The sequence below is a fragment of the Streptomyces sp. NPDC016677 genome (assembly GCF_055562815.1).
In genome coordinates, this window is the sequence record NZ_JBVHEO010000016.1 from 113155 (window position 1) to 169555 (window position 56401).

Consider the following 56401-nt stretch of genomic DNA (forward strand, 5'->3'; position numbering starts at 1 on the left):
CTCGGCACCCGGCAGCGCCAGCTCGACCAGGGGCTCGTCGACCGGCTCCCCCGCCTGCCGCGGGCGCCCCACCCGGTCGTCCTCGTCCGCCGCCGCCACCAGGTGCAGCCGGGCCAGCACCCGCAGCGGCGACTGCCGCCAGACGGACAGCAACTGCCCCGCCTCGGCGGTCAGCCGCAGCGCCGCGCCCACCGTGCGCGCCTCGCCGTCACCGCTGAAGTCGGAACGCCGGCGCACCTCCTCCAGAGCCCAGTCGGCACCGGCGAGCGCCGCCGAGCCGCGCGCCCCGCGCAGCGCCGCCTCGGAGGTGATCTCGTTGCTGCGGCGCCGCATGATCCGGTGGCCGTAGACCCGGTCCACGGCCTTGCGCACGGACTCCACGGACTCGGCCACGCCGGGCAGCGCGCCCAGGGCCGCCAGGGGATCGGACTCGGCGGTCGCGCCTGTCGTACTCATGAGTACGACAGTAGCCGTGCCGTCACCGCTTCTCGGCCGTCGCCCCGGGCACCCCCTTGGGAGCCGGTGCCGGGTCGGCCGACAGGTACGACGCCCAGCCCTTGGCCGGGGCCTCGCCGACACCCAGGTCGCGCAGCTTGCGCAGCGTCCCCGGGTCCTGCGCGTCCAGCCAGTCCGCGAGCTGCCGGAAGGAGACGCAGCGCACCTCCTCCTTGGTGCACACCGCCTCGACGACCTCCTCCACGGCGCGCATGTACGTGCCGCCGTTCCAGGACTCGAAGTGGTTGCCGATGATCAGCGGGGCACGGTTGCCGTCGTAGGCGCGGCGGAAGCCCTGGAGGAGGCCGTCGCGCATCTGGTCGCCCCAGTACTCGTGCATGGCCGGGTCGCCCTGGGTGGTGCCGCCCGACTGGTTGACCATGAAGTTGTAGTCCATGGTGAGCTGCTCGTAGGAGTGCCCGGGGAAGGGCACCAGCTGCATCGACAGGTCCCACAGGCCGTTCTTCTTCTTGGGCCACACCTGGTCGTTGACGCCGCTGCTGTCGTAGCGGAAGCCCATCTCGGCGGCGGCCCGGGTGAAGTTCTTCCGGCCCTCCAGGCAGGGCGTGCGGGCGCCGATGAGTTCCTTGTCGTAGTCGAAGGGCAGCGGCGCGGCCTTGGTCGACCCGGTGTTGGTCTTCCAGGTCTTCACGAACCGCTTCGCCTGGCGGATCTCGTCCTTCCACTCCTCCACCGACCACTCGCCGACCCCGCCGTCGGCGCCGCAGAAGTGGCCGTTGAAGTGGGTGCCGATCTCGTTGCCCTCCTGCCAGGCCAGGCGGAGCTGCTCGACGGTGTCGGCGATGCCCCGCTCGTCGCCGAAGCCGATGTCGGAGCTGCCCGGGGAGTGCTGCGGCGGCCGGTACTGGTCCCGTTTCTCCTCCGGCAGCAGGTACACGCCGCTGAGGAAGTACGTCATCGTCGCGTCGTTGGCCTTGGCCACCTCGCGGAAGTGGGAGAACAGCTTCTGGCTGTCCTCGCCCGCGCCGTCCCAGGAGAACACCACGAACTGCGGCGGTTTCTGGCCCGGCCTCAGCCGCTCGGGTCTGGGCAGGTGCGGCTGCGCGCCGGTGTAGGCGGTGGATCCGTCGCCGATCAGCCGGACCGCGTGGTGCGCGCCCGGAGCCTGCTTCGCCCTCGGTCCGTGCGCGCCCGCGCCGGAGTCCTCGGCGCCGCAGCCGGCCAGCGACGCGGCGCAGACCGCGGCGATCACGGAACCGGCGGTGACCCGACGGCCGGCGGCGGTCCTGCGGGGGGCGGTGATCCTGTGGTTGGCGGCCAATCCGCCCACCTTCTTCCTTCTCTCGGGCCAACGCCGATGAGGCGATGTCGGGTGCCGCGCCGGCAGTGCCGTGCCGACGGCGCCGACAAGCTCGCACGGAACCGAGAAGGAATTAGTACGACAAGCCGATGAAATAACTCCCTTCACCCTTACGAGCGCTTCATTGCTCCAAATGGGGGCAAAAACTATTCCCGGCCTTTACTTTGCATTACGATCCATTTACTCAGCGTGAGAAATTCGGCGCTGAGGCATCCCGCCGCTGTACGCCGTGACCCACGGCCGCGACCGACCCCGCCCCGAGCGGGACCACCCAGCAACGCGACCGCGCAGCCCCGGAGGAGACGGGAAAACATGTCAGCCTGCGTTCCCACCCGTGCCGACTCGGCCAGTCCCAAGCACGTTCATCCGCCGCACAGCCCGCCACAGGGCCCGCGCCGCTTCCGTATCGCCGGCGCCGACGTGTCGGCCTCCATCGCGGTCTTCCTGATCGCCCTTCCCCTGTCCCTGGGCATCGCCCTCGCCACCGGCGCCCCCCTCCAGGCCGGCCTCGTCGCCGCCGCGGTGGGCGGCATCGTCGGTGGCCGGCTCGGCGGCTGCCCGCTCCAGGTCAGCGGACCGGCCGCCGGTCTGACGGTGGTCACCGCCGACCTCATCCAGCAGTACGGCTGGCGCGCGACCTGCGCCATCACGGTCCTCGCCGGCCTCGCCCAGCTCGGCCTGGGCTGTCTGCGCGTGGCACGCACGGCGCTCGCCGTCAGCCCGGCCATCGTGCACGGCATGCTGGCCGGCATCGGCGTCACCATCGCCGTCGCCCAGCTCCACATCGTCCTGGGCGGCAGCCCGCAGAGCTCCGTCCCCGACAACCTGCGGGCGCTTCCCGCCCAGTTGGCCGGCCTGCACGCGGCCGACGTGTCGGCGAGCGCGCTGACCCTCGCGCTCCTGCTGCTCTGGCCCCGGCTCCCCGGCCGGGTCGGGAAGCTGCTGCGCACCATCCCGGCCGCGCTCGTCGCCGTCGCCGGGGCCACCGCGGTCGCCGCCCTCATCGGGCTCCGGCTGCCCAAGGTCGACCTGCCGTCCTGGAGCAGCCACGCGCTGGCCGCGCTGCCCGACGGCCCGGCGCTCGGCGTCGTCGCCGCCGTCCTCACCATCACCCTGGTGTGCAGCGTGCAGTCGCTGCTCGGCGCGGTCGCCGTGGACAAGCTGGTCGCCGCCCGCGCGGACCTGTCCGGCCGCGTCGGACGCTCCAACCTCGACCGCGAGCTGCTCGGCCAGGGGGCGTCCAACATCGTCTCCGGCGCGCTCGGCGGCCTGCCCATCGCGGGCGTCGCCGTCCGCAGCACGGCGAACGTGAACGCGGGCGCGGTGAGCCGGAACTCCACGATGCTGCACGGCGTTCTCGTAGTGATCGCCACGCTGCTGATGGTCCCGGTGCTGGAGCTGATCCCGCTCGCCTCGCTCGCCGCCCTGGTCATGGCCGTCGGCATCCAGATGGTGTCGCTGAACCACATCCGCACGGTCACCCGCCACCGTGAGGTCCTGGTCTACGCGGTCACCACCGCGGGCGTGGTGTTCCTCGGCGTCCTGGAGGGCGTCGCGCTGGGCATCGCCGTCGCCGTCGGCGTCGCCCTGCACCGCCTCACCCGCACCCGCATCACCCACACCGAGACGGAAGGAGCCCACCACGTCCATGTGCGCGGCCAGTTGACGTTCCTGGCGGTGCCCCGGCTCAGCCGCGCCCTGCACCAGGTCCCCCAGGGGACCGACGTCGTCGTGGAGCTGGACGGTTCGTTCATGGACCACGCGGCCTACGAGACGCTCCAGGACTGGCAGAAGACGCACACCGCGCGGGGCGGCACCGTCGACATCACCGGCCGCCGGCCCGGCACGCGCATCTCCGAACCCGCCGACGACTCGGGGAACTGCCGCTGCCGTCCCTGGACGGCCTGGCGCAACCACCAGTGCGAACCCCCGCCGCCCACACTCCCGACCGGCGAGCCGCAGCACGGGGGCGAACGGTCCAGCGGCCGTGCCCTCGCCCGCGGCATCAGCGTCTTCCAGCGCAACACCGCGCCCCTGGTCCGCGGCGAGCTGGCCCGGCTGGCCCGCGAGGGACAGCAGCCCTCCCAGCTCTTCCTCACCTGTGCCGACTCCCGGCTGGTCACCTCGATGATCACCTCCAGCGGACCGGGTGACCTCTTCACCGTGCGCAACGTGGGCAACCTCGTCCCGCTGCCCGGCGAGGAGAGCGGCGACGACTCGGTGGCCGCCGCCATCGAGTACGCGGTGGACGTGCTGAAGGTGCGGTCCATCACGGTGTGCGGGCACTCGGGGTGCGGCGCGATGCACGCGCTCCTCCACTCCGAGCCCGGGGGCGCGCTGACGCCGCTGAAGCGGTGGCTGCGGCACGGCCGGCCGAGTCTGGAGCGGATGACCCAGGACGACGGTTCCTGGGCGCCGCTGGCCGGACGCCGGCCCGCCGACACCGCGGAGCTGCTCTGCCTGACCAACGTGGTCCAGCAGCTGGAGCACCTGCGGGCCCACGAGTCGGTCGCCCGCGCCCTGCGGGAGGGCACGCTGGAACTGCACGGCATGTACTTCCATGTGGGCGAGGCCCAGTCGTACCTGCTCGTGGAGGAAGCCGGCGCGGAGGTCTTCGATCCCGTCCGGGAAGCGGACCAGCCCGCCTGACCGACCGGCGCGCCGGCGCTCCGGCGCGTCCGCCCGCCGGGTGTGACCTGTGAAAAGCGGGGCAGGGCTGAACTCCGGCCGTCCGGCGTCCGTGGGTAGGGATGGCCCCGGTGCCCCGGTGACGCCGGACCGCCGGAGCGAGCCCCGCTCCGCCAACAGGTCTACACCAGTTGTCCGTCAACGGCCCTTGTCAGCGGACCGCACGGTCTGATGAGCTGTGGCCTGGGACACAGCGGACAACCCGCGGACAACCCTGGGAAAGGGAGATGTCGTGAGCAATGAATCCTTGGCCAACCTGCTCCGTGAAGAGCGCAGGTTCGCGCCGCCCGCCGACCTGGCCGCCCACGCCAACGTCACGGCCGAGGCGTACGAACAGGCCAAGGCTGACAGGCTCGGCTTCTGGGCCGCGCAGGCCCGCAGGCTGAGCTGGGCGAAGGAGCCGACCGAGACACTGGACTGGTCGAACCCGCCGTTCGCCAAGTGGTTCCAGGACGGCGAGCTGAACGTCGCGTACAACTGCGTGGACCGGCACGTCGAGGCCGGGCACGGGGACCGCGTCGCCATCCACTTCGAGGGCGAGCCCGGCGACAGCCGCGCGATCACCTACGCCGAGCTGAAGGACGAGGTCTCCAAGGCCGCCAACGCCCTGCTGGAGCTGGGCGTGCGCAAGGGCGACCGGGTCGCCGTCTACATGCCGATGATCCCCGAGACGGCCATCGCGATGCTGGCCTGCGCCCGTATCGGCGCCGCCCACTCGGTGGTCTTCGGCGGCTTCTCCGCGGACGCCCTCGCCACCCGCATCCAGGACGCCGACGCGCGCGTGGTCATCACCTCCGACGGCGGCTACCGGCGCGGCAAGCCCTCCGCGCTCAAGCCCGCCGTCGACGACGCCGTCGAGCGCGCCGGGAACGTCGAGCACGTCCTCGTCGTCCGCCGCACCGGCCAGGACGTCGCCTGGAACGACTCCCGCGACAAGTGGTGGCACGAGACCGTCGACCGGCAGTCCGCCGAGCACACGCCGGAGGCGTTCGACGCCGAGCACCCGCTGTTCATCCTGTACACGTCCGGTACGACGGGCAAGCCGAAGGGCATCCTGCACACCTCCGGCGGTTATCTGACCCAGACGGCGTACACCCACTGGGCGGTCTTCGACCTCAAGCCGGAGACCGACGTCTACTGGTGCACCGCCGACGTCGGCTGGGTCACCGGACACTCGTACATCGTCTACGGGCCGCTCGCCAACGGCGCCACGCAGGTCATGTACGAGGGCACGCCCGACACCCCGCACCAGGGCCGCTTCTGGGAGATCGTGCAGAAGTACGGCGTCACGATCCTCTACACCGCGCCCACCGCGATCCGGACGTTCATGAAGTGGGGCGACGACATCCCCGCCAAGTTCGACCTGTCCTCGCTGCGCGTCCTCGGCTCGGTCGGCGAGCCGATCAACCCCGAGGCGTGGGTCTGGTACCGCAAGAACATCGGCGCGGACACCACGCCCGTCGTCGACACCTGGTGGCAGACCGAGACCGGCGCCATGATGATCTCCCCGCTGCCGGGCGTCACCGAGGCCAAGCCGGGCTCCGCCCAGCGCGCGCTGCCCGGCATCTCCGCCACCGTCGTCGACGACGAAGCCAACGAGGTACCGGACGGCGGGGGCGGCTACCTGGTCCTCACCGAGCCGTGGCCGTCGATGCTGCGCACCATCTGGGGCGACGACCAGCGGTTCATCGACACGTACTGGTCCCGGTTCGAGGGCAAGTACTTCGCCGGGGACGGCGCCAAGAAGGACGACGACGGCGACATCTGGCTGCTCGGCCGGGTCGACGACGTGATGCTGGTCTCCGGGCACAACATCTCCACCACCGAGGTCGAGTCCGCGCTGGTCTCCCACCCCTCGGTCGCCGAGGCGGCCGTGGTCGGCGCCGCCGACGAGACCACCGGACAGGCCATCGTCGCCTTCGTCATCCTGCGCGGCACGGCGGCGGAGACGGAGGAACTGGCCGGACAGCTCCGGGACCACGTCGGCGCCACGCTCGGCCCGATCGCCAAGCCCAAGCGCATCCTGCCGGTGGCCGAGCTGCCCAAGACCCGCTCCGGCAAGATCATGCGCCGGCTGCTGCGGGACGTGGCGGAGAACCGGCAGCTCGGTGACGTGACCACGCTCACCGACTCGACGGTGATGGACCTGATCCAGTCCCGGCTGCCCGCGGCACCGAGCGAGGACTGACAGAAGCAGGTCACGGAGGGCGCCCGGCGCGCCGGGCGCCCTCCGCGGTTAAGGTAAGAGGAAGGTCAACAACCGAACACAGAACCTCATGGGGCGCCGGGAAGTCTGGTCGGCACATGATTCGTGCTGCCCACCCACCGGAAGGGTCTCCACCGTGTCCACGCCCCGCAAGCTCCTCGACCGTCTCTCCTTCCCGGAGCGGACCTACCTCGCGGACGCGCTGCGCACCGAGACCGTCGGCGGCGTCCTGCTGCTGGTCGCCGCGGTGACCGCGCTGGTCTGGGCGAACGTACCGGCGCTGGGCCACAGCTATGAGAGCGTCAGCCACTTCCACCTCGGCCCCGCCGCCCTCGGCCTCGACCTGTCCGTCGCGCACTGGGCCGCCGACGGACTGCTGGCCGTCTTCTTCTTCGTCGCCGGCATCGAACTCAAACGCGAACTGGTCGCCGGGGACCTCAAGGACCCCAAGGCCGCCGCGCTGCCGGTGGTGGCGGCGCTGTGCGGCATGGCCGCCCCCGCGCTCGTCTACACCCTCACCAACACGGCCGGCGGCGGCTCCCTGGCCGGCTGGGCCGTGCCCACGGCCACCGACATCGCCTTCGCGCTGGCCGTGCTCGCCGTCATCGGCACCTCACTGCCCAGCGCCCTGCGGGCCTTCCTGCTCACCCTCGCCGTCGTCGACGACCTGTTCGCCATCCTGATCATCGCGGTCTTCTTCACCGAGAACCTGGACTTCGCCGCGCTCGGCGGCGCGGTCGTCGGCCTCGCCGTCTACTGGCTGCTGCTGCGCAAGGGCGTACGCGGCTGGTACGTGTACGTCCCGCTCGGCCTCGTCATCTGGGCGCTGATGTACAACAGCGGCATCCACGCCACGATCGCCGGCGTCGCGATGGGCCTGATGCTGCGCTGCCACCGCAGGGAGGACGAGGAGCACTCCCCCGGCGAGCGGATCGAGCACCTCGTACGTCCCCTCTCGGCCGGGCTGGCGGTGCCGGTGTTCGCGCTGTTCAGCGCGGGTGTCTCGGTCTCCGGCGGGGCGCTCGCCGACGTGTTCACCCGGCCGGAGACGCTCGGCGTGGTCCTCGGGCTCGTCGTCGGCAAGACATTCGGCATCTTCGGCGGCACCTGGCTGACCGCCCGCTTCACCCGGGCCTCGCTCAGCGACGACCTGGCGTGGGCGGACGTGTTCGCGGTGGCGACGCTGGCCGGCATCGGCTTCACCGTCTCGCTGCTCATCGGCGAGCTGGCCTTCGAGGGCGACGCGGCCCTGACCGACGAGGTCAAGGCCGCCGTACTGACCGGCTCCGTCATCGCGGCGCTGCTGGCCACGGTGCTGCTGCGGATACGGAACGCCAAGTACCGCGCCCTGTACGAGGCCGAGGAGCGCGACGAGGACCAGAGCGGCGTACCGGACGTCTACGAGCAGGACGACCCGGCGTACCACCTGCGGATGGCCGCCCTCCACGAGCGGAAGGCCGCCGAACACCGCCGGATCGCCCAGGACATCACCCGGGAGCGGGAGTCCGCGCGGCTTGCCGACGTGCCGGGCGGGGCAGGCGAGGAGGGCGACCGTCCGGCATGATCTGACGAGACGGTACAAAAGACAGAACCGTACGCGGATCAGTTCGCAGACCGGTCCGCGGCGAAACAGAAGAGGGAGACCGCGATGAGCGCACCCGACGGCAGCCCGGTCGGTACCGAAAGCAGCATCGGCCAGCTGTTCGCCTCGGCGACCACCGAATTGTCGGCGCTCGTGCACGACGAGATCGCGCTGGCCAAGGCGCAGCTGAGGCAGGACGTCAAGCGCGGGGTCACCAGCGGCGGCGCGTTCTCGCTGGCGGGCGTCCTGCTGGTGTTCTCGCTCCCCATGCTGAACTTCGCGCTGGCGTACGGCATCCGCACCTGGAGCCACTGGAACCTGGCGATCTGCTTCCTGCTCTCCTTCGCGGCCAATGTCCTGGTCGCCGTCGTCCTCGCGCTGATCGGCGTCGTCTTCGCGAAGAAGGCCAAGAAGGGCAAGGGCCCGCAGAAGGTCGCCGCCTCCGTGAAGCAGTCGGCGGGCGTGCTCCAGAACGCCAAGCCGCACCCGCGTCCGGAACCGGCCCAGGACCGCTCCCCCGCCGCCGTCGAGGCTGTGGCACGCTCGTCCTCATGACGGATCCCGCCACACCTCCGGCGCAACCCGCTTCACCCGTGCTGCTCGACCTCCCCGGACGGGAGGTGCTCCACCGTGACGTCGCCGCCAACGGCGCCCGCTTCCACATCGCCGAACTGGGTGACGGACCGCTGGTGCTGCTGCTGCACGGCTTCCCGCAGTTCTGGTGGACCTGGCGGCACCAGCTCGTCGCGCTCGCCGACGAGGGCTTCCGCGCGGTCGCGATGGACCTGCGCGGCGTCGGCGGCAGTGACCGCACCCCGCGCGGCTACGACCCGGCCGGCCTCGCGCTGGACATCACCGGCGTGATCCGCTCGCTCGGCGAGCCGGACGCCGCGCTGGTCGGCCACGACCTCGGCGGCTATCTGGCGTGGACGGCCGCCGCGATGCGCCCCAAGCTGGTCCGGCGGCTGGCGGTGGCCTCGATGCCGCACCCGCGCCGCTGGCGCTCGGCCATGCTGAGGGACGCCCGGCAGACCCGCGCCAACTCCTACATCTGGGGGTTCCAGCGGCCCTGGATCCCGGAGCGGCAGCTCACCGCTGACGACGGCGCCCTGGTCGGCAGGCTGATCCGCGAGTGGTCCGGCCCCCGGCCGCCCGAGGACGACGCCGTCGAGGTCTACCGCCGCGCCATGTGCATCCCGTCCACGGCGCACTGCTCGATCGAGCCGTACCGCTGGATGGTGCGTTCCCTCGCCCGGCCCGACGGCATCCAGTTCAACCGGCGGATGAAGCGGCCGGTGCGGGTGCCGACGCTGCATCTGCACGGCTCACTCGACCCGGTCACGCGCACCCGCAGCGCGGCCGGTTCCGGGGAGTACGTCGAAGCCCCCTACCGCTGGCGGCTGTTCGACGGGCTCGGCCACTTCCCGCACGAGGAAGACCCGGTCGCTTTCTCCACCGAACTGATCAATTGGCTGAAGGACCCGGAACCCGATCGGTGACCCAGGGGCCACATGCCCGGCGCATAGGCCAATTGGGGGCCCCTGGAGCGGTTATCGACCTTGGGGCGGGGGCAGACGTCGGGGTATGGGCTGGACGCACGACTACAGTGACGCAGCACGCACTCGCCGCTCCCCGAGCGGTTTGAGCCCCCACCAGCAAGGCGGCACCCCGCAACTCGCGGGCACCGATCTGCGGGTGGGCATTCCGCGCATCCTGCGCCGCCGAGCCCGCTGGGTCTCCGTACGCCTGCGTCACCCGCGCGGCTGAGCCGAGGGCGCACCGGGGCCGGGTCCCCGCCCTCACTCACAGCGCGCAGCTGTCGCTGTCCACCTGCTGGCTGGCGGTCCGCCCCTTGACGATGTCGTCCTGGATCTCGTCGGCGGTCAGCGCGTAACCGGTCTGCGGGTCGTCGAGGGACTTGGCGAACACCACGCCGTAGACCTCGCCGTCGGTGGTGAGCAGCGGTCCGCCCGAGTTGCCCTGGCGGACGGTCGCGTAGAGCGAGTAGACGTCCCGGCTGACGGTGCCGCGGTGGTAGATGTCCGGGCCGCTGGCCGTGATGCGCCCGCGCAGCCGGGCCGCCCGGACGTCGTACGAGCCGTTCTCCGGGAAGCCGGCCACGATCGCGCCGTCGTTGATGTCCGCGTCCTCCTCGGCGAACCGCAGCGCCGGCGCCCGCAGGTCCGGTACGTCCAGTACGGCGATGTCGCGCTGCCAGTCGTAGAGGACGACCGTCGCGTCGTACGTGCGGCCCTCGCCGCCTATCTGGACGGTGGGCTCGTCGACGCCGCCCACCACGTGGGCGTTGGTCATCACGCGGCGCTCGCCGTAGACGAAGCCGGTGCCTTCCAGGACCTTGCCGCAACCGGTCGCGGTGCCCATCACCTTGACGATGGAGCGCTGCGCGCGCACGGCGACGGCGCTCTTGGCGAGGGCCGGGTCGGGCGCGGGGACTTTGGCGATCGGCTCGTTGGAGAACGGGCTGAAGACCTGCGGGAAGCCGTTCTGCGCGAGGATGGAGGAGAAGTCCCGGAACCAGCGGTCGGTCTGATCGGTGGGCAGCGCGACGGCCACCCCGTTCAGCACCCGGGAGTCGCGGACCGCCTTGCCGAGCGTCGGCAGCGTGGTCCCGGCGATGGCCGAGCCGATCAGCCAGGCGACCAGCAGCATGGCGATGACGTTGACGAGGGCGCCGCCGGTGGCGTCCAGGGCGCGCGCGGGTGACCAGGTGATGTGCCGGCGCAGCTTGCTGCCGAGGTGGGTGGTCAGGGCCTGGCCGACGGAGGCGCAGACGATGACGATGACGACCGCGACGACGGCGGCGGTCGTGTTCACGTCCGCGTTGCCGGTCATCGCGTCCCAGACGACGGGCAGGAGGTAGACGGCGACGAGTCCGCCGCCGAGGAAACCGATCACCGACAGGATGCCCACGACGAAGCCCTGGCGGTAGCCGACGATCGCGAACCAGACGGCGGCGACCAGCAACAGGATGTCCAGCACGTTCACCGCTTCTAGCCTCGCCTCGTCATTCCGCTCGCTTCGGACCGGCCGGGGCCCCGGGACGTGTTCCCCCGCTGGGCACGGCACGGCGCCCACCCTGTCATGCGCGTCATGCGCGCCGGTCCAGCGGGACCTGCCGGGTGCGGTCCCAGGGCCGCTCCCAGCCCGCGAAGTGCAGCAACCGGTCGATGATGCCGGCGGTGAAGCCCCACACCAGGGCCGATTCGACCAGGAACGCCGGGCCCCGGTGGCCGCTGGGGTGGACGGTGGTGGCCCGGTTGGCGGGGTCCGTGAGATCCGCCACGGGGACCGTGAAGACCCGGGCGGTCTCGCCGGGGTCGACCACGCCGACCGGGCTGGGCTCGCGCCACCAGGCCAGTACGGGCGTGACCACGAACTGGCTGACGGGGATGTAGAGCTTGGGCAGCACTCCGAACAGGCGTACGCCGGACGGGTCGAGCCCGGTCTCCTCCTCGGCCTCGCGCAGCGCGGCGCGCAGCGGGCCGTCGCCCTGCGGGTCGCCGTCCTCGGGGTCGAGCGCGCCGCCCGGGAAGGCGGGCTGCCCGGCGTGCGAGCGCAGCGAGCCGGCCCGTTCCATCAGCAGCAGCTCGGGGCCGCGCTCGCCCTCGCCGAAGAGGACCAGCACGGCCGACTGCCGTCCGCCGCCGTCCTCCGGGGGCAGGAAACGGCTCAGCTCGGTGGGCCGCACCGTGTCCACGGCCCGCACCATCGGCTCCAGCCAGCCGGGCAGGCCCGACCGGTCGAGCGCGACCTCCCGCATGTCGCTCGCACGCGTCATCGCCACCCCCGTTCTGTCGTGTCCAACGCCCGGCCTCCCCGAGATCGTTCCGCGGTTCGGCCCCCGGCATGCGTCATCAAGGACGTCCCAGCGGCGGCGCCGGTTTGCCGCCCGCGTCCAGGTACGCCCGCGGCGGGTTCAGCCGCTGCCCCGGGAAGCCGCCCTTCTCGTACTTGAGCAGCTTCCGCGCCTTCTCCGGGTCGGTCTCGCCCTCGCCGTACGCGGGGCAGAGCGGGGCGATGGGGCAGGCGCCGCAGGCGGGCTTGCGGGCGTGGCAGATCCGGCGGCCGTGCCAGATGACGTGGTGCGACAGGTCGGTCCAGTCGCTCATGGGGAACAGTCCGCCGACCGCCGCCTCGATCTTGTCCGGGTCGGTCTCGGCGGTCCACTGCCAGCGGCGCACCAGGCGCTGGAAGTGGGTGTCGACGGTGATGCCGGGGCGGCCGTAGGCGTTGCCCAGGACGACGAAGGCGGTCTTGCGGCCGACGCCGGGCAGCTTGACCAGGTCTTCGAGGCGGCCGGGGACCTCGCCGCCGAAGTCCTCCGTCAGGGCCTTGGACAGTCCGATGACCGACCTGGTCTTGGCCCGGAAGAAGCCGGTCGGGCGCAGGATCTCCTCGACCTCCGCCGGGTCGGCGGCGGCCAGGTCCTCGGGGGTGGGGTACTTGGCGAACAGGGCCGGGGTCGTCTGGTTGACCCGCAGGTCGGTGGTCTGGGCGGACAGCACCGTGGCCACCAGCAGCTGGAAGGGGTTCTCGAAGTCCAGCTCGGGGTGGGCGTACGGGTAGACCTCCGCCAGCTCGCGGTCGATACGGCGGGCGCGGCGGACCAGCGCGGTACGGGACTCCTCGCGCGGGGAGCCGGCGGGGACGCTCTTCGCCGGGGCGACGCCCTTGACGGCGGCGGTGGCCTTCTTGGGCGCGACGACGGGCTTCTTGGCGACGGGCTTCTTCGTACTGACGGCGGCCTTCTTCGCGGTACCCGCCGGTGCCTTCTTCGCCGTACCCGCCGGTGCCTTCTTCGCGGTACCCGCCGGTGCCTTCTTGGCCGTACCCGCCGGTGCCTTCTTCGCCGTACCGGACTCCGCCTTCTTGCCCGTGGCCGTCGCCGCCTTCTTCGCCGTACCCGTCACCGCCGCCTCCGTCTCCGCCGGCCGTTTCGACGCCTTCGCCGTTTCACTACCGCCATCGGAGCCTTGTTCGCCCACAGCGGAATTTCGACGTACAACCACCTGCCCGGCCTCCTCGGCCCGCGTTCTCACCGGCGATTTGGACACCCGATCACCCTACGGCCCGGCACTGACATCCGCCCCGGACCCTGAAGACCGGCGTCCAATTGGACCCCTGCCGCGTACCCCGGGACACCTGTGCGGCATCCTTGTGACAGATCACACTGTTTGGACCGTCCCGCACAATGGGCACCACGGTCCCCTGGAACCACCGGGGAGCAAACTCCCCTGAGCAGGTCGAATAGGAGAGAACTCGTGGACGACGTTCTGCGGCGCAACCCGCTCTTCGCGGCGCTCGACGACGAGCAGGCCGCCGAGCTGCGCGCCTCCATGAGTGAGGTGACCCTCGCTCGCGGTGACTCGCTGTTCCACGAGGGGGATCCCGGCGACCGCCTGTACGTGGTCACCGAGGGCAAGGTCAAGCTTCACCGCACGTCCCCCGATGGCCGCGAGAACATGCTGGCCGTGGTCGGCCCCGGCGAGCTGATCGGCGAGCTGTCGCTGTTCGACCCGGGCCCGCGCACCGCGACCGCCACCGCGCTGACCGAGGTCAAGCTGCTGGGCCTCGGCCACGGCGACCTCCAGCCCTGGCTGAACGTCCGCCCGGAGGTGGCCACCGCCCTGCTGCGCGCCGTCGCCCGTCGGCTGCGCAAGACCAACGACGCCATGTCGGACCTGGTCTTCTCGGACGTCCCTGGCCGCGTCGCGCGCGCCCTGCTCGACCTGTCCCGCCGGTTCGGCGTGCAGTCCGAGGAAGGCATCCACGTGGTGCACGACCTGACGCAGGAGGAGCTGGCCCAGCTGGTCGGCGCCTCCCGCGAGACGGTCAACAAGGCCCTCGCCGACTTCGCCCAGCGCGGCTGGCTCCGTCTGGAGGCCCGCGCGGTGATCCTGCTGGACGTGGAGCGGCTGGCGAAGCGCTCCCGCTGAGGTTCTCAGAGCGGGGGCGGCTGGATGAGCCCGTGCTCCTCCAGGTACTCCAGCTGTGCCCGTACCGACAGCTCCGCCGCCGGCCACAGGGAGCGGTCCACGTCCGCGTAGACCTGGGCGACGACCTGGGCGGGCGTCCGGCAGCCGTCCTCGACCGCCGTCTCGACCTGCGCGAGACGGTTGGCGCGGTGGGCCAGGTAGTACTCCACGGCCCCCTGGGCGTCCTCCAGGACGGGACCGTGCCCCGGCAGCACCGTGTGCACGCCGTCGTCGACCGTGAGCGACCTGAGCCGCCGCAGGGAGTCCAGGTAGTCGCCGAGGCGGCCGTCGGGGTGGGCGACGACGGTCGTACCGCGTCCCAGCACCGTGTCGCCCGTCAGCACCGCCCGGTCGGCGGGCAGGTGGAAGCTGAGCGAGTCGGCGGTGTGCCCCGGCGTCGGTACGACCCTCAGCTCCAGGCCGCCGACCGTGACCACGTCCCCGGCCCCCAGCCCCTCCTCGCCCAGCCGCAGCGCCGGGTCCAGCGCCCGCACCTTCGTACCGGTCAGCTCGGCGAAGCGGGCGGCGCCCTCGGCGTGGTCCGGGTGACCGTGCGTCAGCAGCGTCAGGGCGACCCGCCGGCCGGCCCGCTCGGCGGTGTCGACGACGTGCCGCAGGTGGCCCTCGTCCAGCGGGCCCGGGTCGACCACGACGGCCAGGCCGGAGCCGGGCTCGGCGAGGATCCAGGTGTTGGTCCCGTCCAGGGTCATCGGCGACGCGTTGGGCGCCAGGACGTTGACGGCCCGTGCGGTGGCGGGTCCGGTCAGCACCTGGCCGCGCGGCTGTCCGGGCAGGGCGGTGGCGTCCGTCATGCGGGGGCTCCCCCGGTCTCGGTACTCGTCCCGGCGGTCGTCGGGACGTGCTTGGTGAACTCCTCGTGCCCCGGCCACGACAGCACGATCTCGCCGTCCGCCAGCCGGGCCCGGGCCAGTACGGGTGTCAGATCGCGTCCGGCGGACGCCGCCAGCGCCCCGGCCGCCGTGCCGTACTCGGTGAGCGTCCGCAGCGTCGCGATGGTCGGCGGCATCATCAGCAACTCGCCCCGGTCGTACCCGGCGGCGGCCTCGCCCGGCGTGATCCACACCGTGCGGTCGGCCTCCGTGGAGGCGTTGCGGGTGCGCTGCCCCTCGGGGAGGGCGGCCACGAAGAACCACGTGTCGTAGCGCCGGGCCTCGAACTCCGGGGTGATCCAGCGCGCCCAGGCGCCCAGCAGGTCGGACCGGAGCACCAGGCCCCGGCGGTCCAGGAACTGGGCGAAGGACAGCTCCCGGGCCACCAGCGCGGCCCGGTCGGCCTCCCAGTCGTCTCCGGTGGTGTCCCCGACGACGGTCCCGGCGTCCGGCCCGGCGAGCAGGACGCCCGCCTCCTCGTACGTCTCCCGTACGGCGGCGCAGACGATCGCCTGGGCGTCGGCCTCGGCCACGCCGAGCCGTTTTGCCCACCACGCGCGCGTGGGGCCCGCCCAGCCGACGGCGCGGTCGTGGTCGCGCGGGTCGACGCCGCCGCCCGGATAGGCGTACGCGCCGCCGGCGAAGGCCATGGAGGTGCGCCGGCGCAGCATGTGAACGGCGGGGCCGGGGTCCCTCAGGAGCATCACCGTGGCCGCGCGTCTGGGCGGCACCGGGGTGAGAGCGCCGGCCGCGAGCGCGCGGATGCGCTCCGGCCACTCCGGTGGGTACCACTGGCCGTTCACCTGAGCGCTCGCCGGACCGTCCGCCCGAGCGCTCGTCCGACCGTCCGCCTGACCCTTCGCCATGGCCGGAGGCTATCCGGTGACCGGCGGTTGTTTCGAGTGGCCGGTGGCGCCGGTCAGGCGGGCAGCGCGGCCAGCCAGTCGGTCAGCAGCCGGTTGGTGTCCTCGGGGCGTTCCTGCTGGAGCCAGTGGCCGCAGCCGTCCAGGAGGTGCGAGGCGGTGAGGCCGGGCAGGGTTTCGGGGTAGGCGGCGATGGCGTCGGACAGCCAGGTGGTGGAGGCGTCCAGGGCGCCGCCGAGGAACAGGGCGGGCTGCTCGACGGGGGCGCCGTGGTGTCCGGCGAGGTCGGCCCAGTCGCGGTCCATGTTCCGGTACCGGTTCAGGGCGCCGGTGAGACCGGTCCGCTCGAACTCCCCGGCGTAGACGTCGAGGTCCGCCTCGGTGAGCCAGGCGGGCCGCCGCCCGGCCGGGAAGCGGTCGCGCAGGGTGCCGCCCCGGGCGACGAAGTGCGGGTCGGGGGCGCCGGGCGCGGGCATGGTGTCGCCGGACAGGGCGGCGTAGAAACCGGCCAGCCAGCCGCGTACGTCGGGCTCGATCTCCGCCTCGGCGCGGCCGGGCTCCTGGAAGTACGAGACGTAGAACTCCTGCTCGGCCTCCGGGCCGCCCATCGAGGCGAACACCTCGCTGGGCCGGGGCCCGCCCGGCGGCGTGTACGGGACGCTGAGCAGGCCGACCGCGCGGAAGACGTCGGGCCGCAGCAGCGCCGAGGCCGCGGCGATGTTCGCGCCCCAGTCGTGGCCGACGACCACCGCTTCCCGCTCCCCCAGCGCCTCGACCACGGCGACGTTGTCGGCCACCAGGTCGAGCATCCGGTACGCCGCAGGATCGGCGGGCCGGGAGGAACGCCCGTAGCCGCGCACGTCGAGCGCGACGGCGCGGAAACCGGCGGCGGCCAGGGCGGGCAGCTGGCGGCGCCATGAGTACCAGGACTCCGGGAAACCGTGCACCAGGAGGACCAGCGGGCCGGTGCCCTGCTCGACCAGGTGGACACGGCCGGCCGGGCCGGGTACGAGGCGGTGGACGGGGGCGGTCGGGGACTGCTCGGGCATGGGTCCTCCCGGACGTGCGGAGATCGCTTTCAGGAGCCCTGGATCGGCCTCCCGGCAGCGATCCTGGAACGCCGGCCACGGGCCCGACCAGGTTTGTTGCCGACCTGGCAACAGCCCGCGCGGTACTACGCCTGCCCTACGCCTGCCCGGTACTACGCCCCCCGGTACTGCCCCCACGCGGCACTACGCCCCCTCGGCCAGCTCCACCTGGATCTCGACCTCCACGGGCGCGTCCAGCGGCAGCACCGCCACGCCGACCGCGCTGCGCGCGTGCACGCCCTTGTCGCCGAAGACCTCGCCGAGCAGCTCGCTGGCGCCGTTGAGCACGGCGGGCTGTCCGGTGAAGTCGGGGGCGGAGGCGACGAAGCCGACGACCTTCACCACGCGCGCGACGCGGTCGAGATCACCGGCGACGGACTTCACGGCGGCCAGGGCGTTCAGCGCGCAGGTGCGCGCCAGCTCCTTGGCCTCCTCGGGCGTGACCTCACCGCCCACCTTGCCGGTCACCGGCAGCGCCCCGTCCACCATCGGCAGCTGACCGGAGGTGAAGACGTACGCCCCGGACCGCACGGCCGGCTGGTAGGCGGCCAGCGGCGGCACGACCTCCGGCAGCGTGATGCCCAGCTCCGCGAGTTTCGCCTCGACGGCGCTCACGCCTGCTTCTCCCGCTTCAGGTAGGCCACCAGCTGCTCGGGGTTGTTCGGCCCGGGAACGACCTGGACGAGCTCCCAGCCGTCCTCGCCCCAGGTGTCCAGGATCTGCTTCGTGGCGTGGACGAGCAGCGGTACGGTCGCGTATTCCCACTTGGTCATGGGCCGACTGTATCCGCTGTTGTCCACAGCCCTCCGCGTAGGCCGGGCCCGGACTGGTTACGCTCGAATACGTGAGCAGGCTCCAGGTCGTCAGCGGCAAGGGCGGAACCGGCAAGACCACGGTGGCCGCCGCCCTAGCGCTGGCCCTGGCCACGGAGGGGAAGCGGACGCTCCTCGTCGAGGTCGAGGGCCGGCAGGGCATCGCGCAGCTCTTCGAGACCGAAGCGCTGCCTTATGAGGAGCGGAAGATCGCCGTCGCTCCCGGGGGCGGGGAGGTGTACGCCCTCGCCATCGACCCCGAACTGGCCCTTCTGGACTACCTCCAGATGTTCTACAAACTGGGCGGCGCCGGCCGGGCCCTGAAGAAGCTCGGCGCCATCGACTTCGCGACCACCATCGCGCCCGGGGTCCGGGACGTCCTGCTGACCGGCAAGGCGTGCGAGGCGGTCCGCAGGAAGGACCGCGCCGGACGGTTCGTGTACGACTACGTCGTCATGGACGCGCCCCCGACCGGCCGCATCACCCGCTTCCTCAACGTCAACGACGAGGTCGCGGGGCTGGCGAAGATCGGCCCGATACACAATCAGGCGCAGGCCGTGATGCGCGTCCTGAAGTCCCGCGAGACGGCCGTGCACCTGGTGACGCTGCTGGAGGAGATGCCGGTCCAGGAGACCGCCGACGGCATCGCCGAGCTGCGCGCCGCTCGGCTGCCGGTGGGCCGGGTCATCGTCAACATGGTGCGGCCCGAGGTGCTGGACGCCGAGGACCTGGAACGCGTACGGGCCCTCCCGCGTTCCTCCCTCGCCCAGGCGCTGTCGGCCGCCGGGCTCGGCGGGGCGCGGCGGGGCGGGCACGCCGAGCGGCTGGTGGACCCGCTGCTCGACCAGGCCGGGCAGTACGCCGCGCGGTACGAGCTGGAGCAGGAGCAGCGGGCCGTCCTCGGCGCGCTGGACCTGCCGTCGCACGAACTGCCTCTGCTCGTCGAGGGCATGGACCTGGCGGGCCTGTACGAACTCGCCACCGAGCTGCGGAAGCAGGGGATCGCATGAGGCGGAAGCAGGGGATCGTATGAGCCCGAGCCGGCCGGAACCTGACCGTGCCCCCGCGCAGGAGGGCGCGCGGCGGCTGTCCCCCACGCGCGCGCTGGAGATCGATCCGCTGCTGGAGGACCCGGCGACCCGGATCGTGGTGTGCTGCGGTTCGGGCGGCGTCGGCAAGACGACGACGGCGGCGGCGCTGGGCCTCAGGGCGGCCGAGCGGGGCCGCAAGGTGGTCGTGCTGACCATCGACCCGGCCCGCCGGCTCGCCCAGTCGATGGGCATCGACTCGCTGGACAACGTGCCGCGCCGGGTGAAGGGCATCGACGACTCGGCCGGCGGCGAGCTGCACGCGATGATGCTCGACATGAAGCGCACGTTCGACGAGATCGTCGAGGCGCACGCGGACGCCGAGCGGGCGCGGGCGATCCTGTCGAACCCCTTCTACCAGTCGCTCTCGGCGGGCTTCGCGGGCACGCAGGAGTACATGGCGATGGAGAAGCTGGGGCAGCTGCGCTCGCGGGACGAGTGGGACCTGATCGTCGTCGACACCCCGCCGTCCCGCTCCGCCCTGGACTTCCTGGACGCCCCCAAGCGCCTGGGTTCCTTCCTGGACGGCAAGCTGATCCGCGTCCTGCTGGCCCCGGCGAAGGTGGGCGGCCGGGCCGGCATGAAGTTCCTGAACGTCGGGATGTCGATGATGACGGGCGTCCTGGGGAAGGTGCTCGGCGGACAGTTCCTGAAGGACGTGCAGACGTTCGTGGCGGCGATGGACTCGATGTTCGGCGGCTTCCGCACCCGCGCGGACGCCACGTACAAGCTGCTCCAGGCGCCCGGCACGGCGTTCCTGGTGGTCGCGGCCCCGGAGCGGGACGCGCTGCGCGAGGCCGCGTACTTCGTCCAGCGGCTGGCGGCCGAGGACATGCCGCTCGCCGGTCTGGTCCTCAACCGGGTGCACGGCAGCGGAGCCGACCGGCTGTCCGCCGAACGGGCGCTCGCCGCCGCGGAAAATCTTGAGGACGCCGGCATTGTGGATCAGCACGGAGGGAAAGCTGAGGTTCGTAACTCTCCCGACACAGACGGCAGTTCCGGCTCCCCCCTGGAAATCGAGGACGCGGAGTACGCCGAGGACACCGAGACGGACGCCGAGACGGACCCTGACGGCACCCGGACCGACGCGGACGGCACCGGGACCGGCCCGGAACGCTCCGTCGACCAGCTCGCCGCGGGCCTGCTCAGGCTGCACGCCGACCGTATGCAGCTGCTCTCCCGGGAGCAGCGCACGCGTGACCGCTTCACCGCGCTCCACCCCGAGGTGGCGGTGACCGAAGTGGCCGCGCTCCCCGGTGACGTCCACGACCTCGCGGGACTGCGGGACATCGGCGACCGTCTCGCGGCGGACCGGCCCGAGCTGCCCGACGCGCGGGTGTGAGGGCCGCGGCGCGTGCCTCAGCCCACGGCCGCGTAGTTCTCGTAGATCTCGTCGTCGTCGAGGGGCACGATGCCGGCTCCTCGCTCGTACTCCGTACGCGCCGTCTCCAGGAGCCGGCGCCAGGAGGTGACGGTGGGCCGCCTGCGCAGCAGTGCGCGGCGCTCCCGCTCCGTCATGCCTCCCCACACGCCGAACTCGACGCGGTTGTCCAGCGCGTCGGCCAGGCACTCGGTCCGCACCGGGCATCCGGTGCACACCGCCTTGGCCCTGTTCTGCGCTGCTCCCTGAACGAACAGTTCATCCGGATCGGTAGTGCGGCAGGCGGCCTGCGCACTCCAGTCGGTTACCCAGCCCATACCGGCGCCGTCCTCTCCCGAATCGAGGCTCCCCCACGGCGGCAGCGGCATATTCACCGCCGCCAGTTGAGGACGTTACGGAAGGTGGGCACAGCGCAACACCCCCAGCGGGCCCAATCTTGAATGGCCCGAACGGACTATGGGTAAGCGGCAGATCACCCGGGGGAGTGAGGTGGCGACATTCAGGGCGAATGCGGCATCGAGGTCGTTTCCCCTGCGCCACAACGGACACCATTCACCACACAAGGCCAATTCGGACACGCGCCGCACCCGCTCCGGCACACGCCCGTACGCCCCGCAACGCTCCGACAGCCCCGCCATCGCGCCCTCGCCGGAAAAAGTCGAGTGGGGGTGGAACGATCCGGCGCCGGCAGGCGTATTGATACATGGCCGTACTGCTGTGACAGTTGAGAGCAGCTTAGGCCAAGGCATATACGTGTGTCCGGCGAATGAGAACGTAGGCTGCCTCCATGGCAAAGAAGCGCTCGGGCGGTGGTCTGTCACCTGCGCAGCAGGCCGCCAAGTTCCTCGGTGTCAGTGTGCTCGCGGGAGCCGTCCTGGCGGGCATCGCGCTGCCCGCCGTGGGTGCGCTGGGGCTCGCCGCGAAGGGCTCGGTCGAGAGTTTCGACGAGCTACCGGCCAACATGAAGACTCCTCCGCTGAGTCAGCGCACCACCATCCTCGACTCCGAGGGCGGCACCATCGCGACGGTCTACTCACGTGACCGCACGGTGGTGAGCCTGAAGAACATCTCGCCCTACCTGCAGAAGGCGATCGTCGCGATCGAGGACTCGCGCTTCTACCAGCACGGGGCGATCGACCTGAAGGGCGTGCTGCGCGCGGTCAACAAGAACGCCCGCAGCGGCGGCGTCTCCGAGGGCGCCTCCACCCTCACCCAGCAGTACGTGAAGAACGTCTTCGTCGAGGAGGCCGGCGACGACCCGACCAAGGTCGCCCAGGCCACCCAGCAGACCATCGGCCGCAAGATCCGCGAGCTGAAGTACGCGATCCAGGTCGAGGAGGAGCTGGGCAAGAAGAAGATCCTCGAGAACTACCTGAACATCACCTTCTTCGGCCAGCAGGCGTACGGCGTCGAGGCCGCCTCCCAGCGCTACTTCTCCAAGCACGCCAAGGACCTCACCCTCCCCGAGTCCGCCCTGCTGGCCGGCATCGTCCAGTCGCCCAGCCGGTACGACCCGGTCAACGACGAGGCGGAGGCCACCAAGCGGCGCAACGTGGTGCTCGCCCGGATGGCCGAGGTCGGTGACATCTCCGAGGCGGAGGCCGCCGAGGCGCAGGAGGCACCCCTCGGCCTGAAGGTCAGCACGCCGAAGAACGGCTGCATCACGGCCGTGGACGGCGCGGGCTTCTTCTGCGACTACGTGCGCGAGGTCTTCCTGAGCGACCCGGTCTTCGGCAAGACCAAGGAGGCCCGGGCCAAGATCTGGAACCAGGGCGGTCTGACCATCCGGACCACCCTCGACCCGAGCGCCCAGAAGTCGGCACAGGCGTCGATCAAGGAGCACGTCTACAAGGACGACGAGGTGGCGACCGCCGCCACCATCGTCGAGCCCGGCACCGGCAAGATCCTCGCGATGGGCCAGTCGCGTCCGTACGGCTTCGGCAAGAACGAGACGCAGATGAACCTCTCCGTGGACCAGGCCATGGGCGGCGGCATCGGCTACCAGCCCGGTTCGACGTTCAAGCCGATCGTGGCGGCGGCGGCGATCGAGGGCGGCACCCCGGCGACGAAGTCGTACTCCTCGCCGTACGAGATGGAGTACCCGAGCCCGATCGCGGCCTGTGAGGGCAAGACCTGGCAGAACGACCCGGCCAACCCGGCGAAGCTGGAGAACGAGAACGAGACCGAGGTCGGCCCGTACTCGATGAAGGAAGCGACCGCGAAGTCGGTCAACACCTACTACGTACAGCTGATCAGCGACATCGGCATCTGCCCGGTGACCGAGATGGCGCAGAAGATGGGCGTCGAGCGGGCCGACGGCGGCACGATGCAGCAGGCCCCGTCCATCGCCCTGGGCACCCAGGAGATGTCCCCGCTGACCATGGCGAACGCGTACGCGACCTTCGCCTCGCGCGGCATGTACTGCACGCCCGTCGCCATCGAGTCGATCACCCAGCGCGTCGGTCAGCAGAACAAGTCGCTGGAGGTCCCGAAGTCGACCTGCTCCCGCGCCATGTCGGAGACGACCGCCGACACCATGAACACGCTGCTGCGCGGCGTGGTGGAGGACGGTACGGGTACGGAGGCCGGCCTCGGCAGCCGTCCCAGCGCCGGTAAGACCGGTACGACGGACTTCCGTTACGCGGCCTGGTTCGTCGGCTACACGCCGAACATGGCGGGCGCCGTCTGGGTCGGCGACCCGGCGCACGAGCGGCAGATGGTCGACATCACGATCGGCGGCGTCCCGCACGACAAGGTGTTCGGTGGCGAGGTCCCCGGCCCGATCTGGCGCGACATGATGACCGGCGCCCTGGAGGGCAAGCCCTCGACCGACTTCTCCTACGTCGACATCCCCGACTCCGCCGACAAGGGCCGGGGCGACAACGACGACGACGGTGGCAACGGCGACGACGAGGCCGACGACGGAAACGGCAACGGCAACGGCGGCCCCGATGACGGCGCCACGGCGGACGGCGGCACCGGCGACGGCGGCACGGGCGACGACGGCGACGTGAACCTCATCGGCGACCTGGGCAACGGCGGCAACTGGGGCGACATCTTCCGGGGCCAGGGCAACGGCGGCGGACGCGGCTGAGGCACCCACCGGACCGACGACGGCCCCTTCACCCTCCGGGAACCGGGAGGTGAAGGGGCCGTCGCGTGTCTGCCCTGGACGTCTGTGGACGTCTGTCGGTCGGTCTGCCTGTCCGTCTGTCTGCCGGCTGCAGTGGATACGGCAGCCGGCCCCGTACGGGTGTCCGTCCGTCCGCTCAGCCGGCCAGCAGCTTCTTGACCGCGGCGGCGACCCGGCCGCCCTCGGCCAGCCCGGCCACCTTCGGGTTCACGATCTTCATGACGGCACCCATGGCCCGCGGCCCCTCGGCACCGGCCGCCTTCGCCTCCTCGACGGCCTGCGCGACGATCGCGTTCAGCTCGTCGTCGCCGAGCTGCTTGGGCAGGTAGGCGGCGAGCACCTCGCCCTCGGCCTTCTCCCGCTCGGCGCTCTCGGCCCGGCCGCCCTGCGCGAAGGCGTCCGCGGCCTCCCGCCGCTTCTTCGCCTCGCGGGCGATCACCTTCTGCACCTCGTCGTCGGAGAGCTCGCGCTTGGTGGTCCCCGCGACCTCTTCCTTGGTGATCGCGGAGAGGGTCAGCCGCAGCGTGGAGGAGCGCAGCTCGTCACGCTCCTTGATCGCGGCGTTGAGGTCGTCCTGCAGCTTCGACTTGAGGGTGGTCATGCCGTCGATTGTCGCAGGTACGGGAGGCTGGACGCCCGCCTATTTGCCGCGTGGGGCCCGGTGGGGCCGGGCGGCGGACGGAAGTTGTCCACAGGCGGACATGGCTCCCCGCCGGCATCTGACACGATGGTCGTATGCGCGCGCGATACGGAGTGCCCTTGTCCATCGCGGCGGCTGGCGCCGCCGGTCTGGTCTACGCCGCGGGCTTCGAAGCCCGCTCCTTCCGCCTCCGAAGGGTGACGGTCCCCGTCCTGCCTTCCGGCATGCGTCCCCTCCGCGTGCTCCAGGTCTCCGACATCCACATGGTCCGCGACCAGCGCAAGAAGCAGCGCTGGCTGCGCTCGCTGGCCGGCCTGCGCCCCGACTTCGTGATCAACACCGGGGACAACCTCTCCGACCCCGAGGGCGTCCCCGAGGTCCTGGACGCGCTCGGCCCCCTGATGGAGTTCCCCGGCGCGTACGTCTTCGGCTCCAACGACTACTACGGCCCCCGGCTGCGCAACCCCGCCCGGTACCTGCTGGAGAAGGTCCAGGGCCGCCACGGCCTCAACGGCAACCCGCCGGCCGTCGACGTCGTCCACAACCCGTGGGAGGACCTCCGCGACACCTTCGACGCCGCGGGCTGGCTGGACCTCACCAACACCCGGGGCACGCTCAAGGTGGACGGCGTGTCGATCGAGCTGACCGGCCTGGACGACCCGCACATCAAGCGGGACCGGTACGCGGAGGTGGCCGGCGGCCCGTCCGGCTCGGCGGACTTCTCGATGGGCGTGGTGCACGCCCCGTACCTGCGCGTCCTGGACGCCTTCACCGCCGACGCGTACCCCCTGATCCTGGCCGGCCACACCCACGGCGGCCAGCTGTGCATCCCCTTCTACGGTGCCCTGGTCACCAACTGCGACCTGGACACGGACCGCGTCAAGGGCCTCTCCACGCACACGGCCGAGGGCCGCACGTCCTACCTCCACGTCTCGGCGGGCTGCGGCACCAACCGCTACACGCCGGTCCGCTTCGCCTGCCCCCCGGAGGCGACGCTGCTGACGCTGGTGGGCCGCGAGTAGGACAACCAGCACCACCCTGGGGCGGTACGGCCGACACCCCGCCGTAACCCACACAGCCCACCCGTATCGCCCCCTTCGCCCTCCTTCCCTACGTTGAGGGCATGACCGCACCGATACCCAGGGACATCCCGGACCTGCCCGCGGTCCCGGGCCCGCCCGCGCTGCTGCCCTCACCGGTCCCGGCCACGGCCGTGGTGACCCCGGTACGCCGCCCCCTGGTGGCCGTCTTCCGCCTGCTGACGGCCACCCTGGCCGCGGCGGGCGTCACGATCGAACTCTCCCTCGCCGGCCCCGCCACCCCGGCCCTGAGCCACTTCACGGTCCAGAGCGGCATCCTGCTGGCCGTCGTCCTCCCCCTCTCGGCCCGCCGAGCCTGGACGGCCGCCCACCCCCTGTCCCCCGCCCTGACCGGCGCGGCCCTGCTCTACACCGTGTCCTCGGCCCTGGTGCACCACACCCTCCTCGCCAACCCGGCCAGCCCCTACGCCCTCCCCGACGCCCCCACCGGCTGGCACGCGGTCGCCGCCCACCTCCTCTACACCGCCCTGCCCCTCGCCGCCACCGCCGACTGGCTCCTCCTGACCGTCCCCGGCCGCCTCCGCCTCCGCCACACCGTCGCCTGGATGCTGTACCCCCTGGCCTACCTGGCCTTCTCCCTGGGCCGCGGCGAGCTGCTCATCCCCGACAGCACAGCCCGCTACCTCTACCCCTTCCTCGACGTCGACCAGCACGGCTACAAGGGAGTCCTCGGCAACGCCCTCCTCCTGGGCCTGTCCCTCTACGCCCTGTCCGCCCTCCTCGTCGCCCTGGACCACACCCGCCCGAACCCCCTGCGCCGGCCCTGCTGAATCGGATTTCGTCTCCGGCGCGCGGTGGGCTAAAGTAAACGACGTCGCCGCGACAGCGACGACACTCGGGGTGTGGCGCAGCTTGGCAGCGCGCTTCGTTCGGGACGAAGAGGTCGTGGGTTCAAATCCCGCCACCCCGACAGAGAAACACCAGGTCAGGCCCGGTGCTGAGAGATCAGCACCGGGCCTGATTTGCTTTGTGGCCCCGTTTCGGGAGCCGTTTGGGAGCCAACTTCCAGAACCGGCTCCCCGGCGGCTCCCAGCGAGCGGCCGTCCGCCGTCCAGCCCGCTCTTTGCCGCTCACGCTGGGAAAGGGTCATCCCTACGGTTGTGCGAGGCCGATCACAGGCGGTACGACGATCGCCATGCACCGATGGTCTCCGTTAAACGACCGGCAGCTCGCACTCCTCACCCGCATCGGGGACGGAGCCGACCCCGTCACGTCGGACAGCCCAGACGCACAGGTTCGAGCCATCCGGTGAGCTGGAACTGCTGATCAGTGAGCACTCGGGCCACGGCCACAGCTACGGCTGGAAGAAGGAATGGGCCGACACCGCCAAGAAGCCGTTGGAGGAGCAGGTCGATTCGGCCTTCCGGGCACTTAACTCTGTCCGTTGAACAGCGAAGCTAGTCGATCGGATGCCGCTGACAGCGACGACTAACCTCGTTGTCAAAGCGGTAGGAACCCCGAGCTGGAGGGCGCGCCTAGTGGGTGACCGTCCACGGGACGTTCGGCAGGTTCGCCGCGAACCACCCGTCGGCCAATTCCAGCACTCGGTCAGTGTGCACGGCATCGAAATGGCATCGGATCCAGCCGTTGTGCCACCGAACCGGGTCGTGCCGGCCTGGCGTGCTCAGAACCATGAGACCAAAAGAGGACGTCGGCGCGCCGTCGTCCCTCTGGTCAGCTACCCCACAGACCCGGACGCCTTGCAGGTCATCAGCCGCCGAGAGTCCCCATGCACGTCATGCACCGGCTCGTCGCCTGCAGCTGCGTGTTCCCACCAGTGGCGATGGCAGGGTTGCCTTCGCTGATGCGGTCCCAATCTCCGGGAGACGGATCGAGAATCCAACCCCACTTCGGGGACCGCACCTCGTCTTCTGTCATGTGATCGCACGCGCCTGGAACGTGCGCCTTACCATTCTGTTTGATCAGGATGGCGTTGCCGGGGAACCGCCGCCACTCCTGTCGAACACGCCTTCCCTCCGGGTGTGCCTTGGGCACGCTGCCATCAGGAGGGCAGGCGCACCCCATGCCGATGATGTTGTCGCATCGCTCGCAGCGCACCTCTTTCATGTGGGCAAGTGTCCCATCTGAGAGTGTGCAGCCGACGCGTAACTGTGATGAGGAGCGCGAAACGACACCTTCGTTTCCCCGAACAAACGGCGACCCCGACACCACTCCGGAGAAGCCGTAGGTCATTCGGCCGAAAGCAGGTGCCGGGTTTCCTCGGCGCACCCCCACGACAGCGTGACGCCAGCACCTCCGTGCCCGTAGTTGTGCACGACCACGGTGCCGTCCTCCCGCACCTCTTCCTCCACACGGACCGTGGCGCGGGTCGGTCGCGCGCCGATCCGGTGCTCCAGGACACGGGCCTCGGCGAGGCGGGGCTCGACCTCGGCGCAGCGGGCGAGGATGCCGACCGCCGCCTTGTCGTCGGGGGCCAGATCGCCCTCGCCCTCGATCGCTGTGCCACCCAGGACGACGGTGTCACCGTGAGGATAGAAGCACAGCAGATCGGGCGAGAGACCGGTGTCCTCCGAGAAGAACTCGGTCAGCCCGGGGTTGGTGACGACGACGTGCTGACCGCGGATGGGCCGGAGGTCAGGGTCCGGAACCAGGTCGCACGCCCCGAGGCCCGCGCAGTTGACGATCGCCGAAGCCGGACCGGCGTCCGAGAGCGAAGTCAGCCGTCGCTGCTCGACCACACCGCCGGCGTCGCGGAGCCGGTGCAGGAGGTAGTCGAGGTAGGTGGGCATGTCGATCAGTGGCACGGTGAACCGGTAGCCCGCTGTGAACCCGGCCGGGAGTTCGCCCCGCTCGCACGGTCGGAAACCTGGCAAGGTGGTGGCCCAGTCCGGCACGGCTTCGGCTGTGCGGGACGCTTCGATGCCACTGGTGAGCCGGACGCCCGTCGCCGGGTTCTGGGCCAGCTCCCGGAAGATCTCAAAGGATCGCTGTCCCCACTGGTCGACTTTGTCCTTCGGCTCGACCAGGTAGGGCCCCCACATCGCCCCGGCCGCCAGTGACGTGGCCCCCGGCACCTGCTCGGCGATCACGTGCACCGAAGCCCCGGCCTCGGCGAGAACGACGGCCGTGGTGAGCCCAGCCACCCCGGCCCCGACAACGAGAACGCGCTCCCCTGCGGTCATGAACCTGACCCTAGCGGCCGGGTTGCGTCGATGGGGCGTGTTGGGCGAGGGCGTTCTCCAGGGCTGGCAGGAAGCCGCGCACGTGAGGGTTGCGCTGTCGGCGACGGAGGTCGGCGGCAAGCTGGTGGAGCAGCGCCGCGCTGCGCGGCGAGCGGACGGCATCAAGGCGATCGGCGGCGATCTGGCCGATCTCGCAGGCTGCCTCCAGGTCTCCCTGCGTGTTGTGGCCCAGGGCCAACCAGGCTCCCTCGAACAGGGCTCGGCGCTGGCTCGGGTCGCCGCGCGGGACGTCGTACGCCCCGGTTCTGAGCATCTCGGTCCCTTGGGCGAGGAAGCGGCGGCTCTTCTTTCCGCTCTCCGCCTTCTGATGTGCACGACCCATCTGGATGAGGCCGTAACCGGCCTGGCAGTCCAAGTGGTTGTCGGTGAGGAAGTACATCCAGCGGGGCTCTTCTTGGCGGCCGTCCCGACTTGCGATCAGTTCGCGGGCAGCGCCACGAGTGTGGGCGAAGTCGTTGTCACGGCCGGCAGCGGCATAGGCGTACGCGAGTCGGGACAGGACAGATGCCCGGACGGCCAGCGGGGCGGCGTCGCTTGCCCGGCGGGCGGCCTCACCGAGCGCAATGGCGTCCGCGGGGTGTCCTCGACTCGCCGCCTGGAAGGAGAGGTCGCCCAGGATGTGGGCGCACAGGGGGAGATCATTGACCTGATGGGCAGCCCGAAGCGCCGTGACGAAGTAGCGCTGCGCCAGTCCGTGGTCGGCCGCGTCGAAGGCCATCCAGCCGGCCAGCTGGCCGATCTCCGCGAGCGCACGGATCAGACGGCTCGCGACAGCCGGAGGGTGGCCGCCTTCGCGAATCAGCAGTCCGACAGCCCGGAACTGCGCTCCAACGTAGGGCAGATGACGTGCCCCTCCGTGCTCGTCATCGAGCAACTGGAGCATGGGGAGATGCTGCTCCACTTGGTCCACGAGCGGATCGGTGCCGAGCGACGACGTCATTCGAGGCGTGTACTGACCGCGTCCCGCGGTGCCGTCGAGGTACTGGGCGACGATCGCGAGGAGTCCCGCGCCCGAGATCGCGAGGAACCGGCGACGGTCGACGAGCCCTCCCATCACCCAGTCCTCCACGATCGCCTCCATGCCCTGCGCGGTCCAAGGTCGCGCGAGATCCGTGTTCGCGGGGACCAGCGCTGACGAGTCGCCCACACGGCCCTGCCACAGCTCGGCCACCGAGACATTCCTACCCAGCTCCTGGGAGAGCACGTAGGCGGCCATCATCGGCAACGGCGAGCGCGGCAGGGCGCCGGCGTCCCGCCAGTGGTACGGCGCCGACTCGGCCACCGTCCCCGCGCCGAACACTCGGTTGAGCTTGCGAGCGAGCGCCTTCGGGCTCCACCCGAGTTCGTCGAGGCACCCCGCCAGTACGACGTTGGGCTCGCCTGTCTGCGGTGCCACGTGCGACCACCCTTCGCTCCAGTGGTTCGTCCATCACTTCGCAGCCCCCATGGTGATGCCCCTGGGCGGACGATTCACCACCGTCACATGGAAGTTGACCGAGTTGACCCACTGATCGGGTCCTGCCTGACCATCCCCCTCCTGTGTTCTTGGATCTCGGCGGAGGCGCCTGTCTTCCGAGCCGACGGAGAAAGAGGTGGGCCTTGAGACAGCACACGAGCACCTCCCCAGGCCGACCGGGCGATGTGCTGGACCGTGACGCCGAACGACCGACCTCCGCCCCCGGACGCGGGCTCGTCGCTGGCGATGGCACAACCACCCTGATCACGGATCTGCCGTACGGACCAGAAGCGGCCGAGGTCGCCCGGGGTGCCGTGACGCTGGCGCTGCGTGGCACTGAGACGGACGTACTTGCTGACGGCCGCCTGATCGGGTCGGAGCTCGCGACGAACGCCTTCGTCTCGGGCAGTCCGCCGTTGGTTCTGTGCGTCGACCGCAGGAGTCTGGCCAGCGGCGGCCTGGAGATCGAGATCACCGTCACCGACGGCGGCTGTTCCCGACCCGCACCCGCTTCTCCTACCGCTCCCGACGAGCAGGCCGAATCAGGTCGGGGACTGCTCATCGTCGATGCCTTGGCCGATGCCTGGTCGCTGACAACTGGCACCAACGGCTCTCGTGCCTGGTGCCGCCTCACCCACAAGCCCTGCCCTTCGTCTGCCGGCGCCTGATGTCCAAGCCTGCCCAAACCCGTCCTCCAAGGAGGCACCACACAGTGCGCATCGACCATGCGAGTCCGCCACCCCACCCACGGCCGCACCGGAGGCCGCTCGCCAGCCCCGGGTCGTCGTCGCTCTCCACGAGGGCTTCTACGGCGCGGAATCGGGCACCGGCTTCAGCAACCGCGCCTTCCTCACGGCACTGGCCCGGCTCCTGCCGGCAGGCCGCCTCTCAGTGATCACGCCGCACGTGCCCGAGACCGCGGGAGCGCACGATCAGCGGTGGGCCGGCGAGGTGCGGCAGATGCTGCGGCAGGCCGCGGCCGAGGTCATCACGATCCCGAAGGTCAACGCGCCGCCGGACTCGGTCCGCGGCTCGGTTCAGCTGTGCGACCTGGCGGGCGAGGCGGCCATACGCGTCGCCGCGCGGGCGGGCCGGTGCCTCCTCGTCGGCCTCGACATCCCGCTCCTCGGGCTCGCGCCCTACACGTCGCCGACCACGGACCTGCTGCTCGTGCCCCGCTCCACGACCGCGCTGACGCGGCCCAAGGACGTCTCCCGCGTCCGCTGGGAGCGGGACGCCCTGCGGGCGGCGACACTCCGAGGTGCGCGCGTCGGGGCTATCTCCTCCCACATGCGAGGCCACCTCGTCGTCAACTACGCCGTCCCTCGGTCGAGCATCGTGAGCATCCCGAACGGACTGATCCGTGAGGAGATGGTCAGGCCGACCACGGCTCTGCCGCTGCCTTTCAAGGCCCGCGCCGGATTCCTTCTCGCCATGGGCCGCGCAGTCCCGACGAAAGGCTTCGAAGATCTCCTGGAGGCGTTGCGCCTGCTGAAGGAACGCGGTGTCCCCGTTCCTCACCTGCTGCTGGCCGCCGTGACCTCGGAGGGACACAAGCACCTCTCCTCGTACCAGCAGGACCTGGCGGCACACATCCGCACGCACGATCTGGACGCGACTCTGATCACTCGCTTCACCCCCGCGATTCGTGCCTGGCTGCACAGCCCGGCCCTGGGCGCGGTCATCGTTCCCTCTCGCGAGGAACCCTTCGGCCGGATACCCCTGGAGGCGTTCGCAGCCGGTGCGGGCCCGGTGGTCGCGACCACGGCCGGCGGCCTGGCTCAGACCGTCATCGAGGGCGAGACCGGCTTCACGGCCGCACCGCAGGACCCCAGGTCCCTGGCATCCGCCCTGCACCGGGCCCTGACCATCCTGCCCCGCGAACGCGATCGACTCCGGAGCGCCGGGGCGGCCCTGGTGCGCTCCCGCCACGACTACGAGGCCAGCGTCGGTTCCGTCATGGACCGCATCGCCCCTTGGGCGCTGGCCCAGTCAGCCACCGCGGAGGGCCGCGCGCGATGAACCAGCCGGTGGTGCTGATCAGCCTGGAGTCCCCGCACTCCTTCTGGCGGCTGTCCTCCGAGCACGAGCGTGCGCTGTCCGCCGCCTTCCCCGGCGTCGAGTTCCGCAGGGCGACCGAGGAGGCCGTGCCGCACCAGCTGGCCGACGCACACGTCTACTTCGGGTGGCGATTCGCGCCCTCGTGGCTGTTCGCCGCGCCACATCTGAAGTGGATCGCTTCCCCGGCCGCCGGCACCGACCATCTGCCCGTCGCCGAGGCGCACTCCGTCGGGGTGGCCCTGACCCGCTCGTACGGCTTCCACGGCAGGCCCATGGCCGAGCACGCCATGGGCCTGGTCCTGGGCTTCTCCCGCGGGCTGTTCACCAGCCAGCGCGTCCAGCAGAACCGTGCCTGGTGGAAGGACGACCTGGCCGAGGAGTTCTTCGACCTGGCGGGGGCGACGATGACCATCGTCGGCTGCGGCAGCGTCGGACGCCACCTTGCCCAGGCCGCCCGGGCCTTCGGCATGAACGTCATCGGAGTGCGCCGGACACCACCTGCGGCTTCCGAGGACGGGATCACGTGGGTGCACACGACGGCGGTGCACCAGGCGGTGTCCATCGCTGACGTCGTGGTCAATCTGCTGCCCGCGACCCCTGACACGCACCGCTACTTCGACCACGACCTCTTCTCGGCGTGCAAGCCCCGCTCTCTCTTCCTCAACCTCGGCCGCGCGGCAACCGTCGACCAGTCGGCCCTCCTGGCCTCCCTCGACACCGGCCACCTGCGCGGCGCGGCCCTGGACGTGTTCGACCCGCAACCGCTGCCTGCACGCCATCCGCTACGGCTCCACCCCCGGGTCGTACTCACCCCGAAAAGCTCGGTGTTCTGCCGCGCGTACATGGACGAGGCGGTGGCGTTCTTCGCCGACAACCTGCACCGCTACCTCTCGGGCCAGCCCCTCAACGGCCTGGCCGAGACGCCCGCCACCCGCTCTCCGCTCACAGGAGGCTGACCAATGCCCACCGCAGACCACGACGACCTGGCTGCCACCTTCGCCGCCGCAGGCCGCAACCACCCCTACCTGGCCTTCACCCTGAACTCGCTCTGCAACCTGGACTGCGTGTTCTGCAAGCCCCGGTGCATGCCGGACTACGGGCACAAGGACTGGCCCCTGACCGCCTCCGACTACGCGGCCATCGCCACCGAGGCCGGGGCCTGGGAGATCAGGAAGGCGCACTGCTCCGGCGGTGAACCGACCCTCCGAGCCGACATCCTCGACGTCATCGCGGGGCTCGCCGACGGCCTCGGGCCCGACGCCGCGATCGGCATGACCAGCCACGGCAACCTGCGCCGGGGGCTGAGCGTCGAACAGCTCCACGACGCCGGCCTGACCTACCTCAACCTCAGCCTCCACAGCCTCGACCCGGCGCGATCCGCCGCGATCATGGGCGGGGGCGACCCGCGCACCACCCGGAGCACCCTCGTCGCCGCCCTCTCCCTCGGCCTGCGAGTGAAGATCAACTGCGTTCTTCAGCGCACCTACCTGGACGACGCCTTCGCCGTGGCCGAACTCGCCCGCGACCTGCCCGTCGCCGTCCGCCTGATCGAACTCCAGAACATCGGCCCCGCCCAGGCGCTCTTCGACACCGAGTTCATCACCGAGGCAAAGGTCCGCGACCGCCTCCACAAGTGGTTCGCCAACGCCGGCGAAGTCCCCCGGAACCAGCTGGGCGTCCGCAGCCCCGGTCAGTACCTCCGTCCCGACGGGTGGGCAGGATCGATCGGCTTCATCTCCAACTCCAGCTGCGCCACCTGCTCCGATGCCAACCGGATCAAGATCACGCCCACTGGAGTGGCGCGACCCTGCATCCTGCACAACCGGGACATCCCGCTGAAGCCCCACCTCGCCAGCGGCACCCTCAGGGACGCCTTCGCTCACCTCTTCCAGGCTATGCTCGACCGCAACACCAACGACGCCTGGCAGGGCTTCCACTACGTAGACTACGACCTGCGCTGGGACCGGATGGAGCGCCCCGAAGGCACTCCGGTCCTGCCCCTGCTCCCCGTCCTCCCTACGGAAGCGGCCGGCTCCTCCTGCGCCCGCGCATTCACCGGGGAGCGGTGATGGTCGTGGTCGACGCGCCGCCTCTCTACCAGGATCTCGGCGCTCTGTACGAACGCGAACTGGACGCTCACGACGTCGGGGCCGTGATGCTCACCCACAAGTGGCAGCCGGCCGACCTGCTGGCTCCGCACTCCGACATCGACGTACGCGTCCTCCTTCCACAGGCCCCCGCCGACTGGGAAGAGTGGAACCACCGCCTGGCCGCCGCACACACCGCCGCAGTCGGCCGGGAGGTCTCCCATCGACGTCTCCTGGAGCACCCACCCGGCTTCGCGTTCACCGCGACCGAGACGGACGGGCGACTCGTCTCCGCGCCCGAACTCGCAACCTGGTCACTGATCAGCGGCAGCGCGCGGAACTTCCAACGCTGGAAGGCCCGGGCCCAAATGGCGCCCTGGTGCGAGGTCGATGAGCGGTTCTACCGGGGGATCCTCCAGGCCAGGATGGGGGGCCGATACCAGCTGGCCGCGGACAGCACGGACAACGTGGTCGAGGACATCGGCGCGTACCGGCGCCACTGCGTGGCGTGGCACTACCTCGCCCCGTGCTGGTTCGCTGCCGCCGCACTCGCAACCCGTACCCGCTGCCCCGGAAAGACGGCGGCCCTCACCCAGTGGCGGCCTGAGGGACTGGACGGATACGCCGAGCTGTTCCTCCGGCACTCAGAGAACCGCTCCGATGCCCGCCCACGGGGTCCGCGCCACCTGCTCCGCGCGGCCCATGTAGCTCTGGAGGCGGCCATGCGCCGCGTTCCTGACGGGGCCCGCCCAGGCGGCCAGGGGCATGAGCACGCTCGTATTGACTGGGTGATGACGGCCGGCATGCTCCGTGTACGCGTCGCCCGCTGGTTGTACTACCTTGATCCGCCACCCGGCGTGGCGACTGAGTACCTGATCCGGCGGGAGGCGAAGGAACTCCGCTCCGCCGCGCAAACGCTGACCGTGCTCGCGGCAGACGAGGCGACTGCCGCCCAGCGGCTGGCCGCCCGGATGGCGGCGCTGATCCCCACTGGGCCCACCACCGCAGACACCCTGCGCACAGCCCTCGCGCGCTGGCACCAGCAGAAGACCACCGTCCAGGACTTCCTCAGCTTCACCCCCGAGGACGTCCACCTCTGACCCAAGGAGTCTCGCCAATGACCCCGCGTGCGTCGGTGCCCCGCACCCTCAAAACGGCCAAGGTCAAGATCACCACAAAGTGCAACCGGCACTGCGACTTCTGCATCTTCGCCGACGGCGCCCAGGGCGAGAACATGTCCCTGGACCTGTTCTCCACCATCCTGACCCGGCTGGAGACCATCCCCTTCCAGCAGCTGCACATCAACGGCGGCGAACCCACCGTGCACCGGGACTTCCCGGCGCTCAGCGACGCCGCGCGCAAGCGGCTGCCGGACAAAGTCATGGTCCTGGGCACGAACGCCATCACCCTGGCCCGCAACCAGCCGATCATGGACGCGACCCTCCGCTCCTACGACCAGATCCTCATCGGCTGCGACGACGAACACGGGAACTACGACGAGGTGCACGCCGTCGTGCCCCGCCTCCGCGAAGCCGGCAAGACCGTGGTCGTCAACAGCGTCCTGGAAGGCATCAGTTCCACCCGGCTCAAGCAGCTCGGGACCCTGTGTGAGCAGTACGGCGCCATTCATGTCACCAACCACGTGCACCACGTCGACGTGGGCCAGCCGACGAACGAGCTACGCGGCCTCTGCGACCGCTACCTCGACCAGCACCTGATGATCGAGATGGACGGGTCCTGCTACCGCTGCTTCAACGCCATGGCGAAGGACGACAGCGAGTTCAGCATCTGGGACGAGGACTTCGCGGCCAAGGTGTTCGCGCCGCGCGCCCACCACTTCCGGTTCTGCCTGCGCTGTCACGAGTACACCGACTCCGGCGCCGCACTCGTCCCCACCCTCACCGTCTGATCGGGAGGTACACCACCATGCCCGCAGTCCTCGGACTGAACTTCCACCACGACACGGCCGCCGCGTTAGTCGTAGACGGCCGCCTCTACGCAGCCGAAGAGGAGCGCTGGAGCGGTGTCAAGCACAACCACCCCACCCGCAAAGGCACGCTCACGGCCCCGACCCGCGCGCTCCAGTGGTGCCTGGAGGCCGCCGGCCTCGAACCGGAGGACGTGGACGCCGTCTGGGCCGCCTCCATGCGTCCCAACCCCGCGGCCGGCTGGTGGCTGGCCGAGGAGCGGGAGGAACTCGCCGCCCTCCTGCCCGCGCCGCTCGGCGAACACCTCCGCCTCCTCTCACACCACACGGCCCACGTGCTCTCCGGCTACCTGCTCTCCGGGCACGAGCACGCCGCGGGCCTCGTCATCGACGCCGGTGGCTCCTCCCTGGGATCCGACTTCGGCCCAGGCCGGGAGCGCATCACGGGGTACGACCTGTGGCCTGATCGGATCGACCGCCTCCATCAGGGCATGCCGACCGTCGTGCCGGGCCCGGTGGGGCCTCGGCGCGTCCACTCCTCCCTCGGGCACTTCTACCGGAACCTCGCCCAGAGGGTGATCCCACCCGGCGACGAGCCTGAGGGCAGCATGATGGCGCTCGCCGCTTTCGGCGATCCCCAGCGCTACGGAGCACACATCCGCGAACTGGTCCGGCTCGGCGACGAGGGCGAGATCCGCATCGACCACCCGTGGGGCTCCGCGGACGACAGCACACCGCTGCTGCTCGATGGCCGGGCCTGGACCGCCGACAACGTCGCGGAACAGCCGGAACACAAGCGTGCCGACCTGGCCGCCGCCGTCCAGGAGGTCTTCGCCGAATCGGTCGTCCACATCGCCCGCCACCTGCAACGACTCACTCGGACCTCAGCGTTGGTGTTCTCGGGCGGATGCGCCCTGAACTCCCACCTCAACGGCCAACTGGCCACCGACAGCGGCTTCGACACCCTCTTCGTCGCGCCCGCCCCGCACGACGCTGGCACAGCCGTGGGCGCCGCGCTCTACGGCTGGCACTACCAGCTCGGGCAGGAGTGCCTGCTGGTACCGACTGACGCGGCCTGGGGCCCGAACCCGGGCCCGCTGCCGTCAACGGCGGTGCCGTCCGGCTATCACGCCTTGCCTCACCTCGGGCTCGGGCTGGCGCCCGCAGTGGCGGCACTGCTCGCCGAGCACCGCATCGTCGGCTGGGTGCAGGGACAGCTCGAATTCGGGCCGCGTGCCCTCGGCCACCGCTCGATCCTCGCCCACCCCGGTCACGCCGCAACGAGGAACCGACTCAACGCGATCAAGAAGCGAGCCGCGTACCGCCCGTTCGCGCCGGCCGTCCTCGCCGAGCACGCCACGGAATGGTTCATGTCGGCGGGCGACCCCTTCATGAACCGCGTCGCCACCGTCCGACGGTGCCGAGCCGACCGCATCGCCGCCGTCACCCACCACGACGGCACCGCCCGCGTCCAGTCCGTCGCCGCCGACCACCAGGGCCTGCGCAATCTCCTTGAGCAGTTCCACGACCTCACCGGACTGCCGCTGCTGCTGAACACATCCTTCAACCGCAAAGGCACCCCGATCCTGCGGACCGCTGAGCAAGCCGTGGCAGCGGCGGTGGAGCTGCGCCTCGACGCCCTCGCCCTCGGGGACACCCTGCTGCTAGCCGATCACGTCCCCGACCCCCGTGCCGCGTTCCTTCGTACGAGGTGAGGCGAATGGACCCCATCGATCTCGACCACGTCCTGACCGTGCTCGGTGCCGCCGCGTGGAGCCCGGACGAGCAGTCCCGCGCCCGTGTGGCCGCCGACCTCGCCCTCACGGTCTACGACGGCCACACCCGCGACCAGGGCACGCCTTACCTGAAGCACCCGCTGGCGGTCGTCAGGCTTCTGCGAACGGAGATCGGCATCCGGCGCCCCGAAACCCTCCTCCTCGCTCTCCTCCATGACGCCTTGGAGGTGTCCCCTGAGTCGGAGGCACTGCTCGTCCATCACCTCGGCGGCCCGTTCACCGCTCGCCTGCGTGCCATGACGGCCGACCACCGCCTCGAACAGCGCACGAAGTCCGTCGGCGACGAGACCCGCTGGCGCGCGAAGCAGGCCACGCTCCCACCCGAGGACCTCCTCGTCCGGCTCGCCGACCGCCTGCACAACCTGCGCGACCTCGCCGCGTCCCCGAACCTCGACCGGCGCCGACGGTTCCTCCAGACCCTGGGCGATTTCCACCTCCCCCTCGCCGACGCCGCCCGCGGCTTCGGCCCGCATCTGGAGACCATGCACGCGCGCCTGCACGCCGAGTACGTCCACCACGTACAGGAGGTACGTCCGTGAAACGGGTCGTCTACTCGATGGAGCCGGTCGGCCGGACCGGCGGCCGGGTCTACCTGCGGATGCTCCACGAGGTGACGGCCGGCGACGTGGAATGGCGCACCGTCCCGGACCACAAGCGGACCTACCGGGTCCGCCGCTGGCGCAAGCTCCGCCACCTCGCCCGCCTGGCCCCTTCCATACAGGCCCTGCACGGCACCACCGGCACCTTCGTGTGGGACGACCTGAGCCTGCTGCTGTTCACGCCCGAGATGCGCGCCCGCACGGTGTTCCTCCTGCACCACTACGAGCCGTTGCAACATGACTCCGCCCCCATCGAGGCCATGCTCTGGGAGCGACTGTTCCGCGTTCTGCCGCAGTGCGCCGCCGTCGTGTGCGTCGCCCCGTACTGGGCCGACCAGCTTCGCGCCCGAGGCGTCCGCAACGTACGAGTGATCTACAACGCCTTCGACATGGCCGAAGTAGAGCAGGCACGCGGTTACGACCGGGCCGAGTGCCGCGCCGAGTTCGGCCTACAACCCGACGTGATCGGCGTCTACGCGGGCAAGGCCGTGCACTGGAAGGGAACCGAGGAGGTCTCGGCAGCCCTGGCCGGCGTTCCCGGTCTGCGGGTGATCACCAGCGGCAGCAACACCATCGGCCTCGACAGCGCGCACTACGACGTCGAGCGGAAGCGGTACCTGCGTCTGCTGCGCGCCTGTGACGTCGGCGTCTTCCTCCCACGGATGCGGGAGGGCTGGAGCCGCTGCGCCGCCGAGGCTTTACTCCTCGGCCTGCCCTGCCTCATCCGCCCGGTGGCCGGCCTGGGCGACCTCGCCGCGCTGGCTGGCCAGCCGGCCCCGGACCTCCACCGACTCCCGGCACAGGTCCGGCAGCGCGCGGCGACACGCCATACCGAGGCCAAGGCGGCGTACGAGGCCCTGGCCCGGTTCGACCTGAACTACTTCGGCGACGCCTGGGGCAACCTCCTGGTACAGGTCGCCTGACCGGCGACTAAGCCTGCGCGGCCAGCTTCTTGCTGGCGGCGCCCAGACGGGCGAGCACGCGGTCCCGGCCGAGCAGCTCCATCGACTCGAACAGCGGGAGTCCGATCGTCCGGCCGGTGACCGCGACCCGGATGGGCGCCTGGGCCTGGCCCAGCTTCAGCCCGTGCTTCTCGCCGACGGCGAGGAGAACGGCCTTCAGGTCGTCCGCCTTCCAGACCGCGACGTCGGCCAGCTCGGCGCGGGCGTCCGACAGGATGTCGCCGGCGCCTGCCTTCATCGCCTTGTTCCACGACGCATCGTCCTCGACCGGCTCGTCGAGGAACAGGAAGTCCACATAGCTGGTGATCTCGGAAAGCAGCGCCAGCCGGGTCTGGGCCAGGGAAGCCGCCGCCTCGAAGACGTCCTTGTCGAACGCCTCCGGCCGCCACGGCGCGTACGGGGCGACGAGCCATGGCGCGCAGGCGGCGGCGAACTGCTCCGGTGACAGGGCGCGGATGTACTCGCCGTTGAACGCCGTCAGCTTCTTCACGTCGAAGAAGGCCGGCGCGGTGTTGACGTCCTCGATCCGGAAGAGCTGCTCCAGCTCCTCGTATGGCCTGATCTCCTGGTCGTCGCCCGGGCCCCAGCCGAGCAGCATGAGGTAGTTCACCATCGCCACGGGCAGGAAGCCCTCGGCGAGGTAGTCCTCCAGCGCCACCTTGTCACGGCGCTTGGACAGCTTCTGCCGCTTCTCGTTCACGATCACCGGCAGATGCGCCCACACGGGCGGCTTGGCACCGAGCGCCTCCCACAGCAGCTGCTGCTTCGGCGTGTTCGACAGGTGCTCTTCGCCTCGGATGACCTGCGTGATTCCCTCGTCCAGGTCGTCCACGACGTTGGCGATCAGAAAGACCGGGGACCCGTCGCCACGGGCGATCACGAAGTCCTCGATCGCGCTGTTCGGGAACGCCGGCTCCCCGCGGACCAGGTCGACCACGACAGTCTCACCCTCGTCCGGCGTCCGGAACCGCAGCGCCCGCCCTTCCTCGAAGGCCAGCCCTCGGTCCCGGCAGAACCCGTCGTACCCGAGGTGCTCCGACCCCGTGCGCTCCTTCAGCTGCTCCCGGGTGCAGTCGCAGTAGTACGCCCGGCCGGCCGCGAAGAGCTGCTGAGCCGCTTCCCGGTGCCGGTCGGCGTTGTGCGACTGGAAGTACGGCCCCTCGAAAGCCGCATCCTCGCCATGGATACCGATCGCCGCGAGCGCGCTGATGATGCCCTCGGTCCACTCCGGCTTGTTCCGGGCCGCGTCGGTGTCCTCGATCCGCAGCACGAACCTGCCGCCGGACTGTCGCGCCACCGCCCAGTTGCAGAGAGCGGACCGTGCACCACCGACATGGAACATGCCGGTCGGGGACGGGGCGAAACGAACGCGAACCGGGGCAGTAGACATGCCCTCCAGGGTACCGATGTTGGACCTGAGCCCCGGACCACTCGCCCTACCCCGCTACGGACGTTTTCCGGCCGTCCTCCTTCTGCTCGCCCCCTCTGCTTTCAAGGCGCTGCTTTCAAGGCGCTGGTGAAGCGCGATCCACTTCCTTGTTACAGCTGATCCATCCAGTTCCGAATAGCCTGGTCCAGACGCGAGCGTAGCCGGGCAGCCGCCGTCGTACCAGGGAGCACCTGCGGATACGCCTCGCTGTCCTTCTTGGCTATCAGCGCGCCAAGCGTGTCTGAGCGCTGCGACGGAAAGACGAGGGACAGTTTCTTCCCGCCCAGTTCTTGCGCCAGTCCAAGAAATCCGCGGCCGATTCCAAGGGATGGCGAGATGCTGTAGCACTTCGCTTCGATTGCGGCTACGAGTCCTCTGCTCCGAGGGTGAACCATGGCCCGACGGCTCCGCTCCGCCTCCTGCTGGTCAAGGACCGCAACGTCACACTCGTGAGCCACCTTTGATGTGGGTGCCGCCACGTACACGCCAAGGTGGATCTCCAGCTGCTTTCGGAGCCCAGGGAAGCGGACCACGGCGTACGTGAAGTCACCGGACCACAGGTTCCCCGGCGATCTACGGAAGCGGAGTGCAGTGGCTGGGTTCGTGCCATCCTGGGTCAAGAGCACCGATCCGCCTGCCGCTCTCGCAGCCTCAACGCACACGACGAGCAGCGACGCCTCGTATAGATCCGACTCGTCGGCGTTGTTTCGGTACACAGGCTGTAGAGCCCCGATCGCCTGCTCAATAGCCTGAACCAGGCCATTCCTGCTCACTGAACCTCCGCGATGACATCCGTCTCGTCAGACAGCAGCTCGCGGACAATTCTGCGAGCTATGCGTGCACGCTCCGTCTCAGCCTTGAGATCAAGGTACGTGGGTGGCTCCAGCTCTGGATCGCCGAATCGGATGGTTGTCCCCATCTCGCGCTCCACAGTGAGGTCCAGTAGCGTCTTGCGTGACGCATACATGGTCTCGGCCATGGTGAGAAGGGCCGATCTCACCAACTCAATCCGCTCCTCGTCGGTGTACGGGAGTACGGCGATGTCAGTCTTGCCGAGTGGCGGAAGTTCAGCCTCAGCTAGACGACTGGCACGGGCCTCGTACTCCCCCTCCTGCTTGAGCCGCTGCTCGGAAGCCACTCGACCTTGCCGAACCTCCTGGCTCAGCTCGTCTGCAAGGGACGGTAGTTCCTCCCTGAGTTGCGCAATAATGCGCGCGTACTGCTCGCTGTCGACAGGCACGCCGCTTGCCCTCCTCTGATGTCGGGACCAGGACTGTACCCAGCAGGACTGACAACGGAGGGCCCTTTTGACAGAGCCAGTGGCCCTTGCCCGGCGGAGCCCAGGACATCGGTGAGAGCCCGACACAGTGGGCCGTCCGCAAGTACGAGGAGGAGACAGGTGACCTCGCGGGGTCACCGGCTTCCTCGGCGGCTACTCCGACGCGGACCGCATCTTCGACCTGCTCTGGAAGGGCCTGGAGATCATCACCGGCGCCCAGCTCGAGCACCGCTACGACGTGTTGCTGAAGCAGACCGCCGAGAAGCGCATGAGCCCGGAGCCGATGCAGGCTACCTGAACGCGTTCCGGTACGGGTGCCCGTCGCACGGCGGGCTGGGCATGGGCCTCGGACGCGTACTGATGGTGATGCTCGGCCTGGAGTCGATCCGCGAGGCCACCTTCCTCTTCCGCGGACCGAACCGGCTCACCCCGTAGTCGACAGCTGCATTCTGACCACCTGCGATGTTCCGCCCAGTGCCTCGTCTGCTGAAAGCATGGACGGGTGAGTGTTCATGAACTGGGGCGCTGGGTGCCTGCTCGTCCGGAAGACCTGGCCGTGATGTTCGCCGGAGCCGACTTCCCGTGGTGGATCGCCGGCGGGTACGCGATCGAACTCGCCGTCGGGCGCGAGCTACGCCCGCATGGTGATCTCGACGTCCTGGTCCTCCGCCGCGACCAGGCACTCGCGCGAGAGATGCTGAGCGACTGGGACATGCACGTTGCGGACCCGCCTGGCGCGGGGCGCCTTCGTCCCTGGCGTCCGGGCGAGATGCTTGAAGTACCCCTCCACGACATCTGGTGCAGACGCACACGTGAGGCACCCTGGTCAGTGCAACTCATGCTGGACGAGGCCGAGGGCGCCCATTGGGTCTCGCGGCGCAATCCAGGGGTCCGACTTCCGCTCGGGCGAGTGGGACGGAGGAGTCCGACCGGAATCCCTTACCTTGCGCCCGAGGTGCAGCTCTTCTACAAGTCGAAGGCCACACGGGCCAAGGACGAGACTGACTTCGAGGCGGTATTGCCGCTCCTGGACGAGTCGCAACGCGTCTGGCTAGCGGATTCGATCGCGGTGACCGCCCCGGACCAACCTGGAGGAAACGTCTCTAGTCCGCAGTCCGAAACCGAGAGGCCAGCCGTACTGCGCCGATGCCCCGACTACCTGAGCCGGGCTCGGCCCTCGGAGGGACTCAGCCCACTGCAGGCTCAGCAGGCGAGGTCTACAGCAGAGGCAGCGAAGTCGTCCTCAAGCTGCTGGGAAGCGTCGTCCTTCACATGCAGAACGTCAGCGTCGAAGAGCCTGGAAGTCAGCGCCTCGGTCAGGGGAGGGGGTACGGCGTTGCCGATGATGATCTGAACCTCTGTGTGGGTCAGCTCATAGCGCGGCTTGACCCTCTCGTCGACGAACTTGAAATAATCCGGGAAGCCCTGGATACGCGCAGCCTCGTGGGCGGTCAGACATCGGGGAACACCAGGGTGGACAAAACGCCCGCGTCCCATCGTCGCGAAGCCACTGGTAATGGTCTGAGACGGACGGTCCCACCACAAACGGCCGTACATTGCGGTGTAATTATGTTTGCCCTGGTGACACTTGGGGCGCTCTTCGTTCGGCAGATTGTGCACGTCATTATCGAAGAGATACTTCATACGCCGCTGATTGTCTGCGTTGGGTACGGCAGCTTCATCGAAAAATGACTTAGGTCGCACGTCGAGCAGGTCGCCGATCGCCCAACGCAGGTCATGGGGCGCGGCATTGTGGTCTTCGATCTTTAGCAGGTCAGCAGCAGAAAAGCCAAAAGGCAGCGCGTCTTCGCGGACGGCCAGCAGTATGTGGCGCTTGCGCGTCTGAGCGACCCCGAGCTTGAGTAGGTCGATACGACTGGTCGCAACCTCGTAGCCAAGCTTCTTGAGGTGAACGATGGCCCGGGAGACGACCTGCTGCTTGTCATTGACAACGGCCAGCACATTCTCGATGACGACTACACTGGGGCGCAGAACCTCTGCCGCACGAGCCATCCGCAGGTACAGCCGATTCTTGGGATCGTCGCGGCGGGTGTGGTTGTTGAGGTTACTGTGCCCCTGACACGGCGGCCCGCCGATCAGGAGCTCCACCTCACCCACCATCGAGAGAGTTTCGGTCTCCTGAGCGGTCAACGGTGCGCCAAGGTCACCGTCAAAGTAGGATTCGACGGCTCCCTGTCGGACGTTGGCCTTGGGGAAGTTTGCTTTAAATACCTTCGTGGGAGCTGCCTCAAAGTCAACCGCGAGACGAACATCGAGCGAGACGTCATGCTTGCGGGCTGCCTGGGCAATACCGAGGGTGAGGCCACCGCAGCCGGCGAAGAGATCCACGACTCGCAGAGAGCCGACACCCTCCTCAAACTTCGGCCGCCGCTTGGCCCGCAAGGGGTGCCGCTCACCCACGTGTGCCCCCTCTGCGCTTGCTTGTAGAACCGGCGGAACGAGCGGTCATCGTACTCGATCAAGGGTGAGCGCGCGGCAGACCGACACCTAAGTGCCGCCTGAACTGCCGATCACGACGGTTCTACGCCTCACTTACCAGCATCACGAGCACCTAAGCCAGCCCATCAACCGCCATCCCCTGCGGCGCTGCTGCTACCACGGCGTTGAGGGCCCGCGCTTCCTCAACGCGACTCGCAGTCACCATCGAGCACCGCAGCATCAAGCGCGGCCATCACCGATCCCCCAAGGTCCCCGACAGTGTCACGCGCTGGCGAGCCCGACGTACCTAGCCTCGCGCTTTCATGAAGCGGGCTGTCCGACGGATGGTCAGGTAAGCGGAAAGTGCCTCTGACCAGCAAGAATGAGGATTGTCGAGGTCCTTGTTCCTGCCATCGCCAGAGGCACTTCCCAGGTGAAGAAGCGTATCGGGTCCTACCCACGTGTCCGCGTCGAGGGCGGTGGCCGTGGGGTGGTGTCGCAGGCCGGGGCCGTGCTGCTGGTCGAGACCGCTCGCAAGGCCGGGCTCGACCGGGAGGTATCGACGGCGCTTGCGCCGTGGCGACATACACGGGCGGTGCACGATCCGGGCAAGATCCTCCTGGACGTGGCCCTCGCGGTCGCGCTGGGCGGCGACTGCCTCGCGGATGTCGGGATGCTTCGAGCCGAGCCCGGCGTGTTCGGGCCGGTGGCCTCCGACCCGACGGTCCTCCGCCTGATCGGCACTCTTGCCGCAGCCGGGCCGAAGGCCCTGTCCGCGATACGGGCCGCTCGGGCCTCAGCGCGTGAGCGCGTCTGGAAGCTGGCCGGCACTGCGGCGCCGGATGCCGCGAGGCAGGTGATCGTGGATCTGGACGGGGTGCTCGTGCTGGCCCACTCCGAGAAGCAGGACGCCACCGCGACCTGGAAGAAGACCTTCGGACATCATCCTCTGATGGCCTTCGTCGACCACGGAAGCGGCGGGAGCGGTGAGCCGGTGGTCGGCCTGCTCAGGCCGGGCAACGCGGGCAGCAACACCGCCGCCGGCCACATCACCACGGCCCAACTCGCCCTGGCACAACTGCCGAAGAAGTACAGGCGCGGACGCCGGACGCTGATCCGTACCGACTCCGGTGGCGGCACCCACGAGTTCGTCGCCTGGCTCGCCCAGCGCGGCCGGTGGCTGTCGTACTTGGTCGGCATGACCATCACCGAGCAGATCCACCAGGCCGTCCTCAAGGTCCCCGCCACGGCCTGGACGGCAGCGACCGAGCCCGGCGGCGAGATCCGCGACGGCGCCTGGGTCGCCGATCTGTCCGGCGACTGCCTGAAGGGCTGGCCGAAGGGAATGCGGCTGATCGTCCGCAAGGAACGGCCCCACCCCGGCGCCCAGTTGCGAATCACCGACGCCGACGGACTGCGGCTGACCTGCTTCGCCACCAACACCACCGCCATGCCGATCGCGGCACTGGAGCTACGACACCGCCAGCGGGCGCGGGCCGAGGACCGCATCCGGGCCGCGCGGACCACCGGCCTGCGCAACCTGCCCCTGCACGACACCGCGCAGAATCAGATCTGGCTGGAGATCGTCCAGCTCGCCCTGGACCTGCTGGCCTGGATGCCGATGCTCGCTCTGACCGGCGAAACCCGCAGGTGGGAGCCCCGCCGTCTCCGGTTCCGCCTTCTCTCCGCCGCCCAGATCGCCACGACCGCCCGCCGCCGATATCTGCGATTCGCCCGCCACTGGCCCTGGACCGACGTGATCACCGACGCCCTGGCGCGACTCGAAGCCCTCCCGAACCCCGGCTGAGCAGCACGTTCCGTCCCTGCGAGCAGCATTACCCCGACCGGAGCCGTGGAACCCGGCGCCCACCCGACGCGACAGCCGGGCCATCAGCCTGGCTGCCACCAGCCCGAACAGCAGAAACGGCCCGCCGAAAGAACCGACGGACCGTCACAAAGGATCGAGGCTAGGCACTGTGACACCCCATTTGATCTACCGTCAGGCGCGCTGGCGGCTAAAATCTTGCAGCGCTTACGGCCCGGTCGACGAAGGACAGCAGATGCCGCTAGAGGTCAACAAACACGTCCAACGGATACGTCGCTACCAGCCGTTCGACGCCGACACCTCTGAGATGATCTACGAGCTGCAGGCAGACTGGACGCAGTCGCTGTTCCCTGTCGTGACGCTGAAATACCTGCTGGACGCCATTGAACGGCCAACCACGAAGACCATCGTCCTCACCGGGGACGCCGGGCATGGCAAGACGAGCCTGTGTGCCAGCCTTCTGGCCGAGCTGCGGGTCGATGCCGAGCCGATCACACCAGAGGTCCGAAAGGCTGTTTTCCTCGAGCTGTCCGGGGCCGGAGACGCCAGCCGCTCTATAGGCCAGACCCGTAGCGGACGCCCGCTGTACATCCTCAGCGATCTCAGCGAGCTCAGCCCGCAGGCGGGCGCTCGCAAACTCGTGGAACTTCTTGACCCTCCGGACGAGGGCATCGCGATCATCTGCGCAAACGAGGGCCAACTGCGCAAGTGCGTCGCTGAAGATGACAACCTAGGCAAAGGCGGCACCGGGCGCGCCAAGATTCTGGTGAAGACCCTCACAGAGGGCATAGTCCGGGGGCAGGTCACCGACCCCGATGGCACAGTCACTGTTATCAATCTCAACTACCAGTCCGTAGCGGCTGACAGTGACAACGGCGGACTCATTCCTTGGGTCCTGAAGCAGTGGACGACGAACCAATGGTCGCGGTGGAAGCCCTGCGAGACCTGTGATGCACGGAACGTCTGCCCGATCCTGGCCAACCGCAACGAACTAAACGACCTTACCCGCGGGCCTCAGCGTCGGGCCGCGATCCGGGACGTGTTCGCCGCGGCCGAGCGCACTGGGGCGGTAATCACGACACGCCAGGCGCTGTCGGTGACCAGCTACATGCTCACCGGCGGCCTGTCCTGCGAGAACGTCCATGCCAAGTACCAGCGGTCGCACTCGAATAGGTTGTGGCAGGCTCCCCACTTGTACCACCAAGCTCTCTTCGGTGACCGGCTGCCCCAGCAACAACGTCATCTGGTTCCTGCCTTCTTCGCGCTACGAAAGCTGGACCCGGGCAAGGTCTCTCGGCGCCAGGTCGACGACCGACTGGACCCGGACACGGCTGGCGACTTCCCTCCCGCGGACGCCAGCAGCTATCTGCAGAAGGTCCGTACGAATCGGGACGTCCAGAAGCAGGCCGAGCAGTTGCGGGGCTTGTACACGTTCCTGCGACGAGCTGACTTCTTCAACAGCGACGACGACACGGACCGGTTCGCCCGCATGGGCCTGCAGGCCGGCGACGACTTCGTCCGTGTCCAGGACAAGAACCGGGACCCGGCAGACACCAGGGTGCGAGACCGCTTCCTAAAGGGCCTGGAGGCCGTCCAGGGCATCCACCGGGCGGGAAGCAATCCCGACTTCTTCATACTTGACCCCGCCTTCTTCACCCACCGTGCCCGCGCCGCCGTAATCTCCCGGCGAGTGCCCAGCAAGGGCGTCGAGGTCGTCGACCAGGTTACCCAGTGGCAAAGGGAAGCCGGCACGGGCACAACCCCCGAGATGCAGAACGCCGTCGAGTGGCTCAACCGAGCCATCTACATTCGTATCCCGGCCATCGCACCTAACCAGAACGCAGTCTCGGTGGAGGCGGACCTCCTGCGCTTCGAGTTGCTGACGCGGTGGGCCGCGGGCCTGCGTAGCGAGGTCCAGCACGAGGCAGAGATCCGCGGCCTGAGTGGATCCCTGGCAGAGCTGGCTGACTCGTCGAACAAAGAGGACGAGATCCAGGTGCTGGTGGGCAACATCATGAGGAAGCTCATGATCGACGTCGGCGACAAGATCAGGTCGGTGCGTGCGTAATGGCTGATCGTTCCAAGGCCGAGGTTGTCCTTCGCCTCTTCGGAGTGAATCTCGAACAGCAGGGCCGCGGTTTCTACGTCCCGCTTGAGATGCTCGCGATCGCCCGCGGCGTCTACCTGGCGCATCAGGAGGACCCGGAGAAGTTCCCGGGACTCCTGAACAACGGAGCCGCCACGGCTTACAAGAGGACCTCGCACGACCTGGCCCGGCGGATCGCGACCAAGGCCCGCATCGTTGAGGGCGACGAGGAACTCAGCAAGGCCGTCGAGCTGGACTCTCCCGAGACGGTGGAAACGCTCCACGCCCTGTTCTCGTCCCTGTTGGTTGAGATCCCTGGACGTCGTAGCCAGCCCAGTTGGTTCGGCGCGCACATCTATCCGTTCGTCGGTGAGCTCATCCACTACGACGCAGTCGAACGACGAATCAAGCAGATCGACGCATCCTCCAAGAGGAGCGCCAAAAAGCGCAAGCAGGCCAGCAAGGTCGCTGCCGGCATCAACGCTCCGAGTATCGAGCGCTACCTCTTCCGCGATGGCGGGAGCTGGGCCTACAAAGTCCTACGCACTGACCCTGATCCGGACCGCAAGGAAGCGACCCGACAGGGCCTGCGCGACCTCGTGCAGGACAGCGGCACCCCGCTGGGCAACCTTGCCAAGGCGCTCAGCGCACACGACTTCGACTACGACGAAGCGCCCGTGGAGGGCTCGGACGCAGAAATCAAGCTGCGTGAGGATCTCAGCCCGTGGCCTGATCTGCTGAGGGAAGGGACCCGCAACATCGTCACTCGGATCGCGACGGTCCCCAGGGCCAAGCGCACCGAGAGCCTCATGCACTGGGTCCCCTACTGCTTGGCACGCCACCAGCTGCACCTCGCACGCACGAAGCTCGGTGCTACCAATCGCGAGTCGATCCTGTTGGACTTCGGCAACGAGGCAACCCCGCTGCGCAGAGAGTCGCAGAAGAACCTCACCGGCTTCCGCAATGACATCGTCAACGCGATCAACGTCCAGGCTCGGGAAATGATCGAGGAACTCGAAGCCGAAGGCGATGAGGCCAGGAAGCGCCGCTACGAAAGATTCACGAAGGAGGCCGGCAACGCGGTCGGCTCGCCTCGAGCGTTCTTCAGCGAGACCCTCGCTGCTGTGGGAGCCCTGAACGCGACGGTTGGGCGCCGGCACTTCACCATGAAGCCGCCGATGCTTGAGGGCTTGGTATCTGCCACCGTCCCGCAGGGCACGGAGATGGAGTTCGACCAGTTCTGCGCGCTGCTGTACGAGAAGTACGGGCTCGTGGTGGAGAACAAGGTCGCGGCTGCGAGCCCGTTGGCCTATGAGGTCGACTCATCGGTCCTTGACCACAACGGCAAGGCGTTCCGGGAGAAGCTGGCCGCTATCGGTCTGCTCACTCAATATTCAGATGCAACCAGCATGGTTCGAGGGGAGCCCCGGTGACCGACAGCAGCATCCGAGCGCTCGGTCGGTTCGTCGCCGACGAAGCACTCCGCAAGGTCACTGAGATCAGCGGAGCCCATGCCGTCCTGCGAGTCAGCGGGTTCGACCGGCCGACCGTGGCCGAGGCCCTCCGTCGCACGGCCCAGCGGCTGTTGGAGTCACCGGACCGTCAGGTTGTCGTCAAGGTCGGAACCTCAGAACCCATTGAAGACGTCCCTGCTGACTACCTCCTGGATCCGCAGGACCAGCTGACCAAGTGGCGCAATTCGGGACAGGGTACGGCGGTGTTGCTCTTCGAGTGGGGGCAGTCTCCGGACGCACAGGGGCTGGCGGCCATGAATGCCCTGAACGATGCCACGATCCTGGGCGATTACCACGACTCCTCTGGCGAGCGCGGGTTCGACAGGTTCATGGCAGAAGCCTGGCGGGAGGCGGGTGGCAGCGGCACCGTTCCGGCCTTGATGGTCGACTTTCTGCCGGAGATCTGGCGTGCCGTCACCGATGAGGAGCCCCGGTCGTTGCACCGCTGGGCGGCCTTCCTGGTCGAGACCACGCAGAAGGTCGCAGCAACTCAGGTCCACACCCCTGACGTGGTCTACCCCGAGATCTCTGCAGCCTTGCCCGCTCTTGACCTCTTCCCGGACCGAGGACTCTTCCTCAAGCCCGCCGCGCTGCCGGCCCGGATCAAGAAGAACGTCTCGGTCAGTGCCTTCAAGCAGCCCACCGGCAAGGAGATCACCGAGGACGACCTGATAGACCGCATCACCGCGACCGAATTCAGCGAGGAGTCGCTGGACCACATTGGCACGGACTCCGAGACTGCCAAGACGCGTATGCGCAGCCTCGTACTAAACCTCAATCGCAGTGGCTCTACCCCGCAGGATTCTCGTCAGCTGCGCCGCGAGCAGGATCTGACCCTCTGGCTTGAGGTCTTTGAGCAGAAGTCCAAGAAGATCGGTCTAGGCCAGCAGGTCCGGCAGGAGATCGAGAGGGCCGACGCAGATCGGGTCGACGAGTTCGACTCCATGATGATCGAAGATGCGCTTGATCGCGGAGACCAGGAAGCCGCACAACGATTCCTTGACGAGGCTCCCGTTGGTGGAGCCGAGCCGTTGGCCGACCTGCTGTCCAAGCGGTCGCGCCGTAAAGTCGAAAAGCTTGCCTTCCCGGACTCTCAGTTCGTCCAGGACCCACTGCGTGCCCTGCTGCGCGAGCTGACCTACTTCTCTGACGAAGAGGAAGGCTCCGTCGTCGTCGGGCTTGAAGGCAACCAGGAAGCAGGGCGGTGGAGCCGCTGGCTGTTCGCTTTCCTGTACGCACGCACCCTGCGTGATATCCAGGACTCCACCGGCCTTCGCCTGACTTTGGAGGTCAAGGACTGCCTGCTGGACCTGACCAAGCCGCCCCTGCCGGAGGAAGACGAACCCTTTGACCCGAACACCGAGTGGGCCCCGCTGCGCATCCTGGTCGAGATGGACGGCGCCGCCCAGCGACGCTTTCGCTGGGACCCCCTGGGCATCCCCGGGCAGATCGCACTGGCGGCCCTCATCCACGGCTGGCGAACCCCCCCTGGCTATGCCAGCAATCTCACCTTCGACACCTTCCTCGAGAAGTTTAATGACCCCCGGCAGTGGCAGGTCGACGAGCCTGCGCCTGTCCCTGCATCACATTTCGCGGGTCAGCTCGAGCGCCTCAAGCTGGAGCACTTCGAGCGGTTCTCCGACGGGCTTGACGCTGAGAAGATCAACGATTACGTACGCGAGTGGGAAGGCATACTCCGCGAAGCTCGCACCACCCTGGTTCCCGACAACGCTCCGAACGCAGACCTTGAGGCCGTCGTCCTGACCGATGTCATTGGGCTGGCCGATCACCGCATGATGATGCTGGCCACCCACCCGCTGAAGCTGCGCTGGCTGGCAAAGAACTACGCGGAGGCAGCCAGCAGCATCGAGACCGCCCTGAACAGGGAGGGAGGTCTGAGTCTCAACCAGGAGAACGAGGATCTCTTCTTCGACGCCATCGACCGTATCTCCCCACATGGGACACCGGCGGTCCTCGTCGGGCCCGGCGGCACGATCGCCATCCCGATGCGCGAATCAGCCGGGCACGAGGAGTACGCCCCGGTCCGCCTCAGCGGCAACGAGTCCAAGGAATGGCTCTCCAGCGTCGACGAGACCGCGATCGACGAGATGGTCCGCGTCATCACCGACTACCTGACGACCTACCCCCACAAGCTTGACGGCCTACGCGTGCTGCTCCTGGACCGCAACGGCGACCCTGTCCTGCCGATGCGCGTGGCCAAGCAGATGCGAGCCAAGAACCCTCGCCTGAAAGTTGATCTGGTTGTGCTGGCTCCCCAGGCCACCCATCACGAGATCATCCAGGGTTTCGACCTGCACTTCTCCGGTGCGGAGATGTCCGAGGACAGCTTCCTGCCCGACGTCCAACTCATCCTGCAGGCATGGGAGCCCGAGCAGGAAGCAGACCTGTCAGGGCTAGAAGACTCCATCGACCTCGCGCTGGCTCCGGCACTGTTCGGTACCCAGACCAGCATCAAGGAGAGCACCAAGAAGGAGTCCTTGTCGGGCTCCTTCAACCCTTGGAAGCACCCAGCTTCACACAACCTGGCTCAGACCAGCGAGAACGTCGTGAGAGCGCTGTTGCCCGAGACCGCCGACGAGACTCTTGAGTCCTGGTCAACCTTGTGCGTGCGCTACGACCGCCGTTCCCCGGTCTCCCGGGAGAGTGTCGACGGCATCGACTACTTCGAGATGCAGGTGCAGTTCGACCAGCACCAAAACTTGTTCGCCACTTTGCATCGCGTGGCCCATTGGGTCGTCACCCTCGACAGTTTCATCGGCCGTGAGCAGATCGATGCCCTGCGCAACCGCCCTGACGTCATCCTCGTCAAGCCCAGTGTTGGCAAGAACGAGTCCTACACTCTCATCGTCAGCTCGCAGACCGGTCGGCAGTTCGTCGTCCAGCGACTGCGGCGCCGCCTGGAGCAGATCGGCGTCGTCACCTCGCAGGACTCCGAAGGCACCGCTAAGCGAATCTACGAGGTCGGCCGCAATGTGGCCCCTGGCGCCGTGCTGCGCTCCCTCGGCATCGGCACCACGGTCAACGAAGTCGTGGGCCTGGTCGCGACGCGATTTGTCATCGATCAGCAGTTTCCCGTCTCTCGACAGGGTACGAGCCTGGTCACCTGGATCAGCTTCGACGAGCACCACCGCTGGTTCGGTCGCGGACAGAAAACCCGTGCCGATCTGGGCCGGTTCGTACTGACCATCCAGGACGACGGCACAGTTCGCCTGGATGTCCTGGTCGCTGAGTCCAAGTTTCGCCAGACCTTCGACGTCGGTTCGGCTGAAGAACAGCTCAACCGCACCACCGACCTGTGTGAGGATGCCTTCCGTTCGGACGGCGAGGCTCGCCACGACCGTCCCTTCTGGCTGGACGAGCTTGCCACCGCAATCGCCCAGACCAGTGGAAACGCCCTGCAGGCCGCAGACCTTCCAGCTCGCACCTTGATCGGTAATGACGACCACCGTCAGGTCGAGGCGACGGTCCTTGACGCCCTACGCTCCGAAGATGTCCAGCTCGGTCAGGTTACCGGCGTTGCCGTGGCCATCTCAGCCGAGGATGACCAGCCGGCACCCGCGGTCGGAAGCCTCGGCAAGCACACCCTGGTGAGGCTGAACAAGCAGGAATTGCTGAACCTCATCGGCGCTCTGCGCGCCAATCAGGACCCCACCTATGCCGACCGCCTTGTTGTCTCTGGGCACCTCAGTGGGGCGGTTCAAGTCCCCGACGATGTCGTCAAGACCCCCTCAATGGGTATTCCCGTCGAACTGCCCACCCCGGAAGAACCGACGGCACCTGTTGAGGTTGCCCAGGCGGCCGCGCCAACGTCCCTGCCGGAACATGGAGTTGCGTATCACCCTGCCGCAGAGGTAGATCCTGTCCCTCTAAAGGTTCACCGCGGTGGGCTCTCCGACGAGGAGCTGAGGCTTCGATACAACAAGGTCGTTGACGTCTTCGCCCGCCACAAGGTCGCGGTCACCGCTCCGGAAGTCGGCAAGTGGCAGGAAGGACCCGGCTTCTACATCTTCCGGTTCATCCCCAGTCCTGGGGTCACCGTGGATAAGCTGACCAACCGGCGCGACGAGATTTTCCTGGCCCTGGCATTGCCCTCCGGGTTCAGCATTCGCACCCGTAGCGACCGCGGCTCCGTGCTCTTCGAGATCCCCAAGATCGACGACGAGAAGTACGGAGTCGACGCCAAGGCGCTTTGGCAGCGGTGCCCGGCCGATCCCGAGAGCCTCATCGCCCCGCTGGGCACCGACATCGAGGGCAACCCCGTCACCATTGATCTGTCCTCCGCAAACTCCCCGCACTTGCTGGTGGCCGGCACTACTGGATCAGGAAAGTCCGTCGCCCTGGACACGATTCTCAAGGGCCTGGTCCGGTACGACAAGAGCACCCTGCGACTCCGCCTCGTCGATCCCAAGGGCACCGAGCTTGTCGACTTCGAGGACGACCCTCACCTTGACGGCATGATCGGCATGGACGCCGCTGACGCCATCGAGATCCTTGAGGAAACCGTCGACGAGATGGCCGTGCGCTACAAGGAGATGAAGGCGATCCGCACACGCAAGCTCGTCGAGTACAACGCCAAGGTCGACAAAGCAGACCGAAAGCCCTGGATCGTTATCGTCCTGGACGAGTACGCCGATCTCACCAGCGATCCCGAAGAGAAGAAGCAAATCGAAGCGTTGCTCAAGCGCCTGACGCAGAAGGCCCGCGCTGCGGGCATCCATGTCATCGCAGCCACGCAGCGACCGAGTGCGGACGTTATCTCGACGACCATCCGCTCAAACTTCCCTGCCCAACTCGCCCTGCGGGTCAAGACGGCGACCGACAGCCGCATCATTCTGGACGAGACTGGAGCCGAAGCTCTGGCCGGACAGGGCGACGCCTTTCTGCACACGGCCAAGGGCACCATACGACTGCAGGTGGCCTACGACGGGAGCTGACCAGACCCCGCCAGTTTGATCAACTCCATCTCATAGAGGGGGCAAGAAGGACACCAGCGGCACGAGCTCTTCTCGCTGAACCGGGCGAAGATCAGATGGCCGCTACCGCCAGCGACGCGACGGTCAGGAGGTATTCTTCGGATGCTTCGAGGCTTGGACCTCCTGCCGCCGGGCGGCCACTGCCTCGATGACAGTCGCGGCACACGCCTCTGGTTCGAGGTGTTCCCAGAAGCGGAGCACCAGCCAGCCTGCCTCCGCGAGGCGATCGTCTGTATCCCGGTCGCGCTGGATGTTCCGGCCGATCTTTTCTTCCCAGTACGACCGGTTCGTCTTCGGCATCACGAAGTGCTCCGGGCAGCCGTGCCAGAAGCAGCCGTCGATGAAGACTGCGACTTTCACTGGGCGGAAGACCATGTCGGCCGTGCGGCGCATCTTCGGGAGCGGCTTTGCAGCCACCCGGTAACGCAGTCCAGCGGCGTGGACAAGCGAGCGGAGGAGCAGCTCGGGTGCGGTATCGCGATTCCGGTTGCCAAGCATGCTCCGCCGGCTCGCGGCCGACGACGCCCACGACCCCTCCGGTGGTGTCCACTGCTCGGCCGGCGCTTCTGGTAGTCCTTGCTCGCTCATATCTCCAGCAGCTTAGGGACAGCTTTCTCCGGGTCGTCCCGCCTGGCGAGGACCCATCCTTATCCGTCCAGCTCTATTCTCGGCGCTTCCCCGTGGTGGAGGCGGGCAGCCGCAAGCCGCGCACTCACCGACGCCACCCGGTCGCAGGCCGACGATCGCCGACCGCTGCGACGGAAGTGGCCTAGCGGCGGCGGGATCTCCACTCACAGAGTCCCGTCCTGCAGCAGCGCCTTGAAGGCGTCTGCCTCTCGCTGCAGCACAATGCGCCCGTCGCCGTCGCTGAACGCCAGGATCCGACCGCCTGCATCCAGGCCGGCCTCCGCGAGGAGTCCCAGCGGCAGGGACACACGGCCGTCGTCATCGATCTGCAGTTCTGCTGGTTCGCGTATCACAATCGCAGTCTGCCAGTCTCCAGGCAGGACTGGGCTGCCCTGACCGGTCCGGTGATCAACCGCCCAGGTGCATCACCCTCTGTGACACGTAGATCCGTAAGCCTGCTCGCCTCGTCGGCCTTCGCGGACACGGCGCGAATCGCGGACTCAGCGGCCGTTGGCTGCGGTCTCGCTGGGAGCCATCTGAGAGCCAACCCGCTACCCAAGCCCTTTCCAGGCCACCCGACACCACCGCACTCCAACGCCCTGACCAGGCAAAACAACAAAGAGACCGGTGATGATCACGCCCGAACCTCATTCGGGACGAAGAGGTCGTGGGTTCAAATCCCGCCACCCCGACAGCTGAAACACCAGGTCGGGGGGGGGGGGCGGGGGGGGGGGGGGGGGGGGGGGGGGGGGGGGGGGCGGGGGGGGGGGGGGGGGGGTGGGGGGCGTGGGGGTGCGGCGAGCCCGCCGCCGGATGGACGCCCGGGTGGGGGGA

General features: G+C 69.1%; 45 protein-coding genes, 1 tRNA gene and 3 pseudogenes (1 of these 49 cut by a window edge). 28 read left to right on the forward strand and 21 right to left on the reverse strand.

Annotated features, from left to right (window positions below; all coding sequences use genetic code 11):
- Nucleotides 1–456, reverse strand: the 5' portion of a protein-coding gene (locus ACZ3IG_RS30410; protein WP_467436064.1) for a Fic family protein. Its footprint begins 375 nt before the window's first position; 456 of the gene's 831 nt are visible here — the first part of the coding sequence; the start codon lies at nucleotides 454–456; its stop codon lies off the left edge, out of view.
- Nucleotides 457–478: 22 nt separating this feature from the next.
- Nucleotides 479–1759 carry a polysaccharide deacetylase family protein gene (locus ACZ3IG_RS30415; RefSeq protein ID WP_467436119.1) on the reverse strand — a complete coding sequence of 427 codons (1281 nt, stop codon included), beginning with the start codon at nucleotides 1757–1759 and terminating at the stop codon, nucleotides 479–481.
- A 369-nt stretch (nucleotides 1760–2128) separates the two neighbouring features.
- On the opposite strand from ACZ3IG_RS30415, the gene ACZ3IG_RS30420 reads away from it, so the two are divergent.
- From ACZ3IG_RS30420 to ACZ3IG_RS30445, 6 genes are all read left to right on the forward strand, one after another.
- The gene (locus ACZ3IG_RS30420; RefSeq protein WP_467436065.1) at nucleotides 2129–4465 is read left to right on the forward strand and encodes a bifunctional SulP family inorganic anion transporter/carbonic anhydrase; all 2337 of its coding nucleotides are present in this window, start codon (nucleotides 2129–2131) and stop codon (nucleotides 4463–4465) included.
- Nucleotides 4466–4736: 271 nt separating this feature from the next.
- Nucleotides 4737–6692 carry an acetate--CoA ligase gene (acs, locus tag ACZ3IG_RS30425; protein WP_467436066.1) on the forward strand — a complete coding sequence of 652 codons (1956 nt, stop codon included), beginning with the start codon at nucleotides 4737–4739 and terminating at the stop codon, nucleotides 6690–6692.
- An 88-nt stretch (nucleotides 6693–6780) separates the two neighbouring features.
- Entirely contained in the window at nucleotides 6781–8274 is a 1494-nt protein-coding gene (nhaA, locus tag ACZ3IG_RS30430; RefSeq protein WP_467436068.1) for a Na+/H+ antiporter NhaA, read from the forward strand.
- An 84-nt stretch (nucleotides 8275–8358) separates the two neighbouring features.
- Nucleotides 8359–8847 carry a phage holin family protein gene (locus ACZ3IG_RS30435; protein WP_467436069.1) on the forward strand — a complete coding sequence of 163 codons (489 nt, stop codon included), beginning with the start codon at nucleotides 8359–8361 and terminating at the stop codon, nucleotides 8845–8847.
- A complete protein-coding gene (locus ACZ3IG_RS30440; RefSeq protein WP_467436070.1) occupies nucleotides 8844–9791 on the forward strand; it encodes an alpha/beta fold hydrolase in 948 nt (315 codons plus the stop codon). The genes ACZ3IG_RS30435 and ACZ3IG_RS30440 overlap by 4 nt, the downstream gene beginning before the upstream one ends.
- A gap of 85 nt (nucleotides 9792–9876) precedes the next feature.
- On the forward strand, nucleotides 9877–10059 hold the full coding sequence (locus ACZ3IG_RS30445) for a hypothetical protein (protein ID WP_215167312.1): 183 nt from the start codon (nucleotides 9877–9879) through the stop codon (nucleotides 10057–10059).
- Between the two features lie 36 nt (nucleotides 10060–10095).
- Here ACZ3IG_RS30445 and ACZ3IG_RS30450 read toward each other — a convergent pair whose 3' ends face one another.
- The 3 genes from ACZ3IG_RS30450 to nth form a co-directional block, all read right to left on the reverse strand.
- Entirely contained in the window at nucleotides 10096–11298 is a 1203-nt protein-coding gene (locus ACZ3IG_RS30450; RefSeq protein WP_467436072.1) for a MarP family serine protease, read from the reverse strand.
- Between the two features lie 103 nt (nucleotides 11299–11401).
- Nucleotides 11402–12091 (reverse strand): NUDIX hydrolase, encoded by a 690-nt coding sequence (locus tag ACZ3IG_RS30455; protein ID WP_467436073.1) that lies wholly within the window; start codon nucleotides 12089–12091, stop codon nucleotides 11402–11404.
- Nucleotides 12092–12167: 76 nt separating this feature from the next.
- The gene (gene nth / locus ACZ3IG_RS30460; protein ID WP_467436074.1) at nucleotides 12168–13223 is read right to left on the reverse strand and encodes an endonuclease III; all 1056 of its coding nucleotides are present in this window, start codon (nucleotides 13221–13223) and stop codon (nucleotides 12168–12170) included.
- Nucleotides 13224–13574: 351 nt separating this feature from the next.
- Between nth and ACZ3IG_RS30465 the strand changes: the two genes are divergently transcribed.
- Nucleotides 13575–14249: a Crp/Fnr family transcriptional regulator gene (locus ACZ3IG_RS30465; protein ID WP_189421912.1), complete on the forward strand. Its 675-nt coding sequence runs from the start codon at nucleotides 13575–13577 to the stop codon at nucleotides 14247–14249.
- A gap of 5 nt (nucleotides 14250–14254) precedes the next feature.
- On the opposite strand, the gene ACZ3IG_RS30470 is transcribed toward ACZ3IG_RS30465, so the two are convergent.
- From ACZ3IG_RS30470 to ACZ3IG_RS30490, 5 genes are all read right to left on the reverse strand, one after another.
- Nucleotides 14255–15100: an MBL fold metallo-hydrolase gene (locus ACZ3IG_RS30470; RefSeq protein ID WP_467436076.1), complete on the reverse strand. Its 846-nt coding sequence runs from the start codon at nucleotides 15098–15100 to the stop codon at nucleotides 14255–14257.
- Nucleotides 15097–16044, reverse strand: a complete 948-nt coding sequence (locus tag ACZ3IG_RS30475; RefSeq protein WP_467436077.1) for an NUDIX hydrolase — start codon at nucleotides 16042–16044, stop codon at nucleotides 15097–15099. The genes ACZ3IG_RS30470 and ACZ3IG_RS30475 overlap by 4 nt, the downstream gene beginning before the upstream one ends.
- A 53-nt stretch (nucleotides 16045–16097) precedes the next feature.
- Nucleotides 16098–17090 carry an alpha/beta hydrolase gene (locus ACZ3IG_RS30480; RefSeq protein ID WP_467436078.1) on the reverse strand — a complete coding sequence of 331 codons (993 nt, stop codon included), beginning with the start codon at nucleotides 17088–17090 and terminating at the stop codon, nucleotides 16098–16100.
- Between the two features lie 183 nt (nucleotides 17091–17273).
- A complete protein-coding gene (locus tag ACZ3IG_RS30485; protein ID WP_467436080.1) occupies nucleotides 17274–17744 on the reverse strand; it encodes a RidA family protein in 471 nt (156 codons plus the stop codon).
- The gene (locus ACZ3IG_RS30490; RefSeq protein WP_003975360.1) at nucleotides 17741–17902 is read right to left on the reverse strand and encodes a DUF4177 domain-containing protein; all 162 of its coding nucleotides are present in this window, start codon (nucleotides 17900–17902) and stop codon (nucleotides 17741–17743) included. The genes ACZ3IG_RS30485 and ACZ3IG_RS30490 overlap by 4 nt, the downstream gene beginning before the upstream one ends.
- A 71-nt stretch (nucleotides 17903–17973) precedes the next feature.
- On the opposite strand from ACZ3IG_RS30490, the gene bagA reads away from it, so the two are divergent.
- Entirely contained in the window at nucleotides 17974–18951 is a 978-nt protein-coding gene (gene bagA / locus ACZ3IG_RS30495) for an ATPase BagA (RefSeq protein WP_467436081.1), read from the forward strand.
- A 19-nt stretch (nucleotides 18952–18970) separates the two neighbouring features.
- Nucleotides 18971–20371 carry an ATPase BagB gene (gene bagB / locus ACZ3IG_RS30500; protein WP_467436082.1) on the forward strand — a complete coding sequence of 467 codons (1401 nt, stop codon included), beginning with the start codon at nucleotides 18971–18973 and terminating at the stop codon, nucleotides 20369–20371.
- Nucleotides 20372–20388: 17 nt separating this feature from the next.
- Here bagB and wblA read toward each other — a convergent pair whose 3' ends face one another.
- The gene (wblA, locus tag ACZ3IG_RS30505; RefSeq protein WP_215167322.1) at nucleotides 20389–20727 is read right to left on the reverse strand and encodes a transcriptional regulator WblA; all 339 of its coding nucleotides are present in this window, start codon (nucleotides 20725–20727) and stop codon (nucleotides 20389–20391) included.
- A gap of 470 nt (nucleotides 20728–21197) precedes the next feature.
- Here wblA and ACZ3IG_RS30510 point away from each other — a divergent pair, with 470 nt between their 5' ends.
- A complete protein-coding gene (locus tag ACZ3IG_RS30510) occupies nucleotides 21198–23504 on the forward strand; it encodes a transglycosylase domain-containing protein (protein ID WP_467436083.1) in 2307 nt (768 codons plus the stop codon).
- Nucleotides 23505–23679: 175 nt separating this feature from the next.
- Here ACZ3IG_RS30510 and ACZ3IG_RS30515 read toward each other — a convergent pair whose 3' ends face one another.
- Nucleotides 23680–24144: a GatB/YqeY domain-containing protein gene (locus tag ACZ3IG_RS30515; protein WP_403541788.1), complete on the reverse strand. Its 465-nt coding sequence runs from the start codon at nucleotides 24142–24144 to the stop codon at nucleotides 23680–23682.
- Between the two features lie 134 nt (nucleotides 24145–24278).
- Between ACZ3IG_RS30515 and ACZ3IG_RS30520 the strand changes: the two genes are divergently transcribed.
- The 3 genes from ACZ3IG_RS30520 to ACZ3IG_RS30530 all read left to right on the forward strand — a co-directional run bounded on the left by ACZ3IG_RS30520 (nucleotide 24279) and on the right by ACZ3IG_RS30530 (nucleotide 26193).
- The gene (locus tag ACZ3IG_RS30520) at nucleotides 24279–25205 is read left to right on the forward strand and encodes a metallophosphoesterase (protein WP_467436084.1); all 927 of its coding nucleotides are present in this window, start codon (nucleotides 24279–24281) and stop codon (nucleotides 25203–25205) included.
- Nucleotides 25206–25306: 101 nt separating this feature from the next.
- Nucleotides 25307–26053, forward strand: a complete 747-nt coding sequence (locus ACZ3IG_RS30525; protein WP_467436085.1) for a Pr6Pr family membrane protein — start codon at nucleotides 25307–25309, stop codon at nucleotides 26051–26053.
- A gap of 66 nt (nucleotides 26054–26119) precedes the next feature.
- Nucleotides 26120–26193: transfer RNA gene (locus ACZ3IG_RS30530), tRNA-Pro, on the forward strand.
- 800 nt (nucleotides 26194–26993) lie between these two features.
- Here ACZ3IG_RS30530 and ACZ3IG_RS30535 read toward each other — a convergent pair.
- The 3 genes from ACZ3IG_RS30535 to ACZ3IG_RS30545 form a co-directional block, all read right to left on the reverse strand.
- Nucleotides 26994–27350 carry a hypothetical protein gene (locus tag ACZ3IG_RS30535; RefSeq protein ID WP_467436087.1) on the reverse strand — a complete coding sequence of 119 codons (357 nt, stop codon included), beginning with the start codon at nucleotides 27348–27350 and terminating at the stop codon, nucleotides 26994–26996.
- Between the two features lie 122 nt (nucleotides 27351–27472).
- Nucleotides 27473–28426 carry an FAD-dependent oxidoreductase gene (locus ACZ3IG_RS30540; protein WP_467436088.1) on the reverse strand — a complete coding sequence of 318 codons (954 nt, stop codon included), beginning with the start codon at nucleotides 28424–28426 and terminating at the stop codon, nucleotides 27473–27475.
- A gap of 10 nt (nucleotides 28427–28436) precedes the next feature.
- Nucleotides 28437–29882 (reverse strand): carph-isopro domain-containing protein, encoded by a 1446-nt coding sequence (locus ACZ3IG_RS30545; protein WP_467436089.1) that lies wholly within the window; start codon nucleotides 29880–29882, stop codon nucleotides 28437–28439.
- A gap of 203 nt (nucleotides 29883–30085) precedes the next feature.
- On the opposite strand from ACZ3IG_RS30545, the gene ACZ3IG_RS30550 reads away from it, so the two are divergent.
- The 9 genes and pseudogenes from ACZ3IG_RS30550 to ACZ3IG_RS30590 all read left to right on the forward strand — a co-directional run bounded on the left by ACZ3IG_RS30550 (nucleotide 30086) and on the right by ACZ3IG_RS30590 (nucleotide 39335).
- The gene (locus ACZ3IG_RS30550) at nucleotides 30086–30610 is read left to right on the forward strand and encodes an ATP-binding protein (RefSeq protein WP_467436090.1); all 525 of its coding nucleotides are present in this window, start codon (nucleotides 30086–30088) and stop codon (nucleotides 30608–30610) included.
- 44 nt (nucleotides 30611–30654) lie between these two features.
- Nucleotides 30655–31964, forward strand: a pseudogene (locus ACZ3IG_RS30555) (glycosyltransferase family 4 protein).
- A complete protein-coding gene (locus ACZ3IG_RS30560; RefSeq protein WP_467436092.1) occupies nucleotides 31961–32959 on the forward strand; it encodes a D-2-hydroxyacid dehydrogenase in 999 nt (332 codons plus the stop codon). The pseudogene ACZ3IG_RS30555 and the gene ACZ3IG_RS30560 overlap by 4 nt, the downstream one beginning before the upstream one ends.
- A 3-nt stretch (nucleotides 32960–32962) precedes the next feature.
- Nucleotides 32963–34072 (forward strand): radical SAM protein, encoded by a 1110-nt coding sequence (locus ACZ3IG_RS30565; RefSeq protein ID WP_467436094.1) that lies wholly within the window; start codon nucleotides 32963–32965, stop codon nucleotides 34070–34072.
- A complete protein-coding gene (locus ACZ3IG_RS30570) occupies nucleotides 34072–35190 on the forward strand; it encodes a hypothetical protein (protein ID WP_467436096.1) in 1119 nt (372 codons plus the stop codon). The genes ACZ3IG_RS30565 and ACZ3IG_RS30570 overlap by 1 nt, the downstream gene beginning before the upstream one ends.
- 17 nt (nucleotides 35191–35207) lie before the next feature.
- Nucleotides 35208–35999, forward strand: coding sequence for a radical SAM protein (locus tag ACZ3IG_RS30575; RefSeq protein WP_467436098.1), 792 nt, complete (start codon nucleotides 35208–35210; stop codon nucleotides 35997–35999).
- A gap of 17 nt (nucleotides 36000–36016) precedes the next feature.
- The gene (locus tag ACZ3IG_RS30580; RefSeq protein ID WP_467436100.1) at nucleotides 36017–37732 is read left to right on the forward strand and encodes a carbamoyltransferase C-terminal domain-containing protein; all 1716 of its coding nucleotides are present in this window, start codon (nucleotides 36017–36019) and stop codon (nucleotides 37730–37732) included.
- Nucleotides 37733–37737: 5 nt separating this feature from the next.
- The gene (locus ACZ3IG_RS30585) at nucleotides 37738–38352 is read left to right on the forward strand and encodes an HD domain-containing protein (RefSeq protein WP_467436102.1); all 615 of its coding nucleotides are present in this window, start codon (nucleotides 37738–37740) and stop codon (nucleotides 38350–38352) included.
- Complete coding sequence (locus ACZ3IG_RS30590) at nucleotides 38349–39335, forward strand: glycosyltransferase (protein ID WP_467436104.1); 987 nt, start codon at nucleotides 38349–38351, stop codon at nucleotides 39333–39335. Before ACZ3IG_RS30585 ends, ACZ3IG_RS30590 begins: the two co-directional genes overlap by 4 nt.
- 7 nt (nucleotides 39336–39342) lie before the next feature.
- On the opposite strand, the gene gltX is transcribed toward ACZ3IG_RS30590, so the two are convergent.
- From gltX to ACZ3IG_RS30605, 3 genes are all read right to left on the reverse strand, one after another.
- Nucleotides 39343–40716 (reverse strand): glutamate--tRNA ligase, encoded by a 1374-nt coding sequence (gene gltX, locus ACZ3IG_RS30595; RefSeq protein ID WP_467436120.1) that lies wholly within the window; start codon nucleotides 40714–40716, stop codon nucleotides 39343–39345.
- 197 nt (nucleotides 40717–40913) lie between these two features.
- On the reverse strand, nucleotides 40914–41576 hold the full coding sequence (locus ACZ3IG_RS30600; protein WP_367543958.1) for a hypothetical protein: 663 nt from the start codon (nucleotides 41574–41576) through the stop codon (nucleotides 40914–40916).
- The gene (locus tag ACZ3IG_RS30605; protein WP_367543960.1) at nucleotides 41573–42043 is read right to left on the reverse strand and encodes a hypothetical protein; all 471 of its coding nucleotides are present in this window, start codon (nucleotides 42041–42043) and stop codon (nucleotides 41573–41575) included. Before ACZ3IG_RS30605 ends, ACZ3IG_RS30600 begins: the two co-directional genes overlap by 4 nt.
- Nucleotides 42044–42257: 214 nt before the next feature.
- Here ACZ3IG_RS30605 and ACZ3IG_RS30610 point away from each other — a divergent pair.
- Together ACZ3IG_RS30610 and ACZ3IG_RS30615 are read left to right on the forward strand one after the other, a co-directional pair.
- Nucleotides 42258–42517, forward strand: a pseudogene (locus ACZ3IG_RS30610) (amino acid--tRNA ligase-related protein); the annotation flags it as partial.
- 124 nt (nucleotides 42518–42641) lie between these two features.
- Nucleotides 42642–43172: pseudogene (locus tag ACZ3IG_RS30615) on the forward strand (nucleotidyltransferase domain-containing protein); the annotation flags it as partial.
- Between the two features lie 113 nt (nucleotides 43173–43285).
- Here ACZ3IG_RS30615 and ACZ3IG_RS30620 read toward each other — a convergent pair.
- On the reverse strand, nucleotides 43286–44431 hold the full coding sequence (locus tag ACZ3IG_RS30620; protein ID WP_258902980.1) for a DNA cytosine methyltransferase: 1146 nt from the start codon (nucleotides 44429–44431) through the stop codon (nucleotides 43286–43288).
- Nucleotides 44432–44954: 523 nt separating this feature from the next.
- Between ACZ3IG_RS30620 and ACZ3IG_RS30625 the strand changes: the two genes are divergently transcribed.
- The 4 genes from ACZ3IG_RS30625 to ACZ3IG_RS30640 all read left to right on the forward strand — a co-directional run bounded on the left by ACZ3IG_RS30625 (nucleotide 44955) and on the right by ACZ3IG_RS30640 (nucleotide 54901).
- Nucleotides 44955–46328 (forward strand): IS1380 family transposase, encoded by a 1374-nt coding sequence (locus tag ACZ3IG_RS30625; RefSeq protein WP_467436106.1) that lies wholly within the window; start codon nucleotides 44955–44957, stop codon nucleotides 46326–46328.
- Between the two features lie 253 nt (nucleotides 46329–46581).
- Nucleotides 46582–48414 carry a hypothetical protein gene (locus ACZ3IG_RS30630; protein WP_467436108.1) on the forward strand — a complete coding sequence of 611 codons (1833 nt, stop codon included), beginning with the start codon at nucleotides 46582–46584 and terminating at the stop codon, nucleotides 48412–48414.
- 44 nt (nucleotides 48415–48458) lie between these two features.
- Nucleotides 48459–49865, forward strand: coding sequence for a hypothetical protein (locus tag ACZ3IG_RS30635; RefSeq protein ID WP_467436109.1), 1407 nt, complete (start codon nucleotides 48459–48461; stop codon nucleotides 49863–49865).
- Nucleotides 49862–54901: an FtsK/SpoIIIE domain-containing protein gene (locus ACZ3IG_RS30640; protein ID WP_467436110.1), complete on the forward strand. Its 5040-nt coding sequence runs from the start codon at nucleotides 49862–49864 to the stop codon at nucleotides 54899–54901. The genes ACZ3IG_RS30635 and ACZ3IG_RS30640 overlap by 4 nt, the downstream gene beginning before the upstream one ends.
- A gap of 123 nt (nucleotides 54902–55024) precedes the next feature.
- Here ACZ3IG_RS30640 and ACZ3IG_RS30645 read toward each other — a convergent pair whose 3' ends face one another.
- Both ACZ3IG_RS30645 and ACZ3IG_RS30650 read right to left on the reverse strand, forming a co-directional pair.
- The gene (locus tag ACZ3IG_RS30645) at nucleotides 55025–55528 is read right to left on the reverse strand and encodes a very short patch repair endonuclease (protein ID WP_258902975.1); all 504 of its coding nucleotides are present in this window, start codon (nucleotides 55526–55528) and stop codon (nucleotides 55025–55027) included.
- Nucleotides 55529–55731: 203 nt separating this feature from the next.
- The gene (locus ACZ3IG_RS30650) at nucleotides 55732–55920 is read right to left on the reverse strand and encodes a hypothetical protein (protein WP_125505105.1); all 189 of its coding nucleotides are present in this window, start codon (nucleotides 55918–55920) and stop codon (nucleotides 55732–55734) included.
- Nucleotides 55921–56401: the final 481 nt, after the last annotated feature.

Excerpts from the sequence above, each read along its gene's own strand:
- ACZ3IG_RS30420 (WP_467436065.1), top strand. The coding sequence starts at position 2,129 with ATGTCAGCCTGCGTTCCCACCCGTGCCGACTCGGCCAGTCCCAAGCAC.
- nhaA (WP_467436068.1), top strand. The coding sequence starts at position 6,781 with ATGGGGCGCCGGGAAGTCTGGTCGGCACATGATTCGTGCTGCCCACCC.
- ACZ3IG_RS30435 (WP_467436069.1), top strand. The coding sequence starts at position 8,359 with ATGAGCGCACCCGACGGCAGCCCGGTCGGTACCGAAAGCAGCATCGGC.
- ACZ3IG_RS30440 (WP_467436070.1), top strand. The coding sequence starts at position 8,844 with ATGACGGATCCCGCCACACCTCCGGCGCAACCCGCTTCACCCGTGCTG.
- ACZ3IG_RS30445 (WP_215167312.1), top strand. The coding sequence starts at position 9,877 with ATGGGCTGGACGCACGACTACAGTGACGCAGCACGCACTCGCCGCTCC.
- ACZ3IG_RS30455 (WP_467436073.1), bottom strand. The coding sequence starts at position 12,091 with ATGACGCGTGCGAGCGACATGCGGGAGGTCGCGCTCGACCGGTCGGGC.
- ACZ3IG_RS30470 (WP_467436076.1), bottom strand. The coding sequence starts at position 15,100 with ATGACGGACGCCACCGCCCTGCCCGGACAGCCGCGCGGCCAGGTGCTG.
- ACZ3IG_RS30475 (WP_467436077.1), bottom strand. The coding sequence starts at position 16,044 with ATGGCGAAGGGTCAGGCGGACGGTCGGACGAGCGCTCGGGCGGACGGT.
- ACZ3IG_RS30480 (WP_467436078.1), bottom strand. The coding sequence starts at position 17,090 with ATGCCCGAGCAGTCCCCGACCGCCCCCGTCCACCGCCTCGTACCCGGC.
- ACZ3IG_RS30490 (WP_003975360.1), bottom strand. The coding sequence starts at position 17,902 with ATGACCAAGTGGGAATACGCGACCGTACCGCTGCTCGTCCACGCCACG.
- bagB (WP_467436082.1), top strand. The coding sequence starts at position 18,971 with ATGAGCCCGAGCCGGCCGGAACCTGACCGTGCCCCCGCGCAGGAGGGC.
- wblA (WP_215167322.1), bottom strand. The coding sequence starts at position 20,727 with ATGGGCTGGGTAACCGACTGGAGTGCGCAGGCCGCCTGCCGCACTACC.
- ACZ3IG_RS30510 (WP_467436083.1), top strand. The coding sequence starts at position 21,198 with ATGGCAAAGAAGCGCTCGGGCGGTGGTCTGTCACCTGCGCAGCAGGCC.
- ACZ3IG_RS30515 (WP_403541788.1), bottom strand. The coding sequence starts at position 24,144 with ATGACCACCCTCAAGTCGAAGCTGCAGGACGACCTCAACGCCGCGATC.
- ACZ3IG_RS30520 (WP_467436084.1), top strand. The coding sequence starts at position 24,279 with ATGCGCGCGCGATACGGAGTGCCCTTGTCCATCGCGGCGGCTGGCGCC.
- ACZ3IG_RS30525 (WP_467436085.1), top strand. The coding sequence starts at position 25,307 with ATGACCGCACCGATACCCAGGGACATCCCGGACCTGCCCGCGGTCCCG.
- ACZ3IG_RS30535 (WP_467436087.1), bottom strand. The coding sequence starts at position 27,350 with ATGAAAGAGGTGCGCTGCGAGCGATGCGACAACATCATCGGCATGGGG.
- ACZ3IG_RS30540 (WP_467436088.1), bottom strand. The coding sequence starts at position 28,426 with ATGACCGCAGGGGAGCGCGTTCTCGTTGTCGGGGCCGGGGTGGCTGGG.
- ACZ3IG_RS30560 (WP_467436092.1), top strand. The coding sequence starts at position 31,961 with ATGAACCAGCCGGTGGTGCTGATCAGCCTGGAGTCCCCGCACTCCTTC.
- ACZ3IG_RS30565 (WP_467436094.1), top strand. The coding sequence starts at position 32,963 with ATGCCCACCGCAGACCACGACGACCTGGCTGCCACCTTCGCCGCCGCA.
- ACZ3IG_RS30570 (WP_467436096.1), top strand. The coding sequence starts at position 34,072 with ATGGTCGTGGTCGACGCGCCGCCTCTCTACCAGGATCTCGGCGCTCTG.
- ACZ3IG_RS30575 (WP_467436098.1), top strand. The coding sequence starts at position 35,208 with ATGACCCCGCGTGCGTCGGTGCCCCGCACCCTCAAAACGGCCAAGGTC.
- ACZ3IG_RS30580 (WP_467436100.1), top strand. The coding sequence starts at position 36,017 with ATGCCCGCAGTCCTCGGACTGAACTTCCACCACGACACGGCCGCCGCG.
- ACZ3IG_RS30585 (WP_467436102.1), top strand. The coding sequence starts at position 37,738 with ATGGACCCCATCGATCTCGACCACGTCCTGACCGTGCTCGGTGCCGCC.
- gltX (WP_467436120.1), bottom strand. The coding sequence starts at position 40,716 with ATGTTCCATGTCGGTGGTGCACGGTCCGCTCTCTGCAACTGGGCGGTG.
- ACZ3IG_RS30630 (WP_467436108.1), top strand. The coding sequence starts at position 46,582 with ATGCCGCTAGAGGTCAACAAACACGTCCAACGGATACGTCGCTACCAG.
- ACZ3IG_RS30645 (WP_258902975.1), bottom strand. The coding sequence starts at position 55,528 with ATGAGCGAGCAAGGACTACCAGAAGCGCCGGCCGAGCAGTGGACACCA.